The sequence below is a fragment of the Pseudomonas sp. EA_105y_Pfl2_R69 genome, from assembly GCF_963970915.1.
Classification (GTDB): Bacteria; Pseudomonadota; Gammaproteobacteria; order Pseudomonadales; family Pseudomonadaceae; genus Aquipseudomonas.
This window is the reverse complement of record NZ_CAXAOO010000001.1, coordinates 688,923-746,593: the sequence shown is the minus strand read 5'-3', so window position 1 is coordinate 746,593 and position 57,671 is coordinate 688,923. Positions and strand designations below refer to the sequence as shown.

At 63.3% G+C, this 57,671-nt stretch carries 45 protein-coding genes, 3 tRNA genes and 1 pseudogene (2 of these 49 cut by a window edge); 19 read left to right on the top strand and 30 right to left on the bottom strand.

Going from position 1 to position 57,671, the window contains the following annotated elements; genetic code table 11:
• The 6 genes from AACY13_RS03215 to AACY13_RS03190 form a co-directional block, all read right to left on the bottom strand.
• Positions 1-1,251 carry the start of a sulfite reductase flavoprotein subunit alpha gene (locus AACY13_RS03215; RefSeq protein ID WP_339459266.1) on the bottom strand. The gene continues 1,272 nt to the left of window position 1, outside the view, so the window shows 1,251 of its 2,523 coding nt (coding positions 1-1,251); it begins with the start codon at positions 1,249-1,251; its stop codon lies off the left edge, out of view.
• 228 nt (positions 1,252-1,479) lie between these two features.
• Entirely contained in the window at positions 1,480-2,592 is a 1,113-nt protein-coding gene (locus AACY13_RS03210) for an alpha-hydroxy acid oxidase (protein WP_339459264.1), read from the bottom strand.
• 1 nt (position 2,593) lies between these two features.
• Positions 2,594-3,271 carry a Fe2+-dependent dioxygenase gene (locus AACY13_RS03205; protein WP_339459262.1) on the bottom strand — a complete coding sequence of 226 codons (678 nt, stop codon included), beginning with the start codon at positions 3,269-3,271 and terminating at the stop codon, positions 2,594-2,596.
• A gap of 75 nt (positions 3,272-3,346) precedes the next feature.
• A complete protein-coding gene (locus AACY13_RS03200; RefSeq protein ID WP_339459261.1) occupies positions 3,347-5,617 on the bottom strand; it encodes a catecholate siderophore receptor Fiu in 2,271 nt (756 codons plus the stop codon).
• A 273-nt stretch (positions 5,618-5,890) separates the two neighbouring features.
• Complete coding sequence (locus AACY13_RS03195; protein WP_339459259.1) at positions 5,891-8,008, bottom strand: TonB-dependent receptor; 2,118 nt, start codon at positions 8,006-8,008, stop codon at positions 5,891-5,893.
• Positions 8,009-8,228: 220 nt separating this feature from the next.
• A complete protein-coding gene (locus tag AACY13_RS03190; RefSeq protein ID WP_339459258.1) occupies positions 8,229-9,392 on the bottom strand; it encodes a type III PLP-dependent enzyme in 1,164 nt (387 codons plus the stop codon).
• A 478-nt stretch (positions 9,393-9,870) separates the two neighbouring features.
• Here AACY13_RS03190 and AACY13_RS03185 point away from each other — a divergent pair, with 478 nt between their 5' ends.
• Positions 9,871-11,454 carry a peptide chain release factor 3 gene (locus tag AACY13_RS03185; protein ID WP_339459257.1) on the top strand — a complete coding sequence of 528 codons (1,584 nt, stop codon included), beginning with the start codon at positions 9,871-9,873 and terminating at the stop codon, positions 11,452-11,454.
• Between the two features lie 234 nt (positions 11,455-11,688).
• Here the strand turns inward: AACY13_RS03185 and AACY13_RS03180 are convergent, their stop codons facing one another.
• From AACY13_RS03180 to ptsP, 4 genes are all read right to left on the bottom strand, one after another.
• The gene (locus AACY13_RS03180) at positions 11,689-12,069 is read right to left on the bottom strand and encodes an endonuclease domain-containing protein (protein WP_339459256.1); all 381 of its coding nucleotides are present in this window, start codon (positions 12,067-12,069) and stop codon (positions 11,689-11,691) included.
• A 277-nt stretch (positions 12,070-12,346) separates the two neighbouring features.
• On the bottom strand, positions 12,347-14,074 hold the full coding sequence (locus AACY13_RS03175) for a fructose-specific PTS transporter subunit EIIC (RefSeq protein ID WP_339459255.1): 1,728 nt from the start codon (positions 14,072-14,074) through the stop codon (positions 12,347-12,349).
• 24 nt (positions 14,075-14,098) lie between these two features.
• Positions 14,099-15,034 carry a 1-phosphofructokinase gene (gene pfkB, locus AACY13_RS03170; RefSeq protein ID WP_339459254.1) on the bottom strand — a complete coding sequence of 312 codons (936 nt, stop codon included), beginning with the start codon at positions 15,032-15,034 and terminating at the stop codon, positions 14,099-14,101.
• Positions 15,034-17,904, bottom strand: a complete 2,871-nt coding sequence (gene ptsP, locus AACY13_RS03165; RefSeq protein ID WP_339459253.1) for a phosphoenolpyruvate--protein phosphotransferase — start codon at positions 17,902-17,904, stop codon at positions 15,034-15,036. Before ptsP ends, pfkB begins: the two co-directional genes overlap by 1 nt.
• Positions 17,905-18,081: 177 nt before the next feature.
• Between ptsP and cra the strand changes: the two genes are divergently transcribed.
• Positions 18,082-19,077 (top strand): catabolite repressor/activator, encoded by a 996-nt coding sequence (cra, locus tag AACY13_RS03160; protein ID WP_339459252.1) that lies wholly within the window; start codon positions 18,082-18,084, stop codon positions 19,075-19,077.
• 28 nt (positions 19,078-19,105) lie between these two features.
• The gene (locus AACY13_RS03155) at positions 19,106-19,900 is read left to right on the top strand and encodes a TatD family hydrolase (RefSeq protein WP_339459251.1); all 795 of its coding nucleotides are present in this window, start codon (positions 19,106-19,108) and stop codon (positions 19,898-19,900) included.
• Positions 19,901-20,086: 186 nt separating this feature from the next.
• Here the strand turns inward: AACY13_RS03155 and AACY13_RS22595 are convergent, their stop codons facing one another.
• From AACY13_RS22595 to AACY13_RS03135, 5 genes and pseudogenes are all read right to left on the bottom strand, one after another.
• Positions 20,087-20,791, bottom strand: a complete 705-nt coding sequence (locus AACY13_RS22595; protein ID WP_445262531.1) for a methyl-accepting chemotaxis protein — start codon at positions 20,789-20,791, stop codon at positions 20,087-20,089.
• Positions 20,792-20,944: 153 nt separating this feature from the next.
• Positions 20,945-21,148, bottom strand: a pseudogene (locus tag AACY13_RS22590) (HAMP domain-containing protein); the annotation flags it as partial.
• A gap of 1,684 nt (positions 21,149-22,832) precedes the next feature.
• On the bottom strand, positions 22,833-23,669 hold the full coding sequence (gene ampE / locus AACY13_RS03145; protein ID WP_339459249.1) for a regulatory signaling modulator protein AmpE: 837 nt from the start codon (positions 23,667-23,669) through the stop codon (positions 22,833-22,835).
• Between the two features lie 9 nt (positions 23,670-23,678).
• Positions 23,679-24,230, bottom strand: a complete 552-nt coding sequence (gene ampD / locus AACY13_RS03140; RefSeq protein ID WP_339459247.1) for a 1,6-anhydro-N-acetylmuramyl-L-alanine amidase AmpD — start codon at positions 24,228-24,230, stop codon at positions 23,679-23,681.
• A gap of 218 nt (positions 24,231-24,448) precedes the next feature.
• Positions 24,449-26,752 (bottom strand): DUF1631 domain-containing protein, encoded by a 2,304-nt coding sequence (locus AACY13_RS03135; RefSeq protein WP_339459246.1) that lies wholly within the window; start codon positions 26,750-26,752, stop codon positions 24,449-24,451.
• 387 nt (positions 26,753-27,139) lie between these two features.
• On the opposite strand from AACY13_RS03135, the gene nadC reads away from it, so the two are divergent.
• Positions 27,140-27,988, top strand: coding sequence for a carboxylating nicotinate-nucleotide diphosphorylase (gene nadC, locus AACY13_RS03130; RefSeq protein WP_339459245.1), 849 nt, complete (start codon positions 27,140-27,142; stop codon positions 27,986-27,988).
• 203 nt (positions 27,989-28,191) lie between these two features.
• Here the strand turns inward: nadC and AACY13_RS03125 are convergent, their stop codons facing one another.
• Positions 28,192-29,856 (bottom strand): PglL family O-oligosaccharyltransferase, encoded by a 1,665-nt coding sequence (locus tag AACY13_RS03125; protein ID WP_339459244.1) that lies wholly within the window; start codon positions 29,854-29,856, stop codon positions 28,192-28,194.
• A 179-nt stretch (positions 29,857-30,035) separates the two neighbouring features.
• Positions 30,036-30,455, bottom strand: a complete 420-nt coding sequence (locus AACY13_RS03120; RefSeq protein ID WP_339459242.1) for a pilin — start codon at positions 30,453-30,455, stop codon at positions 30,036-30,038.
• Positions 30,456-30,679: 224 nt separating this feature from the next.
• Between AACY13_RS03120 and pilB the strand changes: the two genes are divergently transcribed.
• From pilB to yacG, 5 genes are all read left to right on the top strand, one after another.
• Positions 30,680-32,383: a type IV-A pilus assembly ATPase PilB gene (gene pilB, locus AACY13_RS03115; protein WP_339459241.1), complete on the top strand. Its 1,704-nt coding sequence runs from the start codon at positions 30,680-30,682 to the stop codon at positions 32,381-32,383.
• A 3-nt stretch (positions 32,384-32,386) separates the two neighbouring features.
• A complete protein-coding gene (locus AACY13_RS03110; protein ID WP_339459240.1) occupies positions 32,387-33,604 on the top strand; it encodes a type II secretion system F family protein in 1,218 nt (405 codons plus the stop codon).
• A gap of 3 nt (positions 33,605-33,607) precedes the next feature.
• The gene (locus tag AACY13_RS03105; RefSeq protein WP_339459239.1) at positions 33,608-34,480 is read left to right on the top strand and encodes a prepilin peptidase; all 873 of its coding nucleotides are present in this window, start codon (positions 33,608-33,610) and stop codon (positions 34,478-34,480) included.
• A 343-nt stretch (positions 34,481-34,823) separates the two neighbouring features.
• Positions 34,824-35,432, top strand: coding sequence for a dephospho-CoA kinase (gene coaE, locus AACY13_RS03100; protein WP_339459238.1), 609 nt, complete (start codon positions 34,824-34,826; stop codon positions 35,430-35,432).
• Positions 35,429-35,629 (top strand): DNA gyrase inhibitor YacG, encoded by a 201-nt coding sequence (gene yacG / locus AACY13_RS03095; RefSeq protein WP_339459237.1) that lies wholly within the window; start codon positions 35,429-35,431, stop codon positions 35,627-35,629. Before coaE ends, yacG begins: the two co-directional genes overlap by 4 nt.
• A gap of 103 nt (positions 35,630-35,732) precedes the next feature.
• Here the strand turns inward: yacG and AACY13_RS03090 are convergent, their stop codons facing one another.
• Together AACY13_RS03090 and AACY13_RS03085 are read right to left on the bottom strand one after the other, a co-directional pair.
• On the bottom strand, positions 35,733-35,948 hold the full coding sequence (locus tag AACY13_RS03090; protein ID WP_339459235.1) for a hypothetical protein: 216 nt from the start codon (positions 35,946-35,948) through the stop codon (positions 35,733-35,735).
• Between the two features lie 105 nt (positions 35,949-36,053).
• A complete protein-coding gene (locus AACY13_RS03085; protein ID WP_339459234.1) occupies positions 36,054-36,743 on the bottom strand; it encodes an energy-coupling factor ABC transporter permease in 690 nt (229 codons plus the stop codon).
• Positions 36,744-37,230: 487 nt separating this feature from the next.
• On the opposite strand from AACY13_RS03085, the gene AACY13_RS03080 reads away from it, so the two are divergent.
• The 4 genes from AACY13_RS03080 (at position 37,231) to AACY13_RS03065 (ending at position 39,978) form a co-directional block, all read left to right on the top strand.
• Positions 37,231-37,860, top strand: a complete 630-nt coding sequence (locus AACY13_RS03080) for a DUF1780 domain-containing protein (RefSeq protein WP_339459232.1) — start codon at positions 37,231-37,233, stop codon at positions 37,858-37,860.
• On the top strand, positions 37,857-38,351 hold the full coding sequence (locus tag AACY13_RS03075; RefSeq protein ID WP_339459231.1) for an MOSC domain-containing protein: 495 nt from the start codon (positions 37,857-37,859) through the stop codon (positions 38,349-38,351). Before AACY13_RS03080 ends, AACY13_RS03075 begins: the two co-directional genes overlap by 4 nt.
• Positions 38,352-38,439: 88 nt before the next feature.
• On the top strand, positions 38,440-38,613 hold the full coding sequence (locus AACY13_RS03070) for a DUF3094 family protein (RefSeq protein WP_339459229.1): 174 nt from the start codon (positions 38,440-38,442) through the stop codon (positions 38,611-38,613).
• A 63-nt stretch (positions 38,614-38,676) separates the two neighbouring features.
• Positions 38,677-39,978, top strand: coding sequence for an NAD(P)/FAD-dependent oxidoreductase (locus AACY13_RS03065; RefSeq protein ID WP_339459227.1), 1,302 nt, complete (start codon positions 38,677-38,679; stop codon positions 39,976-39,978).
• Between the two features lie 295 nt (positions 39,979-40,273).
• Here AACY13_RS03065 and AACY13_RS03060 read toward each other — a convergent pair.
• The 3 genes from AACY13_RS03060 to AACY13_RS03050 all read right to left on the bottom strand — a co-directional run bounded on the left by AACY13_RS03060 (position 40,274) and on the right by AACY13_RS03050 (position 40,516).
• Positions 40,274-40,349 (bottom strand) — tRNA-Lys (locus AACY13_RS03060).
• A gap of 5 nt (positions 40,350-40,354) precedes the next feature.
• A tRNA-Pro gene (locus AACY13_RS03055) sits at positions 40,355-40,431 on the bottom strand.
• 9 nt (positions 40,432-40,440) lie between these two features.
• Positions 40,441-40,516: transfer RNA gene (locus AACY13_RS03050), tRNA-Asn, on the bottom strand.
• A 211-nt stretch (positions 40,517-40,727) separates the two neighbouring features.
• Between AACY13_RS03050 and AACY13_RS03045 the strand changes: the two genes are divergently transcribed.
• Both AACY13_RS03045 and AACY13_RS03040 read left to right on the top strand, forming a co-directional pair.
• A complete protein-coding gene (locus AACY13_RS03045; RefSeq protein ID WP_339459225.1) occupies positions 40,728-43,055 on the top strand; it encodes a DUF1631 domain-containing protein in 2,328 nt (775 codons plus the stop codon).
• 9 nt (positions 43,056-43,064) lie between these two features.
• Positions 43,065-43,400, top strand: a complete 336-nt coding sequence (locus AACY13_RS03040) for a PilZ domain-containing protein (RefSeq protein WP_339459224.1) — start codon at positions 43,065-43,067, stop codon at positions 43,398-43,400.
• Positions 43,401-43,838: 438 nt separating this feature from the next.
• On the opposite strand, the gene clpB is transcribed toward AACY13_RS03040, so the two are convergent.
• Genes clpB through rluD form a run of 4 tightly spaced genes read right to left on the bottom strand, consistent with a single transcriptional unit; the run spans position 43,839 to position 48,362 of the window.
• Positions 43,839-46,403, bottom strand: a complete 2,565-nt coding sequence (clpB, locus tag AACY13_RS03035; protein WP_339459223.1) for an ATP-dependent chaperone ClpB — start codon at positions 46,401-46,403, stop codon at positions 43,839-43,841.
• A gap of 49 nt (positions 46,404-46,452) precedes the next feature.
• On the bottom strand, positions 46,453-46,611 hold the full coding sequence (locus AACY13_RS03030; protein WP_339459222.1) for a hypothetical protein: 159 nt from the start codon (positions 46,609-46,611) through the stop codon (positions 46,453-46,455).
• A gap of 39 nt (positions 46,612-46,650) precedes the next feature.
• Positions 46,651-47,391 carry a peptidoglycan editing factor PgeF gene (pgeF, locus tag AACY13_RS03025; RefSeq protein ID WP_339459221.1) on the bottom strand — a complete coding sequence of 247 codons (741 nt, stop codon included), beginning with the start codon at positions 47,389-47,391 and terminating at the stop codon, positions 46,651-46,653.
• A complete protein-coding gene (rluD, locus tag AACY13_RS03020; RefSeq protein ID WP_339459220.1) occupies positions 47,388-48,362 on the bottom strand; it encodes a 23S rRNA pseudouridine(1911/1915/1917) synthase RluD in 975 nt (324 codons plus the stop codon). The genes pgeF and rluD overlap by 4 nt, the downstream gene beginning before the upstream one ends.
• A 147-nt stretch (positions 48,363-48,509) precedes the next feature.
• On the opposite strand from rluD, the gene AACY13_RS03015 reads away from it, so the two are divergent.
• A complete protein-coding gene (locus AACY13_RS03015) occupies positions 48,510-49,493 on the top strand; it encodes an outer membrane protein assembly factor BamD (protein ID WP_339459218.1) in 984 nt (327 codons plus the stop codon).
• A gap of 416 nt (positions 49,494-49,909) precedes the next feature.
• Here AACY13_RS03015 and AACY13_RS03010 read toward each other — a convergent pair whose 3' ends face one another.
• The gene (locus AACY13_RS03010; protein ID WP_339459217.1) at positions 49,910-51,541 is read right to left on the bottom strand and encodes an NAD+ synthase; all 1,632 of its coding nucleotides are present in this window, start codon (positions 51,539-51,541) and stop codon (positions 49,910-49,912) included.
• Between the two features lie 178 nt (positions 51,542-51,719).
• Between AACY13_RS03010 and AACY13_RS03005 the strand changes: the two genes are divergently transcribed.
• The 3 genes from AACY13_RS03005 to AACY13_RS02995 are packed head-to-tail and all read left to right on the top strand — an operon-like array spanning position 51,720 to position 54,881.
• The gene (locus tag AACY13_RS03005; RefSeq protein WP_339459216.1) at positions 51,720-51,959 is read left to right on the top strand and encodes a PP0621 family protein; all 240 of its coding nucleotides are present in this window, start codon (positions 51,720-51,722) and stop codon (positions 51,957-51,959) included.
• Positions 51,949-53,541 (top strand): sensor histidine kinase, encoded by a 1,593-nt coding sequence (locus AACY13_RS03000; protein WP_339459214.1) that lies wholly within the window; start codon positions 51,949-51,951, stop codon positions 53,539-53,541. The genes AACY13_RS03005 and AACY13_RS03000 overlap by 11 nt, the downstream gene beginning before the upstream one ends.
• A 2-nt stretch (positions 53,542-53,543) precedes the next feature.
• Positions 53,544-54,881 carry a sigma-54-dependent transcriptional regulator gene (locus AACY13_RS02995; RefSeq protein WP_339459213.1) on the top strand — a complete coding sequence of 446 codons (1,338 nt, stop codon included), beginning with the start codon at positions 53,544-53,546 and terminating at the stop codon, positions 54,879-54,881.
• Positions 54,882-55,067: 186 nt separating this feature from the next.
• On the opposite strand, the gene thiO is transcribed toward AACY13_RS02995, so the two are convergent.
• The 3 genes from thiO to AACY13_RS02980 form a co-directional block, all read right to left on the bottom strand.
• On the bottom strand, positions 55,068-56,162 hold the full coding sequence (gene thiO, locus AACY13_RS02990) for a glycine oxidase ThiO (RefSeq protein WP_445262517.1): 1,095 nt from the start codon (positions 56,160-56,162) through the stop codon (positions 55,068-55,070).
• A 348-nt stretch (positions 56,163-56,510) separates the two neighbouring features.
• Entirely contained in the window at positions 56,511-56,963 is a 453-nt protein-coding gene (locus AACY13_RS02985) for a type IV pilin protein (protein ID WP_339459211.1), read from the bottom strand.
• Positions 56,963-57,671 carry the final stretch of a pilus assembly protein gene (locus AACY13_RS02980; RefSeq protein WP_339459210.1) on the bottom strand. It continues 3,050 nt past the right edge of the window, so 709 of the gene's 3,759 nt are visible here — the last part of the coding sequence; its start codon lies off the right edge, out of view; its stop codon occupies positions 56,963-56,965. The genes AACY13_RS02985 and AACY13_RS02980 overlap by 1 nt, the downstream gene beginning before the upstream one ends.

Sequence of the window (57,671 nt, the reverse complement as noted above, 5' to 3'; positions counted from 1 at the left end):
GGGCTGCACGCTGACGGCCAGGCCGGCGGCCTGCAATTGCCCGGCGGTTTGCCAGGCCAGCTGCTCGGCGAAGCCACTCTGGCTGGCAAAGCCGATCAGCCAGCCACCCGCCCGAGCGGGGATCGGTTGCAACGCAGCGCGTGCTTTAACCAGCTCGCGCTTCTTGCGCCGGCGATCGAGGTACAGCAGCCAGCCGGTGATGGCGAACAGCGGCATGCTCAGGCTGGCCAGGAACATCAGGATGCGCCCGGGCAGACCGAAGTAGCTGCCCACATGCAGGGCATAGTTGCTGGTCAGCAGTTGATCGCCAAAGGCCTGGTCACGGTAGCGCTTGTGCTGTTTCACCGCGCCGCTTTGCCCATCCAGGCTGAGCTGGTTGAAGGCGCGCTCATGAGGCGCGTCGGCGCGCATATAGAACACCGCTACCGGCTGTCCGGGCGTAGTGGGCAGGCGCAGACTGTAGCCCGCCAGCTGCGGCCCGGCGGCCTGCTGCAAACCGGCCCAGAGCGCCGCATGGTTCACCGCGGGCACGGCTCCGGCAGGCGGCCGGCCGCCGCGCTTGCGCGGCTCACCGGCGGGCTCGCTGCTAAGCAGGCCGGTCAGGCCTTCACGGTACCAGTCGTAGGACCAGTACAGCCCGGTCAGCGCCGCGCACAGGTAGAACGCCAGGCACCAGGTGCCGGCCACCGCATGCAGATCCCAGTTGAACGCACGGCCGCGCTTGGCCCAGTCCAGGGTCAGCCAGGCACGCCAGTTGAGGGCCTGACGCGGCCAACGCAGGTAGAGGCCGGAGAGGCAGAAGAAGATCAACGCCAGGGTGCTGGCGGCGGTGATCTGCTTGCCGTACTCGCCCATGGCGAGAAAACGGTGCAGCTCCAGCATCAGGTCGAAAAAGCCCTGGCCACGCGCCTCGCCGAGCAGCTCGCCGCTATAGGGATCGAAATAGCGCGCCTCGCCGCGGCGCTCCCCCGCCGGCGGGGCGAACATCGCCCGCCCGGCGCGGTCGGCCGCCGCCTCGACGTTCAGACGCACCACCCGCTGCTGGCTGGCCGCCTCGATACGCGGCACCAGCACGTCAGGCGTCAGCACCCCGCCGTCCTGCACGGCGACCTGCAACACCTCGGGATTGAGCGCGCGCAGCAATTCGTCCTGAAACGAATACGCCGCGCCGGTCACGCCCATCAGCGCCAGCACCAGACCCGCGCTGATACCGAGCAACCAGTGCAGTTGAAAGAGGATTTTCTTGAACACGAAGGGGCACCTGACAGAAGCGACGACCACCGCGGTCGTCACCGCGACGCAATTCTATTTGAGAAACGCTTGCATTTAATAATGCAAACCACGCCTTTACCACTAATTTACAAAGGTTCTTTCTCGCTTATCCCGCAAGCAGGTATGCGCCCAACGCTTGACCTGCCATCGTAGGGTGCGCCGTGCGCACCAAGAATCTGCAGCCGGTGCTGGTGCGCACAGCGCACCCTACTCATTGCTGGCCCTGAGCGACTGCAGCGCGTCCGGGCCGATGCAGGACAGCTCGCGGCAGCCGCTCAGGGCCATGCTCACTTCCAGCTCCTCGCGCAGCAACTTGAGCAGGTGCGCCACGCCCAGCGCGCCGGCCGTGGCCAGGGCATGGAGATAGGGCCGGCCGATCAGCACCGCGTTGGCACCCAGCGCCAGGGCCTTGAACACATCGGTGCCGCGCCTGATGCCGCCGTCCACCAGGATCGGCACGGCCGCGCCCAATTCCGCGCGGATGCCGGGCAAGGCCTTGAGCGCCGGCCATTGCGAGTCCAGCACCCGGCCGCCGTGGTTGGAGACGATGACGCCCGCCGCCCCCGCATCCATGGCCAGGCGCGCATCGCCCGGATGCAGGATGCCCTTGAGCAGAATGGGCAGACGGCTATGCCGACAGAGCCAGCGCACATCGTCCCAGGTCGGCGCGATGGCCAGCATGGCGTCGAATACCGCGCTGCCGCCGGGCGGCACCTGGGGCACAACGGGCGGCGCGGCGATATTCACCGCGGCTATGCCGTCCGGCAGGGTAAAGCCTGCGCGCTGTTCGCGATTGCGCAGTCCCGATACGGGCGCATCCACCGTCAGCACCAGGGCGCGATAACCCGCCGCCTCGGCGCGCTGCGCCAATGCCAGGGTCGCGGCACCGTCGCCCTGCCAGTACAGCTGGAACCACAGCGGCCCGGGCGTCGCCTCGGCGACCTCTTCCAGCGCCGTGGAGGCGAAGGAACTGAGCACCGCGCCGCCGCCCATCACCCCGGCAGCCAGGGCGCTGGCCAGCTCGCCCTCAGGGTGAAACAGCCGCTGATAGGCCACCGGGGCGAGCAATATGGGGTGCTGCAACTCATCGCCGAGCAACTGGCAACGGGTATGGCCACCGCGCAGGTCGCGCAGCAGACGCGGCACTATCGCCCAGTCACGCCAGGCATCCAGATTGGCCTGGCAGGTCAGCTCGTCCGCCGCGCCGCCCTGCAGGTAGGCCAGGGCATTGGCATCCAGGCGCTCTAGGGCATAGCGCTGATAATCGCAGGCCGCGACCAGGTCGGCCGGGATCGCGCTCAGGGGTTCGTCCAAGGCCATCTCAGTCCGCCCACTGGCGCAGCAGGTTGTGGTAGGTGCCGGTCAGGCTGACCACCTCCTCGCTGTCGCCCAGATCGTGGCGCAGCTTGAGGATGGTCATGTCCAGATCGAACAGCATCTTGCGCTGCCAGGCGTCGCGCACCCGGCTTTGCGTCCAGAGAAAGGAGGCGATACGCGCGCCGCGGGTTACCGGCTCGACGCGGTGCAGGCTGGTGGCGGGATAGATGATGGCATCGCCCGCCTCCAGCTTGATCTCATGCTCGCCATAGGTGTCCTCGACGATCAGCTCACCGCCGTCGTACTCGTCCGGCTCGCTGAGAAACACCGTGGTAGAGACATCGGTGCGCACCTGATCGCCACTGAAGCGGTCACGCTGCAAGGCGTTGTCCACATGGTTGCCGTAACGCCCGCCGCCCTGATAGCAGTTGAACATGGGCGGCAGCATCTGCCGCGGCAACACCGCGGAGACGAACAGCGGATGGCGCGCCAGCGCATCGGCCACGCACTGCGCCAGCCCGGCGAAGGCCGGCGAATCCGGCGGAAACTGCAGGTTCTGCTTGAGGCTTGCGGCCTGCGCACCGGACGTCTGCACGCCATCGACCCAGGCATGGGCCGCCAGTTCGGCACGCAGCGCGGCGACTTGCGCCTTACTCAGCACCTGGGGGATATGCAGCAGCATCGATTTCCTCTCCACAAATACGAACGCAAGAAGCCCGCGCATGTGCGCAGGCTTCAGGTTCGGCGGCCTCGTCTATCAGAAGCTCAGTTCGGTGGTCAGCATCGCCGAGCGCGGTGTACCCATGCGCGCCCGCGAGCCGCCATTGTTAAGGGTTTCGATATAGTCCTCGTCGAACAGGTTGTAGACGTTCAGACGCAGGTTGACGTTGTCGTTGACACGGTAGGCGGCCATGGCGTCCGCCACCCAGTAGGACGGGATGGACGGCATGTTCTGAGTGCTCAGATCGGTGCCGGAGGTGACCACCCGATCCTGCTCGGACACATAGCGCGCACCGCCGCCCAGAGTCAGATCGCCCAGGGTGTAGGAGGTCCACAGGGTCGCGGTCAGGTCCGGCGACCAGCGCACGCCGGTGTTTTCGGAGGTGACCCCGGTGCTGGCCCGGTGACTGAGTTGATCGATCTGCTTGGTTTTCATATGGGCGATACCCGCCGAAACCTGCCAGAAGTTGCTCAGCTGGCCGACCAGACCCAGCTCGACGCCGTCGACGCGGGTCTTGCCTTCCTGGAAGTAGCGGGCGGCGAAGGCGTCGTAGCTGACCTGCTTGTCGTTCTCGGTACGGTAGGCCGCCAGGGTCAGCGCCAGGCGCTTATCCAGCAGGTCCCACTTGGTGCCCAGCTCGACATGTTCGGTTTCCTGCGGGTCCAGACCGACCTGTTCGTTGGACGAGGAATCGGCGGCACTGGCAGCCAGGTTGAAGTTGCCGCTGCCCGGCGGGGTCAGCGAGTTGGCGTAGGACAGGTAGATGCTGCCGTTTTCCGCAGGTTTGAACAGCACGCCGGCATTCCAACTGGTCAGATCGCCCGACTCGTAGGCGCTGCCCGGCACTCGAGCCTCATCGGTGATGGCGACGCTGTCGGTCTCGGTGCGGTAGTGCTCGAAACGCACGCCGCCATTGAGCGCCCACTGCTGGTTCAGGTGCAGGGTGTCGAACACATAAAGCGCCGCGGTCTTGGTCTCGCCATCGCTGTAGGCACCGGTCTTGTAAGGATCGCCGAGGCCGTCGTGGGCGCTCGGGTCGTACAGGTTGGCGGGGGGGACGGGCACAGCCGTATAGGGCACGCCGTCGATGGTCTGGGCTTTGACGTCGTAGCCGCGATTGAGCTGTTTCTCGCTCATCAGCTCGAGGCCCGCGGCCAGCTCGTTGCGCAAGCCGAATGTATCGAACGCTGCACTCAGGCTGGTCTGGTTGGCGAGGATCTCGTTTTCCTGATCGACCACCTGGCGGCGACGATCGACAGTCCAGGTCGAAGGGGTGGCCGTAGGTGCGTTCAGGCCGTTGACGCCGGTGAGAACTCGATCATTGTTGCTGCGGCCCCAGCGCGACAGGTTGCGCAGGGTCAGGGCGTCATTGAAGTCGTGCTCGACCTTGATGCTGAACATGTCGCCGTCGATGCGCTCATAGTCGCCCTTGGCACCATAGTAATTCTCGCTATCGACCTTGCCGCCGGCATCGAGGCCGGCATCGGCGTTATAGAAGCCGTGCATGCCAATGGTGGGAATGCCACCATCCGGGGTGTTGTCCTGGCGCACATGCTGCGAATAGAGGTACAGGCGGGTGTCGGTATCCAGGCCGAAGGCAATCGACGGTGCCACGCCGTAGCTGCTGTTGTCGACGTAATCGCGGCCATCGACATCGCCATCGCGACGCATCAGGTTCAGACGAAAGGCCGAGTTGTCGCCCAGTTGCTGATTGATATCGGCGGTGAGGTTGCTCTTGTCCGCCGTGCCGTAACCGATGGTGGCGAAGACCTCATCGGTCAGGGTCGGTAGCTTGGAGATCAGGTTGATATAGCCGGACGATGCGCCACGACCGATATCGGAACCGGCGGCACCCTTGACCACTTCGACCTGCTCGAGGTTGAACACGTCGCGGCTGACCGCGCCCAGATCACGCACGCCATCGACGAAGGTCGAGTTCTGGGTGGAGAAGCCGCGCATCATAAAGGTGTCGCCGGCCGAGGTATTGCCGTTCTCGCCCAGCTGCATGGTGATGCCGGGGGTGTTGCGCAGCGCTTCCATCAGGCTGTTGGCACCCTGTTCGCGAAGCATTTCCTTCTTGATCACCTGCACGGTCTTCGGCGTGTCGAGCAGCGGCTGGGTCAGTTTGCTGTTGGCGCTTTTATCGGCCTTGTAGGGCACCTCGGTTTTGGAGGTGACGACCATCTCCGGCAGGTTCAACTCGCCCTGTGCCTCTTCCGTCTGGGCAAATGCCATCCCTGGAATAGCGGCGGCGATCAGCGCTGCCAGATGACTGACTTTTTGATGCTTGCGACTGCGAATGGTCATGCGTATCCCCAACAAACAAAAAAGGTCTCCTCTGCAGCGCAAATGGCGGTCAACAGAAGGAGCGAGGCAGGTGGTGTGAAGTGACGCGCATGCTAATCATTGCCAACTACGAATACAATTTATTCTCACTAAATATTATGGCGATCTGCCATGCAGCCGATATACGGCGGCACAATGCAAAACGCCGCGATTATTCGCGGCGTTTTGCTCCTGCTTGAGCGGGCGTCACGGCCGTCGGTCCACGACGCCCTTCGGGCAAGCCCTAGCGCGTAGCTAGAAGCTGACCTGATAACCCAGGGTCACGGTGCGCCCGCGGCCCATAAACATCTGATCGTCACGCTTGCTGGCGGCCTGGGCGTAGTAGCTCAGGTACTTCTTGTTCAGCAGGTTCTCGATGCCCAGGCTGGCTTCGCCCACCGGCAGGCGGTAACCGAGCGAGGCGTCCACCAGGCTGTAGCCGTCGAAATCCAGGGCCGGATCGTCGAAGCCGCGGCTGGCGTAGTGGTTGGCCTGCAGGCGGGTGTTCAGCTTGTCGGTCCAGTTGGCCTGCCAGCTGACGCCGTAGCGGTCCGGAGAGATATTGGCACCGTCCAGGTCGGTGTCGACCTTGCCATCGCCGTCGGTATCGGACTGGCCATTGACCTGGGCATAGGTGGCCTGCACGCGATGTACGGGGTTGATCTGCCAACCGGCCGTGGCTTCGATACCGTCGATTTCGCTGCGCTCGCGACGCACCTGGAACGCCCCGCCGACATTCTCCAGGCGCGCGCCGAGGTCGGCATTGGATTCGAAGTAGCCGATTTCCGCATCGAAGGGGCCATGGTTGAAGCGCAGGCCGACCTCGCGGTTGTCGGTGACGATCGGCTGCAGGTCGAGAAAGCTGTCGACGCTCATGCCCGGCTGGCCGATGCCGCGCAGCACGCGACCGACATCCGGCATGCCGAAGCCCTCGGAATAGTTGGCGTAGAGCTGCGCCCAGTCGGTGAGCTGGAACACCAGGCCGGTGTTGAACAGGGTTTCCTCGAAGGTCGGGCTGCCGCCCTCGACGCTTACGCCGCCGGCAGGCTTGGTGGTGGAGGCGATGGTGTGGAAGCTGCCAACCTCCAGCTCGGCATACTCGTGGCGCACCCCGGCGTGCAGGGTGAGGCGCTCGTGGGCGCGGATTTCCGCCTGGATAAAGGGTGCGAAGTTGCGGAACTGGGTTTCCGGCACCCACTCGCGATCGGTGGCGATCAGCATCTGGCTGGTGGTGTCCTGCAGCACGTCGAGGCCGCCGGTGAGCATCAGATGGTTGTCGAACAGGCCGTCACGGCTCAGGGTGAACTTGCCGCCGTACTTGTCCGACTCGTTCTGCGACTGGTCGAACAGGGTACCGACCGGGGCAAGCGCGGGGTCCTGGAAAGTGGCCAGGGTGTTGCCGCCGAAACGCCCGCGAAAACGCTGACTGTAGAGCTGTGCGCTCAGGCGATTGCCATGCAGGTCGTCGTGCTTGTAGCTCAGGCTGGTGGCCAGCACTTCGTTCTGCGGCGCTTCGCCCGGCGGGCTGCCCTTGCGTGAGGTGGCCGGGGTACCGCTGGCGCGGTCGCCCGGCACGTTGAGGTACTCGTGCTCGCCCTCGATCTGGAAGCGATTGACCATCAGTTCGAGGTTCTGATCGGCGTCGAACCAGTAGCCGAGCTTGAGCAGCAGGTCGCTGCTGACCGAGTTCATGATGTCGCCCTGGGTGTCGTCGACGCCGATCAGGGTGCCGTCGGCATCGTAGGACATGCCGCGGGTCTGCCAGCTGGCGGCGGCCAGGTAGTCCCAGCTGCCCTGGTTGCCTTCGAACCGGTAATCCAGCTTGTAGCCCAGGCCGGCGGACTCATAGTCGCTCGGTGCTTCAAAGCTGACCCCGGCATGCTGCTTGAACGTGCCGCCCTGGGGGCGACGGGTAACGTAGTTGATGATCCCGCCGGTAGCGCCCAGGCCATGTTCGGCACTGGCCCCGTGAATCACCTCGATACGCTCGACCATGGCCATATCGATGGTGTAGCCGTCCCGGGCGCTGTCGCGCAGCGGCGTGGACTGCGGCACGCCATCGATCAGCACCAGCGCCGAGCGGCCGCGGAAGGTCTCGCCGGCGCTGCTCATCTTCTGCCGGCTCGGCGAATAGGACGGAATCAGGTTGCTGAGGATCTGCCCGTGATCGGAGGTGATCGCCAGTTGCTGTTCGATCTGCTCGCGGCTGATCACCGTGATCTTCTGCGGCGTCTTGCCCGCCTCGCTCTTGGCGCGGGTGGCGCTGATGGTCACCGCCTCCAGTTCGACCGCCTCTTCGGCGTAAACAGGGACACCCGCAAGGGTCGTACAGGCCAGGGAAATGCTTAGACAAAGACGGGAACGGCAGAACACAGGACAGCCTCCAGGGTTGCGGGATGCAAACATTCGAGGCGCGCACGATACATCAAGTGAAAATCACTTGCATTAGCATACGCATCTGAACACCCCCCCCTGCGCCCCCTGCCCTGCCAGTTCGCACGCAGCCGTTGCAGCGCACGAGCGGACCAGGCCAACGGACAGAAAAAAGGCACGGGGATCAGCCCGTGCCTTTTGTCCAGCGTCTGCCCTGGTGTTACAGGAAGAACGACTTCAGCGGCGGGAAGCCGTTGAACTCCACCGCGCTGTAACTGGTGGTGTAGGCACCGGTGGACAGCCAGTAGAGACGGTCGCCGATGGCCAGGTTGAGCGGCAGACCGTACTTGTAGTGCTCGTACATGATGTCGGCGCTGTCGCAGGTGGGACCGGCGATCACCACCTCTTCCATTTCGCCCTTCTTCTCGGTCCAGATCGGGAACTTGATCGACTCGTCCATGGTTTCGATCAGGCCGCTGAACTTGCCCACATCCACATACACCCAGCGCTCCACGGCGGTACGCGACTTGCGTGCCACCAGCACCACTTCGCTGACCAGGATGCCGGCGTTGGAGATCAGCGAGCGGCCCGGTTCGAGGATGATTTCCGGCAGGTCGTCGCCAAAATCGTCCTTGAGGAAGCGGATGATTTCCTCGGCATAGGTTTCCAGGCTGTTGGTGCGGGTGATGTAGTTGGCCGGGAAGCCGCCGCCCATATTGATCAGCTTGAGGTGGATGCCGTCTTCTTCCTTGAGACGCTCGAAGATCACCTTGACCTTGGCGATGGCCGCATCCCACACGGAGATGTCGCGCTGCTGCGAACCGACGTGGAAGGAGATACCGTACGGCACCAGGCCCAGGTCACGAGCGAGGATCAGCAGGTCCATGGCCATGTCGGTCTGGCAGCCGAACTTGCGCGACAGCGGCCAGTCGGCAGTGGTCGAGCCCTCGGTGAGGATGCGCACATAGATTTTCGAGCCCGGGGCGGCCTTGGCGATATTGCGCAGGTCGGCTTCCGAGTCGGTGGAAAACAGACGCACGCCCTTCTCATAGAAGTAGCGGATGTCCTTGGATTTCTTGATGGTGTTGCCGTAGCTGATACGGTCGGCAGTGACGCCGCGGCTCATCACCTTGTCCAGCTCGTAGATCGAGGCGATATCGAAGCTCGACCCCTTGTCCTTGAGCAGGTCGATGATCTCGACCGCCGGGTTGGCCTTGACCGCGTAGTAGATCTTGGCGAAATCGAAACCAGCGCGCAGGTCGTCATAGGCCTGGCTGATGATCTGGGTATCGATCACCACGAACGGGGTTTCGTGCTGATCGGCGAACGCTTTCATGCGCTGGAAAGTGGCGGGTGCGTAATAGTCTTCGACCTTGATCGACATGCTCGGGACTCCAGTTGGCGGAACCAGTTAATACGTTTCGGTTAAGTAACCCTAGCATTTGCCAGCCATTACTCAGCCTTGCGGGATGCTCGGCGGCTCAGCCACGCGAGCAGAACGTCTGATCAGTTTCCCCACTTTGGTTCGCCTACTTCCCAAGGCATGTCGCCGAGTATCGAAATCGATCTCTCGTCGTCAGTACTTGAGCCGGATGGATCGTTGCCAGCATGGACGTTCGGGCGCGAACTTTAGGGCCATGGGGGGCTGAGATCAATCAATAATTAGCGCAGTTTGGTCACCATTCTCGCCTTGTCGATTGCACGTTTTATATTCAAAACAAAACGCTAGGGAATGCTGCACAAAGGGGCGAAAAACAACGAATTCACGGTCTGACTACAGGTCGCCGCGCGACCCGGCGTTTACCGTTATAATCGCCGCCTTTTTTGACAGACCGACTATTCAGTCGACGGGTTCCCGCACAATGACCATCCAGGCCGCCGAAGTCGCCAAGCGCCGCACGTTCGCGATCATCTCCCACCCCGACGCCGGTAAGACCACCATTACCGAGAAGCTGCTGCTGATGGGCAAGGCGATTTCTGTCGCGGGCACGGTGAAGTCGCGTAAATCCGACCGTCACGCCACTTCCGACTGGATGGAGATGGAAAAGCAGCGCGGCATCTCCATCACCACCTCGGTGATGCAGTTCCCCTACCGCGAGCACATGATCAACCTGCTCGACACCCCTGGCCACGAAGACTTCTCGGAAGACACCTACCGCACCCTGACTGCAGTGGACAGTGCGCTGATGGTGCTCGACGGTGGTAAAGGGGTTGAGCCACGCACCATCGCCCTGATGGACGTGTGCCGGCTGCGCGACACGCCGATCGTCAGCTTCGTCAACAAACTCGACCGCGATATCCGCGACCCCATCGAGCTGCTCGACGAAATCGAGGCGGTGTTGAAGATCAAAGCCGCGCCTATCACCTGGCCGATCGGCTGCTACCGCGACTTCAAGGGCGTGTATCACCTCAAGGGCGACTACATCATCGTCTACACCGCCGGTCACGGCCATGAACGCACCGAAACCAAGATCATCCAGCACCTCGACTCCGATGAGGCTCGCGCCCACCTGGGCGACGAGTACGAGCGTTTTATCGAGCAGCTGGAACTGGTCCAGGGTGCCTGCCATGAGTTCGACCAAGACGAATTCATGACCGGCCAGTTGACCCCGGTGTTCTTCGGCACCGCGCTGGGCAACTTCGGCGTCGACCATGTGCTCGACGCCGTGGTCGACTGGGCACCAAAACCGCTGGCCCGCGTCGCCAATGAGCGCACCGTGGAGCCGGTCGAGGAGAAGTTCAGCGGTTTCGTGTTCAAGATCCAGGCGAACATGGACCCCAAGCACCGCGACCGTATCGCCTTTATGCGCATCTGCTCGGGCAAGTACAGCCAGGGCATGAAGATGCGCCATGTGCGCACCGGCAAGGACGTGCGTATCGGCGACGCCCTGACCTTCTTCTCCAGTGAGCGTGAGATGCTGGTCGAGGCCTATGCCGGCGACATCATCGGCCTGCACAACCATGGCACCATCCAGATCGGCGACACCTTCAGCGAAGGTGAAGCCCTGGGCTTCACCGGCATCCCGCACTTCGCCCCGGAGCTGTTCCGCCGCGTGCGCCTGAAAGATCCGCTGAAATCCAAGCAGCTGCGCCAGGGCCTGCAACAGCTCGCCGAGGAAGGCGCGACCCAGGTGTTCTTCCCCGAGCGCAGCAACGACATCATCCTCGGTGCGGTCGGCGTACTGCAGTTCGACGTGGTCGCCAGCCGCCTCAAGGAGGAATACAAGGTCGAGTGCGCCTATGAGCCGATCACCGTCTGGTCGGCGCGCTGGATCGAATGCAGCGACAAGAAGAAGCTCGAGGAATTCTCCAACAAGGCAGTGGAAAACCTCGCCCTCGACGGCGGCGGCCACCTCACCTACCTGGCTCCGACCCGGGTCAACCTGAGCCTGATGGAAGAGCGCTGGCCGGACGTGAAATTCAGGGCGACGCGCGAGCATCATTGATCGCTGGTGAAAGCCAACCCTCACCCCTAGCCGGGCGCCCCATCCCTCTCCCTAAAAAGGAGAGGGGGCCGTTCCCCGGTGACGGAGAGATCACGGTTAGCAGGCACACACCGCTCAGCGCCCTCTACGGTGATGGAGCCTGACTAAGAGCCGACAGATAGACCACAATCATCGGCTTGACACGACCAGCCCCCTCGCCCCTCCGGAGAGAGGGCTGGGGTGAGGGGCACTCGGCTAGGGGCGAGGGGCAGCCATCTCAGCCTGCCGCACTATCTCCGCCAGCAGCTCAGGCATCTGCGCCAACACCTCGCGATTGCTGAAGCGAATCACCCGAATCCCACACCCACCCAGATAGCGGCTGCGCTCGGCATCCTGGCGCAAGGCCTGCTCGCTGAAGTGCTGCCCACCATCCAGCTCGACCGCCAGTCCCAGCTCTGCGCAGTAGAAATCCAGCACATAGGGCGGCAAGGGATACTGCCGGCGGAACTTGAAACCGCCGATCTGGCGATTGCGCAAATGCTGCCAGAGCAACCGCTCGCAGTCGGTCAGCTCATGTCGCAATTGCTTGGCAAACTCGCGCTGCTCGGCTGTCGGCCGTTGAAAGCCCTTGGCCATGCTTCACCTCCGTGTGAACTTCGCCCCTCACCCTAGCCCTCTCCCCGGAGGGGAGAGGGGACTGATTTGTGCACGCGACGAAGATCATAGCCAGTCACCAATATAGGCGAGCAGTCTCCACTTCAGTGATAGAGCCCGGCTAAAAGCCAGCAGGCAGACTGCAATGTATCGGCTTTACGCGGTCGGCTCCCTCGCCCCTCCGGGGGAGAGGGTGGGGGTGAGGGGCTGCGCTCTCGGCCTACCGCAAAATCTCCGCCACCAATCAATTGCTACCCCGCTACGCCTTCTCCCCCGCCACCACCAGTTCCACCGCCTCGGTTTTTTTGATCAATGCATACACCACCCCGGTCAGCAGGCTGCCGGCGACTATCGCCAGCAGGTAGAGCAGCGCATGGTTGATCGCATTGGGGATCAGCAGCACGAACAGGCCGCCGTGGGGGGCCATCAGCTTGCAGCCGAAGTACATCGACAGCGCGCCGGTCAGGGCACCGCCGGCGATGCTGGCCGGAATCACCCGCAACGGGTCCTTGGCGGCGAAGGGGATCGCCCCTTCGGAGATAAAGCACAGCCCCAGCACCCCGGCGGCCTTGCCGGCTTCGCGTTCGCTCTGGGCGAACTTGTGCCGGGCGATCAGGGTGGCGATGGCCATGCCGATCGGCGGCACCATGCCGGCGGCCATCACCGCGGCCATGGGCGCGTAGCTCTGCGACGCCAGCAAACCGACCGAGAAGGCGTAGGCGGCCTTGTTGATCGGCCCGCCGAGGTCGACGCACATCATGCCGCCGAGCAGCAGGCCGAGCAGGATCGCGTTGGTGCTGCCCATGCTGTCGAGAAAATCGGTCAGCGCGACGAGCATGCCCGCCACCGGCTGGCCGACCACATAGATCATCACCAGGCCGGTAAACAGGCTGGCCAGCAGCGGGATGATCAGGATCGGTTTGAGCGCCTCGACGCTGGCCGGCAACTGCACCCAGCGGGCGATGGCCTTGGCCGCGTAGCCGGCGAGAAAGCCGGCGATGATGCCGCCGATAAAGCCCGCGCCCAGGCTGCTGGCCAGCAGGCCGCCGATCATCCCCGGAGCCAGGCCGGGACGGTCGGCGATGGAGTAGGCGATATAACCGGCCAGCAGCGGCACCATCAGTTTGAACGCGGTCTCGCCGCCGATCTGCATCAGCGCCGCCGCCAGGCTGCCCTCCTCCTTGAACGCCTCGATGCCGAAGACGAACGACAGGGCGATCAGCAAGCCGCCGGCCACCACCATCGGCAACATATAGGACACGCCGGTGAGCAGATGCTTGTAGGGCCCGGCCTGGGCCGGCGCGGCGGCCTCGCCCTGGCTGCCGCCAGCCAGGGGCTGCGCCTCGGCCAGGGCGCGCTGCAGGGTCTGGGCCGGTTGCTTGAGGGCCACCCCGGTGCCGCAGCGGAAGACCTTCTTGCCGGCGAAGCGGGCGGTGTCCACCTCGATATCGGCGGCCAGCAGCACCACGTCGGCGGCGGCGATGGCGGCCTCATCCAGCACGTTGCGCGCGCCCACCGAGCCGCGAGTCTCCACCTGCAGCTCGTAGCCCAGTTGCGCGGCGGCCTGCTGCAGGGCCTCGGCGGCCATAAAGGTGTGCGCCACCCCGGTCGGGCAGGCGGTGATCGCCACCAGCCGCGGCCGCGCGCTGGCGGACGCGTCTGCCGAGTCGGACGCCTGCAGCGGCACGGCATTGGCCGCCGCCGCGCGGAGAAAGCCCTCGGGGTCGGCCAGGGCCTCGGCCGGGGTGGATTGCAGCAGGCGCTTGCCGACAAAGCGCTGCAGGGGCAGCTCGCCGGTCTTGACCACCACCACCAGCTCGGCGGCGGCGATATCGGCATCGCTTAGCGGCGAGCCGATGGCCTTGGGGTCGTGCACTTCGACCTGGCTCGACCAGCCCAGGCGCTGGGCCGCGGCTTGCAGCAGGCGCGAACAGAGCACGCTGGTGACCATGCCATTGGGGCAGGCGGTGACGATCAGCAGATTCATGAAGACAACCTCTTTTCTTATTTTTTAGTTCAGGGGTGCAACGGTCACGCCGGCTTCCAGGCGCGCCAGCTGTTCCCTGTCGTGAATTCCGAAACCAACCTGGGTCACTGCCTGGGCGGCGATCGCCGTGGCCAAACGCAGGCTGCGCTCGGCCGGCCAGCCGGCCAGCAGGCCGTGCAGGGTGGCGGCGAGCAGCGAGTCGCCCGCACCCACCGTACTCACCACCTCGACCCGCGGCGGCTGCGCCTGCAGCGCGATGTCCGGGCCGAACCAGCTGACGCCCTCGGCCCCGCGCGACAGCAGCACATGCTCGACGCCCTGCTGACGCAGGCGCAGCGCCGCGGCATGCAGTTCGGCCGAGGTCTCGGCCGGCAAGGCACAGGCCTCGGCCAGCTCCTCGGCATTCGGCTTGATCAGCCAGGGCCCCACCGCCAGGCCGGCGCGCAACGCCGCGCCGCTGCTGTCCAGCACCAGCGGCAAGCCCATGTCCTTGAGCCGACGCAACAGGCCGGCGAACCATTCGGCGCTTACCCCCTGGGGCAGGCTGCCGGCCACCACCACGGCGTCGTGGCCGGCGGCGATCTGCTCCAACTCTTCGAGCAACTCGGCCTGGTGCCGCGCCTCGACCCGCGGGCCCGGACCGTTAAGGTCGGTAATGCGCCCGTCCTGCTCGGCCAACTTGATATTGCTGCGGGTCTCCCCGGGCACGCGGACGAAGGCATCGATAAAGCCGCGGCGGGCGAACAGGGCCTCGAAGGGCGCGGCATTGGCCGCACCGAGAAAGCCGCCGACCGTGACCTTGTGGCCCAGGTCGGCCAGCACCTGGGCCACATTCAGGCCCTTGCCGGCGGCGTGGCTGCTCTGCCCCAGGCTGCGGTTGAGCGCGCCGGGCTGCAGGCTCTGCAGGCGTACGGTCAGGTCCAGCGCCGGGTTCAGGGTCAGGGTCAGGATACGGGCCATCAGTTGCTCTCCTCCATCAGCGCGCGCACCGCCGCCGCGCTCTCCAGGCCCAGGGCCTGCTGCGCCAATGCCTGGCTGTGGCGGTAATCGAGCTCGCGCACCCGCGCTTTGACCAGGGCGATGCTGCGCGCCGAAACGCTCAGCTCGTCGACCCCCAGCCCCACCAACAGGGGCACCGCGAGCATGTCGCCGGCCAGCTCGCCGCACACCCCAACCCACTTGCCATGGGCGTGGGCGGCCTCCACCGTCATGCCGATCAGGCGCAGCACCGCCGGGTGCAGGCCATCGGCCTGGGCCGACAGGGTCGGATGGTCGCGGTCGATGGCCAGGGTGTATTGGGTCAGGTCGTTGGTGCCGATGCTGAAGAAGTCCACCTCGCGCGCCAGCACCGGGGCCAGCAACGCCGCCGAAGGCACCTCGACCATGATCCCCAGCTGCAGGTCGTCCAGGGGGATCTCCTCGCGCAGGCGCAGGGCCATATCCCGCGCCACGCGCCACTCCTCGACACCGCAGACCATGGGAAACATGATCCGCAACGGCCGCCCGGCGGCCGCGCTCAACAGCGCACGCAGCTGGGTTTCGAGCATGTCCGGGCGCTGCAGGCTGAGGCGGATGCCACGCACACCGAGAAAGGGGTTGGTCTCCGCCGGCATCGGCCAGTAGGGCAAGGGTTTGTCACCGCCGACATCCAGGGTGCGCACCACCAGCGGCCGGCCATCCAGAGCGTCGAGCACGCGGCGGTATTCGAGCTCCTGGGTGGCCTGGTCCGGGGCCTGACTGTGGTCCATAAACACCAGCTCGGTGCGCAGCAGGCCGACGCCTTCGCCGCCCGCCTCGACCGCCGCCGCGGCCTGCGCGCTGCTGCCGATATTGGCCGCCACTTCCAGGCGCTGGCCGTCACGGGTGATCGCCGGTTGCAGGCGTTCGGCATGGGCGCGCTGACGGCGCAGCTCGCCCTGCTCGCGCTGCTGTCGAGCCAGTTCCAGGGCCTGTGCGTCGGGGGCCACACGCAGCAGGCCGTGCTCGCCATCCAGCAGCAGCGGCGTACCCTGAGCCAGGCTCAGCACCGCCTCGCCGGCCCCAACCACCGCCGGGATGCCCAGGGCCCGGGCGATGATCGCGCTATGGGCGGTGGCACCGCCGCGGGCGGTGAGGATGCCCGCCACACGCTCGCGGTTGAGGCTGGCGACATCCGAGGGGGCCACCTCGTCCATCACCAGAATATAGGGCTCATCCGGCTCGCGCGGGGCCTCGACGCCGCACAGGCGGGCCAGCACACGCCGGCCGATATCGCGCAGGTCGGCGGCGCGCTCGGCCAGCAGGGCATCGTGCAGGGCTTCCTGCTGCGCCGCCGCGGCCTCGATCTCGGCCTGCCAGGCCGCCTCGGCGCTGGCCCCCTGGAGCAGGCGCGCCTCGACATCCTCGGCCAGCGCCGGGTCGCGCAGCATGGCCTGATGGGTGATAAATATTTCGCGGATATTGGCCTGCGCCCGGCTCTCGACCAGACGCTGGATATCCGCGTCGACCTGCCCCAGCGCCGCATTCAGGCGCTCGCGCTCAGCCGCAACGCCCTGGCCCTGAGCCGGGTAATCGAAACATAGCGGCACCCGCACCAACGCAGGCCCCATGGCGATCCCCGGCGCGGCGGCAACCCCCTGAATACGCGCCCCGGCAAGCGGCGCGGGCAGCTTGACCACGGCGCTTGCCGAAGGCGCGGCAGCAGGTGCTGCGGCCTGCGCCGGCAAGGGCTCGACGCTTTCGCCCAGACCGGCCTGCACTGCGGCCTCGATCGCCGCCAGGGCGTCGCCCGCAATAGCCGGTTCTGCGCTGAACTCCAGAGCCTGGCCGCGGCGCGCGCCAAGGCTCAGCAACTTGCTCAGGCTCTTGGCCGAAACCCCGGGGCCGGGCTCGCCGGCCAGGCGCACGCGCACTTCGCCGGTAAAGGCCTGGGCCACCTCGCAGAGAATCTTCGCCGGGCGCGCATGCAGGCCATGGGTGTTGGCCAGGGTGATATGCAGCACGGGCCAGTCGGCCGGCACCTCGCCGCCCAGGGCCTCGAGCACGCTGCGGCTGGAGGTCGCCTGGCTGAAGGCCGCGGCGCGCCCCTCGATCAACAGATCGCACAGGCGCTCGAGCAACTGGCGATGGGCCTCGCCCAGGCTGGCCAGGCAGAACAGACCGCGCAACGGCTGGCCCTGGTACTCGAGCGCCTGCGCCGGGGTGACGAAGGCCAGGCCGGGGCTGAGCACGGCCTGATCGCTGTGCAACCACCACAGACCGTTGCCCAGCGGCAACGGCTGGCCCTGGGCCAACTGGTTGGCGAACGCCGGCTCGGCGCAGCCGGCCTTTTTCAACAGACGCGCGCCCTGCCAGAGCAACTCGTCGAAATCCTCGACCGCCAGGCCCAGGCCGATCAGCTGGCTATCCAGCGCCAGCTCCTGGGGCGCGCCCTGCAGCAGCGCGACTATCGCCTCCGGCTCGCGCGCCTCGCGCAGGGCCTGACTGAGATCGCCCTCGCCCAGAGCCCGGGTCAGCAGTTGCAGCAGATGCAGGTGCTCGTCGGAACGGGCGGCGATGGCAATCGCCAGGTAGACCAACTGGCCATTGCCCCAATCCACACCCTCGGAAAACTGGATCAGACGCACGCCGGTGCAGTGCACCTGGTCGCGGGTTTGCGGCGTGCCATGGGGAATCGCAATGCCCTGGCCCAGGTAGGTCGAGCCTTGCGCCTCGCGGGCCTGCATGCCGGCCAGGTAGCCTGGCGCGACCAGCCCACCACTACTCAGCGCCTCGGCCAGCAGCGCCAGCGCCGCCTGTTTGTCCGGGGCGTTGCGGCCCATCTGGATTTGCGTGGCATTCAGTTCGAGCATCTTATTGTTCTCCTCTGGCAGGTGAGGCTGGCTGTCGCAGGCACCCGCACCACCCAAAGGATAGTCAATCGGCCCGCCTGCTGAATCGTTTCACCTAATGACTGGCACGTTACCCCATAATCGGCGATCCTTGAAGCCCGACTGTCCCCCCATCCATCACCCTCCCAGGACTGCGCCTTGAAACTCAGCGATATCGCCCGCCTGGCCCAGGTCTCGGTCACCACCGCCAGCTATGTGATCAACGGCCAGGCCGACAAGCGGCGGATCAGCGCCGCCACCGTGGCGCGGGTGCTGGAAGTGGTCGAGCGCCACGGCTATCGCCCCGACCAGCAGGCTGCCGGGCTGCGCCGCGGGCAGAGCCGCTGCCTGGGTTTTATCCTGCCGGACCTGGAAAACCCCAGCTACGCGCGCCTGGCCAAGCTGCTCGAACAGCGCGCCCGCGCCGCCGGCTACCAGCTGCTGATCGCCAGCTCCGACGACGACCCGGACTGCGAACGCCAATTGCTCGAACTGTTTCGCTCGCGCCGCTGCGATGCCCTGATCGTCGCCAGCTGCCTGCCCCAGGACGACCCGATCTACCCGCGCCTGGTGGCCAGCGGCGTGCCAGTGATCGCGGTCGACCGCGCCCTCGATCCCGCGCGCATCTGCTCGGTGGTCAGCGACGACCAGCAGGCCGGCAGCCTGCTCACCGCCACGCTGCTCAGCCCACCGCCCCGGCATATCGCCCTGATCGGTGCGCGTGGCGAACTGCCGATCAGCCAGGCCCGCGAACGCGGTTTTCGCCAGGCCCTGGACGGCTTCGCCGGGCGCATCAGCGTCTGCCATGCCGAGCAGTTCAGCCGCGCCAGCGGTTGCCAGCAGATGCACGTCCTGCTGGAGCACCCGGCCGGCGCACCGGATGCCCTGATCACCACCGCCTACGTGCTGCTCGAAGGGGTGCTGGACGCCCTGCAGGCGCAAACCACAGATGACTTCGCCGAACTGCGCATGGCCACCTTCGGCGACACTCAATTGCTGGACTTTCTGCCGCTGCGGGTCAACGCCATCTCCCAGCAACATGAGCGGATTGCCGAACGGGTGCTGACATTGGCCATCGCCGCCATCGAGCAGAACCACTACCAGCCTGGTATCGAGGCCATCGCGCGCCAGCTCAAGGTGCGCCGCCCGTTGTAGGAAAAGCCGGGCGGCGTATGATTCACCCATGCGCCTGATCGATACCCACACTCACCTGGATTTCCCCGACTTCGACGCCGACCGCAGCGCGCTGCTGGCCCGCAGCCGCGCCCTGGGCGTGGAGCGGCTGGTGGTGCTCGGCGTGTATCAGGCCAACTGGCAACGACTGTGGGATCTGGTCCAGGGCGATGCTGGCCTGTACGCCGCCTTCGGCCTGCACCCCGTTTATCTGGACAGCCACCGCGCCGAACACCTGAGCGAGTTGCGCGACTGGTTGCAGCGCCTGGCCGGCCATCCGCAGCTATGCGCAGTGGGCGAATTCGGCCTGGACTACTTTCTCGAAGACCTCGATCGAGAACGCCAGCAACAGCTATTCGAGGCGCAGCTCAAACTGGCTATTGAATTCGAGCTTCCCGCGCTGCTGCACGTACGTCGCGCCCATGCGGCAACCATCGCCACCCTGAAACGCCTCAAACCAGCACGTGGCGGCATCATCCACGCCTTTGCCGGCAGCGTTGAAGAAGCCCGCGAGTACCTCAAGCTCGGCTTCAAGCTCGGCCTGGGCGGCGCACCCACCTGGCCGCAAGCCTTACGCCTGCGCAAGGTGGTGGCGCAACTGCCACTGGAGGCGATCGTGCTGGAAACCGATTCGCCAGACATGGCCCCCGCCATGCACCCCAACCAGCGCAACAGCCCGGAATACCTGCCTGATATCTGCCAAGCCTTGGCCGAATTACGCGGCATCAGCGCAGACGAACTGGCCAGCGTCAGTAGCCGCAACGCAACCGAGTTGTTTGGCTGGAATACCGACGCTGCCTGGTAGGATGGGTGGGGCCGACTAGGTGACAACCCACCACTCGTAGCGATGGATTGCCATCCCTCCTACGGAGCTACTGGTTTTCGCGGGCATGGCCCGCGCCTACAAATTCTGCAGCACACGCGCCGCCGCCACCCGGCGCAAACGACAAGGCCCGCCAAATGGCGGGCCTTGTCGATACTGGGCCACCCCTCAGACGCGGAACGCACTGATCAACTGCTTCAGGCGCGCCACCAGCCCAGACAGCTCACGGCTGGCCTGTTCAGTATGGCTGGCACCCTCGGCGGTGCGTTCGCCGGCCTGGCTGATTTCGACGATGTTCTGGTCGATATCCTGGGCCACCGCGGTCTGCTCTTCGGCAGCCGTGGCGATCTGCTGGTTCTGGTCGACGATCATGCCCACCGCGCCGAGGATATTTTCCAGGGCCTGCTGCACCTTGCCCGACTCACTGACGGTAGTGTCGGCCATCTGGTGGCTGGCACCCATCGCCTTCACCGCCGCGCCCACGCCGCCCTGCAGCTTGCTGATCATCGACTCGATTTCTTCGGTGGATTGCTGGGTGCGCTTGGCCAGGTTACGCACCTCATCGGCCACCACGGCAAAACCACGGCCCTGCTCGCCGGCACGCGCCGCCTCGATGGCGGCATTGAGCGCCAGCAAATTGGTCTGCTCGGCGATGCCCTTGATCACGTCCAATACCTGACTGATCGAGGCACTGTCGCTGGCCAGCTGATTGATCACCGCCACCGACTGGTCGATCTCGCCGGCCAGGCGCTGAATACTGCCTACCTGGGACTCGACCAGCGCTCGCCCGCTGACGGTTTCCTGGTTGACACTCTGCGCACTGTCCACCGCGGCCGCGGCGCTACGGGCCACTTCCTGGGCGGTGGCCGACATCTGGTTCATCGCCGTGGCGACCTGCTCGATCTGGCTGCGCTGTCCGGCTACGGCGTGATTGCTCTCGCCCGAGACCTGCTGCACGCGGTCGGCCTGGCGCTCGACCTCGACCACGGTCTGGCCGACGCGCTCGATCAGCTGGTGGATCTTGACCACGGTTTCATTGAATACCTGGCCCAACTCGCCCAACTCGTCCTGACTCTGGGACTTGAAGCTCACGGTCATGTCGCCGGCGGCCACCTGGTTCATCACCTGGCCCAGGCTCTTGAGGGTGGCGCGGATCGAAACGTAGAAGCCGCCGTAGAGGTAGAGAATCAGCAGGAACACCACGACCAGGGCCGCCACCAGGAAGATCATCTGGCTGCGGTTATCCAGCAGACGCGCCTGCAACTGCCCGTCGAGGAAGGCCAGCACGGCGTCGTTGAGCTCATAGGTCGTGCCCATGGCGCTGCCGATTTCTTCGTAGAACTGCAGCCAGGGGGTGTCCAGGGAGTCGGCGATAACCACCTGGTCCTCGAACACCACCGCGCTGCTTTTCAGGCTTTGCAGGCTCTCGGCGGCCAGGCTGGCCAGCGCCGTCCGGGCCTCGGGGCTGCTATTGAGGGACTCCTGCAGGTTCAGATCGTACTCGCCGTGCAGTTTTTCCAGCTCGAGCAGCAGCTCGTCGAACTGGGTACTGGCGGAAGAATTGAGAAAGCCCTGACCCAGGGAATAGGCCCCCAGGGCACGCCCCTCGCTCAGGGCGGCACTGACTTTGGGGGTCACCACGGTAACCAGCTCGACCATCTGCCGCACCGCGCTCTGACGGTCCTGGCTCAGGCCCGCCTGGCTGGCGACCAGCTTGATAAACACCTGGGAGCTGCCCAGCAGTTTCTCGGCCAGGGCGATCTTGCCCTGCAGCGAAGTCTCTCGCTGAATGGCCTCCAGCTCGGCGTTCAGTTCGTCGCGTTTGGCGTTGAACTCCTCGATCTGCTCGGCCTCACGGGCGACCGGGGCCAGCGCCTGCAAAAGCTCGGCAATCTGGCTCTGTTGCTTGCCGAGACGGCTGTCCAGATCGCCCGCCTGCCCGGACTGGCCGATCATCGCGTTGATTTCGATCAGGTCGACGTAGTCTTCCAGGCTGCGCCGCAGGACCATGGCCTCGCCGAGCAGATCGATGCTTTCCAGCGCCGCCTGGGTGCTGATGAACTGGCGGTAGGAGTCGCGCACCAGATAGAAGTTGGTGACCAGCATGGGCAGAAAGAACAGGACACTGATCAAACTGAACTTCATGCCGAAGCTGAGGCGATTCATTAGCGCGATGGCCGGATACAGCACGGTCTTCACAGGACGTCTCCAGTTCTAATTATTGTCATGGTGATGGCAAGATCAGCCGCCCGGCGTTCCATATGGCAGCCTGTGCGTCCCTCGCTGCTCGGACTGCGACACTCGGGGCACCGGCTTACGGGCAGGCCAAGGTGATCCGCGTCACAAAACACGCCTGAGCATGCCGCCATATATACCTCTTATCGACTTCAACCTCTGTAACTTAAGGTTAATGATGCGCGAACCACCTACGGGCCGGTATTGACCTGAGTGGTACCAAGGTCGAGATCCTCGCCCGAGGACTATAGCGCCGGGTCACAGGCCCCGCTGACCAGCCGGGTCGACTCCGCGAGCAGCGCCTGGCGCACGGGCCAGAGCCGGATTGCGCCAGGATTTACCGGGGTCGGAGGGCTCGCAGGATCCAGATGCCGCGCAGCCGCGCAGCAAACTGAATGCAGTTGCGATTATCACTTTGTGGATACCTGCAGGAGCGGCCCATGGCCGCGATGGGTGTCGCGGGCATGGCCCGCTCCTACGCCCTGCCAGCGGTGTAGGGTGGATGACGCCTTTCTCATCCACCACCGCAATCTGGTGGATGGATAAAGCGTCATCCACCCTACGAGATAGCAGGCCTTGTAGATACACAGAGGGGCTACAGTCGAGCTGCAACCCGAACCAGCGCAGTGCAGCCCGGGAGCGCGGCGAATGCCGCGCCAGGTAATGGGCGTATCGACGGTCAGATAAGCAGGGTCCACACGGCAAACAGGGCATACCAGAGCACGGCGGCACGCACCAGCAATTGCCACAGCCCGTCCAGGCTGCTGACCCCCACCTCGCCGATCACCGGCTCGGGCGTTTCGCTGGCGGCACGGCCGGTGCTGATCACCAGCTGCGCCGCGCTGATGTCCCAGCTGAGCAGCTCATGCAGCAAGGCGCGGGTCACCGCGGCAAAGTTGCCCACCAGGGCAAAGCTGGCTGCCAGCACCCGCACCGGCAGCCAGTCGAAACCATGACGCACCTGCACCGCGCGCTCGCGCAGGGCCGGTTGCTCGGCATGCTCGGCGCTCAGGGCGAGCAATCGATAGGCCAGCGCGGCCAGCGGACCGAGCAGTGCATACCAGAAGATCACGGCAAAGAAACTCTGATAGGCCTGCCACACCAGATGGCCCTGCACACTCTTCAGCAGCGCCCCTTCCTCTTCGACCTCCAGCCCCAGGTCGCGGCGCGCCACCAGATAAGCCGCCTCGGCATCGCCGCGCCGCCAGCTATCGCGGAACGGCCCCAGAGCGGCCTGCAGATCACCGCGGCCCAGGCTGTAAATCACCACCAGCAGGTGCACCGGCAACGCCAGCCAGCCGTAGGCAAGGGGGGTGAGCACGATCAGGATCAGGGCCAGCACCGCCAACGGCAGCAGGACCACCAGCGCCAGGGCCAGCCAGGGGCGCGCCACCCACTCGGCCTTGTGCTCAACCCGGGCCAGCAAGCGCAGCCAGGGACCGTCCTGTTGAATATTGCTGCGCCAGGCCGAGAACTTCTCGACCCAGAGCACCAGCAGTAGCACCAGAAAACTCATGACCTCTCCTTATTTAGTCAGCAGTGCAGTGCGCAGACGCGGCCAGTCGAACGCCGGCCCCGGATCGGTCTTGCGCCCTGGCGCGATATCACTGTGGCCACAGATACGCTCCAGACTGAGCGCCGGATAGCCCTGTTGCAATACGCCGATCAGCTCCACCAGGGCCGCATACTGCGCCTCGGTGTAGGGCAGCTCATCGGTGCCCTCGAGTTCGATGCCCAGGGAAAAGTCGTTACAGTTTTCCCGCTCGGCATAGCACGACTGGCCGGCATGCCAGGCGCGCTCATTGCAGGAGACAAACTGGGTGATCGTGCCGTCACGCTCGATCAAGAAATGTGCGGACACCTGCAGATCGGCGATGGTGGCGAAATAGGGATGCTCGTCCAGCGGCAGACGATTCTGGAAGAAGGCCTGCACCATGCCGGTACCGAACTGGCCCGGCGGCAGGCTGATGTTATGCAGCACCAGCAGCGATACCTCGGCCTGCGGGCGTGCATTGAAATTGGCGGACGGGCAATGGCGAATGCCGTGGCACCAGCCACTGGCGGAATCCAGTTGCATAAAGGCTCCTTGAACGAGCCGTCACTTTAGCAGCCTGCCAGGCCAAACGCTGCCCACAAGACGCTGCGCAGGCCATTGCGCGCCAGGGCGAGCGCGCCGGCCAAGAGCGGTATAAGGCCATAACCCCGTAAGGTGCGCTGTGCGCACCAGCTCTTCCACGTCGCAAGCGGTGCGCACGGCGCACCCTACAACCCCGACTGTCCCTGCGAGCTAGGGTCTCAGGTGTTCTTCAACCTGCGCAGATTGCCGATCACCGACTCCAGGGCTCGGTCGAACAGCAAGGCATCGTCGAGCAAACGGATCGCGCCGCGGCGGAACTCGATCGCCAAGCCCATGCGGGTCTTTTCCAGCACCTTCATGCCGGTACGGTTGACGAACACATACTTGCCGGTCGGTTTGATCACCGCCGCCAGCTTGCAGCGCAGCTTGTGCTCTTCGTCTTCCTGAAACTCGACCCAGCTGCCGACCCGCAGATTATCCACCTGCAGCAGCGCCTCGTCGTCGTCCGGCAGGCTGACGTCCGGCTCAACCAGGCGGTTCTCGCCCGGCACCAGCAGGACGATTTCCTCGACCACCGCAACCATGGCCGGCTCGTCGTCGGCCGCTTCGGGCGGCAGTTCCAGCAGCGGCATATCCTGCTCGGTCGCTGACTGCTGATTGGCATCATCGGCCGCCGGCGCTTCGGCTTCCACTTCGACCGGCAGCGCCCGCTTGAAACGCTGGAAGGCCTGCACATGCAGGGCCTCCAGCTGATTGAAGAAATCCCCGGTGGAGAACGGGTCGAAGGCCGCGCTGGCCATGCCCTCGCGCAGCGCCTTGAGCAGGCCTGGCACCACTTCCAGCAGGCGCATGCGCGCTTCCGGATCGTCATGCGGCTCGACGCTCCAGACCAGATCATCCATGGTCGCCAGGGCCGCCTGCCATTCGGCGGACGCCACACCATGCTTGAGACAGGTAAGCATCAGCACCTTGCTCCAGGCCTCCTGCAGCAAACGCACCACCACCTCGGGCAGGGTCTTGCCGAGCAACCGCTCATTCAACGCCTGCTCCACCTCGCGACGGGCCAGCGCCGCCTTGGCACTGCCCTCCTCGGCGTCGCGGGTACGCTGCTCCAGCAGCTCGCTGCGGCGGCGCTCATCGCCGGTAAAGGCCAGAAAGTCGGAGAGCAACTCGGAGAAGATCGCCGGGTCGTCGACGAAATCATTCAGCAGGCGCTGCACCACCTGTTCGATCTTCTGGTACAGGCTGTCGCGCTGGGTATCGTCCTGATCGCCCCAGCCCAGGGCGGCGGAAGCGATCTCGTTGAGCAGTCGCCGCGCCGGGTGGCTGCCACGGCTGAAGAAGGTCTTGTCGATAACCGCGACTTTCAGCATGGGGATCTGCAGGCGCGCGATCAGGGCCTTGAGCGAGTCCGGCAGGGTGCGGTCATCGAGAATAAACTCGAAGAGCATCGACACCAGGTTGATGACATCCTCATCCACCTCGCCAACCACACGGGTCTTGCCGGTCTTGACGCTGGCGCGCACCAGCAGGCTTTCAAGCTGCTCGCGCAGGTCGAAGTCGTCACTCGCCTGGGTCGGTACGCCTTGCTGCATATGCGACAGCAAGCGCATCAGGTCATTGCTGGAAATCGGCCGGGCATCGGCGGGCCGGTTGCGCTGTGGTACCACAGTGCCCCGGGCTTGCGATAGCAGCTCCTGCAGTGCGCCGAATACCTCTCTGACCCCTTCATCCACATAACCGTCGCCCGCGACGCCTGCGGACTCATCCGCCGTGCTGCCGGTCGCTGCAGCGGGCCGCGAAGGGTTGCGCCGCTGCGCCGCCGGAGCCGACTTCAGCTCGGGCAATACGCCGGCCTCGACCAGGGATTGATTGGCCTCGGCATACAGCTGATCGAGATCCGCCAGCACGTACTTCTCGAACAGCTTGAGAATGATCAGCTTGACCTTGATCTCCACCCCGAGACTGCTGCAGGCGTCGAGGAAGAACTCGCATAGCAACGTGGGGCCGAGGGGGTTGGTCTTGTTGTCCAGCTTCTTGCTGACCATCGCATTCAGCCGCGTGGTCAAATGGTTCAAGGCCACGCCATCATGGTTTATGACCTTGGCCACCATGGCTTCCAGCGCCACGGCCTCTTCCAGCTCGTCGTTCTGCACCAGGGACAGGGAGTCGAACGAAACGGCCTCCAGCGGGGCTGGCCGGCCAATCTCGTACTGATTGAGAGCGGCAAAGGCATCCAGGACCTTGTGCAGGAACCCGCGCTCGATATTTTTGCGTTTCAGGCGCAGATCGCGCATGGTCTCGAAAAACGCATTCTGCTCGGTATTGCTGGTGGCGCGATCAGCCATCTCGAACAGCGTATCGTCGGCATTGTCGAAGAGCGACTGCAGTGCCTTGCGCAGCTGCTGCACCGCTTTGTCACGCACATTGGTTAGCGCCACGGGCAGTCTTCCTACCGGCGAGGTGGACGATTGCTCAGCGGCCACTTTGTTAAGGTGCACCACTTTCGCGTCAGTTTTCATTGCGAGTCTCCTGCAGGCTGCCCCCCTTGGGCGAACAGGCCTGCACAGCGATCAACTGAGCGTTATCCCTAACGTCAAAGCCATGGCGTCAATATTTCAATAAGTAAAGGCATTATAGGGATGCGCCAGCGCATACCAAGCCAACATTTCCTCCAGACATGACCCAAGTCACAGATGCAACGCTGCAGCCTCCCAACGGCCACCTACACGCGACCAACGTACCCGGTTGACGCCATCCAGCCGGTCGCCCAAGGCAACCCTCATCCAGATAGCATAGCCCCATAAAGGCCGGCGACCATTACCGCTGGTAGGGACAAAATCGGCAATCGCACTGCACGGGCGCGCCCCAATCCCTATAATCGGCGCACTCAGCCAATGGAGCCCGCCATGCCCAACCTCACTCTCGACGACCTCAGCAGCGAAATCGAGGCCAATGTGCGCCGCGCCCTGGCAGAAGACATCGGCAGCGGCGACATAACCGCACAACTGATTCCCGCCGAGCGCCTGGCCCAGGCCAGCATCATCACCCGCGAAGCTGCCGTGATCGCCGGCACCGCCTGGGTCGACGCGGTATTCCGCCAGCTCGACCCGCGCGTCGCCGTGCACTGGCAGGTACGCGACGGCGAGCGGGTCAGCGCCAACCAAGTCCTGTTTCACCTGGAAGGCCCGGCCCGCGCCCTGCTCAGCGGCGAACGCAGCGCCCTAAACTTCCTCCAGACCCTGTCCGCCGTGGCCACCCGCTGCCAGCACTATGCCGACCTGGTGCAAGGCACCGCGGTGAAGCTGCTCGACACCCGCAAAACCCTGCCCGGCCTGCGCCTGGCGCAGAAGTATGCGGTCACCTGCGGCGGCTGCCATAACCACCGCATAGGCCTCTTTGATGCCTTCCTTATAAAGGAAAACCACATCGCCGCCTGCGGTGGCATCGCTGCCGCAGTACAAGCCGCCCACAAAATCGCCCCCGGCAAGCCGGTGGAAGTCGAAGTGGAAAGCCTGGAAGAACTGCAGCATGCACTGGAAGCCGGGGCCGATATCATCATGCTCGACGAGCTGAACCTGGACGAGATGCGCCAGGCCGTGGCCATCAACCAGGGCCGAGCCAAACTCGAAGCCTCCGGCGGCATCACCCAAAGCACCCTGCGCACTATCGCCGAAACGGGGGTGGATTACATTTCGATTGGCGCACTGACCAAGGACTTAAAAGCAGTAGACCTATCGATGCGATTAAGTATATGACCCGCAGATGAAAAGCGGCCAAATAAAGGCTCGCGACCTAATACTGCATTATTGGGTTTTGCCCCGCCATGAGCCTGATGACTCATCGCGTCAAGACCACCCAAGACTCGAACAATAACTCCACACCAACACTAACTACGCAACCACTTGCCCCCTGCAAGAAGCGAGACACCAATTACAAAACCCAAAAACCCGCACAAAAATCATTCATTAAACACTGCAGCTAATTGCGGAAATTGCTCTCGCATCGCGTTCAACTCGGCCAAAGCCTGGCCATAGTTATTACCCCCGTAAATACTACGAAAAATTAATAACTGCTCCCGCGCAGCATCTGGCTGGCCATTAATCCCCAGCGCAATCGCATAGCGGAGAAAGCCAGAAAAATTTGGAAACCGGTATACTACCCGTCGCATCCGATCCAACTGTTCCTGATTCATATTAACGATCGGCGGAGTGCGCACAAAATAAATGAACTCACGCAACTGACTCAGCAAAATAACATCCGGGGCTGACTGCTCCGCTTTTAACTTGCCGACGCGAGCCAACTCAAATCGCATCAAACGAAAATCCTCATCAATAATACGGTACTCACGCCATGCCCAACCATAAACACCTATAAACAACGCCAGAACAATACTCAAAAGCCAGCGGGGCATGCCTACTTCAAGCGCCTTAGCCGGCCGCTCGGCTGCAACGACTCCTAACAACAGGCCCAACGGAAAAAGAAAAAAAGCATACTCCAACGGATATTCAAGCAAACTATGCACCAGCACAAAACCTGCCGCAACTAGAGCAAACTTGCTTTCCGAGTCCTGCGCAAACCGGCACAACTTAAACAGCCACCCCCCTACACCCAAAATAATCAGCACACCCAGCAGCGGACCATTCCATACCAGCATATCAAGTAAAATGTTATGACTGTGCGCGGAGATCAAGGCCGCAGGATAACTCAGAGAATTTTCAACTTGAGCAACATTGACTTGCCCCCATCCATAGCCCCACAACGGGCCATGCCAAACAGAGCTGAAGAGCTGCATCCAAATATTCAAGCGCTCAGTTAATGACCCCGCCCTCATAGCGCCACTACTGGACAGCGCAAGCCAATTGGCAACATGAGGCAGCACAACTACATAACAGCTATATATAGCTAGACATCCGAGAATTTGACGCACAGTTAAACGCGACTTGTGGAAAGCACTCTTCCAACCCCAAAAAACAACTACTGACAACGCACCAGCCCAAGGGGTCCGAGACTGAGTCAACGCGACCCCAAAGAGTAAAAAACCAACTAAAATTGCAGCTACCACACGATTCAGCAACTGTTTCTCATAAAAATATAAAACACCTGCCAGCCCCATACATAAAAGAGTTGCCAAATTATTGGGCTGAGCCAAGTTGGCAAATGGCCGCCCACCAAAACGCAGGTCAGCCACCCAGATACTCCCCGGAAGCATCAACCACTGACGCATAGCGATCCACTGAGATAAAACAGCACCAACAATGAAAGCTGCAGCAAGTAATTGCACAAGGTGATGACGCTCCCCTGCCGGGGCAGTCAGGTTGTAGCCAACCTGTAACATCAGGGCAAATCCGATCAGATAAAAAAAAGTGACCCAAGCATCCCCTGCAAAATAAATCACGCCTGCCCACAACTGTAATAGCGGAATAGCTGACATCAAGAAAAAACCGATAATCGCCAGCGAAAGCTTCATCCGCCCTGACAAGAGCATGACTGTGACCAGCAGCAAACCCGCAAAAAAAACAGCAAATTCCTGGTAAGCCACGACCCACGGCAAATAATGGTTGGGCAACAGCCAAGCCAAATTAAATATGCCAAAAGCCAGAATCAGTAGCCATTTCTGGCTCAAGGTTGAGTTCATGCATAGGCCCTGCGAATAAATTGAAGCAAAAAAATGCCCCGCACAAGGCAGGGCATTTATTCGTTAAGGTTATTTTCTGTTGAATTCTAATTGAGCAAACGACAGCCAACATGCACTCAAAAAAATTAAGCCCCCAACAGATTAACCACCTCAACACTACAAACTAATTACTTACAGCTGCCTGGCATCCAGTTCAGCGGGGTACCAGTACAAGTCCAGCCAGTAACCGGCCCGGTTGTGGCATCAGCTGGGGTAGGAGTGAGCAAAACTTCAGTATCGTTTGCCGCCAAAATACTGCCAGTAGCCGTGATCACACCCGCCGCATCAACCGCAACCGACGCAACATACTGCGACGTCTGGGAGGTAGAACATGCCGTGAAGTCTGCGGCAGCCAAGCTTTTTGCACTCTGGTTAATTTCTTGGACACAGGTGCGCGCCGAGCTTGCAGCCAGCACTACCTCAGACGCCTTGGCGCGGTTAGTGTAGTCCTGGTAAGCCGGCAGCGCGATGGCAGCCAGAATACCGATGATCGCAACCACGATCATCAATTCGATCAGGGTAAAGCCTTTCTGCATTTGAGCTTTCATTAAAGTCTCTCCTAAATATGGGCAGGTCCAACGACCTGCCAAATTCAATGCAGCCAGCGTGCCAACTCACACAACATCATGATTAATGCCGTTTACCCCACGCAGGGTATCTGCCGACGCCACTCACTCGGCACTAACTGCCATTTTTTGTCACCGGTTCTCCGCACGTTTGGCAGCCAGAACCAACTAGGCTATAAGGCAGACATCAAAATTGAGAATCTTGTATGAATGACTGTGTATCGCTCTCCGGCTTAGCCAAGCAGATGGTACTGGCTGAATTGCTGGATGAAAAAACCGCTCAACAGGCACAGCAACAGGCCCAACGCAACAAGCTCTCGCTGGTTACCTACCTGGTGCAGAACAAGCTGGTGAAGAGCCGCGCCCTCGCCGAGCTGGCTTCCGAGCAATTCGGAGTGGCCTTTGTTGACCTCAGCAGTATTGACAAAGAAATGCAGCCCAAGGACCTGGTCAGCGAAAAACTTATTCAACAGCATCGTGTGCTGCCTTTATGGCGCCGCGGCAACAAGCTGTTTATTGCGGTATCGGACCCGGGCAATCATCAGGCCATCACGGACATCCAGTTCTCCACCGGCATGACGACCGAGTCGATTCTGGTAGAGGACGACAAGCTTGGCGATGCCATCGACAAGTTTTTCGACAACGCCAGCAATGGCATGGAAGACCTGGCAGATATCGATCTGGACGGCCTGGATGTCGAAGCGGTCAACGATGAATCCCAGGACAAGGGCGAAGGCAATGCGGCCGATGACGCTCCAGTGGTCCGCTTCGTCAACAAGATGCTGCTGGATGCGATTAAGGGCGGCTCATCCGACCTGCACTTCGAACCCTATGAGAAAACCTACAGGGTGCGCTTTCGCACCGACGGCATCCTGCTAGAAATCGCCCGCCCGCCAGTACAGCTGGCCCCGCGCATATCGGCGCGCCTAAAGGTGATGGCTGGCCTGGATATTTCCGAGCGGCGCAAGCCGCAGGACGGGCGGATCAAGATGCGTATTTCCAAAACCAAGTCCATCGACTTCCGGGTCAGTACCTGCCCGACCCTGTGGGGCGAGAAGATCGTGATGCGGATTCTCGATGCAACCAGCGCGCAGATGGGCATCGATGCCCTGGGCTATGAACCCGCACAGAAAGACCTCTATATGGCGGCGCTCAAGCAGCCCCAGGGCATGATTCTAGTCACCGGCCCGACCGGTTCGGGCAAAACCGTATCCCTGTATACCGGCCTGAATATCCTCAACACTGTGGATGTGAATATCTCCACGGCCGAGGATCCAGTGGAAATCAACCTGGAAGGTATCAATCAGGTCAACGTCAACCCCAAGCAGGGCATGGATTTCACCGCCGCCCTGAAGGCCTTTTTGCGTCAGGACCCGGACATCATCATGGTCGGCGAGATCCGCGACCTGGACACCGCCTCCATCGCGGTCAAGGCCGCGCAAACCGGGCATATGGTGATGTCGACCCTGCACACCAACAGCGCCGCGGAAACCCTGACCCGTCTGCGCAATATGGGCGTGCCATCGTTCAACATCGCCACCTCGGTTAACCTAATTATCGCCCAGCGCCTGGCGCGCAAGCTGTGTAACAGCTGCAAGAAAGAGGTACAGATCCCAAGAGAAGCCCTGCTCGAGGAGGGTTTCCCAGAAGACAAGCTGGGCACCTTCAAGATTTATGGCCCGGTAGGCTGCGAAAACTGCAACGGTGGCTACAAAGGCCGTGTCGGTATTTATGAAGTGGTTAAAAACACGCCTGCCCTGCAACGGATTATCATGGAAGAAGGCAATTCTATTGATATCTCGATCCAGATGCGCAAAGACGGCTTTAATGACCTACGCACCTCAGCTCTACTGAAGGCCATGCAGGGCATAACCAGCCTCGAAGAAGTGAACCGCGTGACTAAGGACTAACCGATGGCCGTGAAAGCAATAAAAACCAGCACCTTCGCGTGGGAAGGCACCGACAAAAAGGGAGCCAAGGTAAAAGGCGAAGCCAGCGGCCAAAACCCGGCACTGGTCAAAGCGCAGTTGCGCAGACAGGGCATCAACCCGCTCAAGGTCCGTAAAAAGTCCGAGTCTCTGTTTGGTCGCGGCAAGAAAATCACGCCTCTGGACATTGCCTTGTTCGCGCGGCAGATGGCCACCATGATGAAAGCCGGCGTGCCCTTGCTGCAGTCGTTCGACATTATCGCCGAAGGCGTCGATAACCCGAATATGCGCAAGCTGGTGGATGACATCAAACAGCATGTGGCCGCAGGCAACAGCTTTGCCGCCGCCCTGCGCACCCGCCCCGAACACTTCGATGACCTGTTCTGCAACCTGGTAGACGCCGGCGAACAGGCCGGTGCCCTGGAAAACCTGCTGGACCGGGTGGCCACCTACAAGGAAAAGACCGAAGCGCTCAAGGCCAAAATCAAGAAGGCCATGAACTACCCCATCGCGGTAGTCGTAGTGGCCATTATCGTTTCGGCCATTCTGCTGATTAAGGTAGTACCGCAATTCGAGTCGGTATTTGCTAACTTTGGCGCAGAATTGCCGGCGTTCACCCAGTTCGTGATCGGCTTATCGCAAAGCTTACAAAAGTGGTGGTTCGTTATTCTGCTTATCATGTTCGCCAGTGCCTTTGCCCTGAAAGAAACCAACAAGCGCTCCGAGAAATTCAGGAACTGGATCGACCGCATGGCGCTGAAAGCGCCCATTGTCGGCGATATCATCTACAAGTCTTCGGTGGCCCGCTACGCTCGCACCCTGGCCACCACCTTCGCCGCCGGCGTGCCTCTGGTGGAGGCATTGGACTCGGTGGCAGGCGCAACCGGCAATATCGTATTCAAGGATGCCGTGAATAAGATCAAGCAGGACGTCACCTCCGGTATGCAGTTGAACTTTTCCATGCGCAGCACGGGTGTATTTCCGTCCATGGCCATCCAGATGACCGCCATTGGCGAGGAATCCGGCGCACTGGATATGATGCTCGACAAGGTGGCCAGTTATTACGAGGCAGAGGTTGATAATGCCGTCGACGGCCTGACCGCTCTGATGGAGCCGCTGATCATGTCGGTACTCGGCGTGCTGGTTGGTGGCCTGGTTATTGCCATGTACCTGCCTATCTTCCAGCTCGGTTCCGTTGTCTAACCTATGCCAGTGATCGACTTTCTGGCCAGCCATGCGCTGGCCTTTGTTTTATTTGCGCTGCTGCTCGGCCTGCTGATCGGCAGTTTCCTTAACGTCGTGGTCTATCGCCTGCCGCTGATGATGCAGCGCGACTGGCGCGAGCAGGCCCGCGAAGTGCTTGAGTTGCCGGCGGAGGATCGCGGGGCGACCTTCAACCTGTTGCTACCCAACTCGAAATGCCCGCAGTGCGGTCACGAGATCAAGGCCTGGGAAAACATCCCGGTGATCAGCTATCTGTTTCTGCGCGGCAAATGCTCCAGCTGCAAGACGCCGATCAGCAAGCGCTACCCCCTGGTCGAACTGAGCTGCGGCCTGCTCTCGGCCTATATCGCCTGGCACTTCGGCTTCACCTGGCAGGCCGGCGGCATGCTGCTGCTGACCTGGGGGCTGCTGGCGATGAGCCTGATCGACGCCGATCACCAGTTGCTGCCGGATGCCCTGGTACTGCCGCTGCTGTGGCTGGGCCTGATCCTCAACCATTTCGGTCTGTTTACCAGCCTGGAAGACGCACTCTGGGGCGCGGTGGCCGGCTACCTGAGCCTGTGGTCGGTGTACTGGCTGTTCAAGCTGATTACCGGCAAGGAAGGTATGGGTTATGGCGACTTCAAACTGCTGGCCATGCTCGGGACCTGGGGCGGCTGGCAGGTGCTGCCGCTGACCATTCTGCTGTCCTCGCTGGTCGGCGCGGTGCTCGGGCTGATCATGCTGCGCCTGCGCAACGCAGAAACCAGCACCCCGATCCCCTTCGGCCCCTACCTGGCCATCGCCGGCTGGATCGCCCTGCTCTGGGGCGAGCAGATTACCAGTGGTTATCTGCAGATTGCCGGGTTCCGCTAAGAGGGTGTTTACAAATTACTGCGCTCGGCCATGCTGCGTTGAACTCAGCCTCAAAATGCTCATGTACTACTCGTACACTCCGCTTTCTCGGCTGATTTCGCCTTGCCTGGCCATCGCTCGCTACTTTTGTAAACCCCCTCTACCAAGCCACTGAAAAACTGCCTGCTAGCCCCCGTAGGGTGCGCCGCGCGCACCACCCCTACCACCGCTCCCGAATGCAGATCATAGAGGCCGTGCGACGCTGCACGGCCACGCCGCAACAGGCAAACGGCCATGCGGTTCGCCAGCCCCCGACCGGGTGCTCTACAATCCGCGTTCTTCTACGGCATATGATGTACGGACTATGAAACCCTGGATTCTTGGCCTAACCGGCGGCATTGGCAGCGGCAAGAGCGCGGTTGCGCAACACTTTATCGACCTGGGCGTGCACCTGGTCGACGCCGACCACGCCGCACGCTGGGTGGTCGAGCCGGGCCGGCCGGCGCTGGACAAGATAGTCGAGCACTTTGGCGGCGGCGTCCTGCAAGCCGACGGTCAGCTGGATCGCAGCGCCCTGCGCGCGCGCATCTTTGCCGACAGCGATGAACGACGCTGGCTGGAGGCGTTGCTGCATCCGCTGATTGGCCAGGAGATCATGGACTATCTGGCCCGCGCCGAATCGCCCTATTCGATCCTGGTTTCGCCCCTGCTGATCGAGTCCGGGCAACACCGGCTGACCCAGCGCGTGCTGCTGGTGGATGCCCCCGAACAGTTGCAGATCCAGCGCACCATTGCCCGTGACCAGAGCTCGGAGGAACAGGTGCAGGCCATCCTCAAGGCCCAGGCCAGCCGCAGCGAACGCCTGCAGCATGCCCACGATGTGCTGGTTAACGATCGCGACCTGCATTGGCTGCAAGCCGAGGTCGAGCGCCTGCACAACTTTTACCTGACCCTACGCGGAGGCCAAGCATGAGCACCCCCACCACCGTTGCCTGCCCGACCTGCGGCGCACCCGTCGAATGGGGCCCGCAAAGCCCTAGCCGACCCTTTTGCTCGGAGCGCTGCAAGCTGATCGACCTCGGGGCCTGGGCCTCGGAGGATCACGCCATACCCGGCAACTCGCTGGAAGACGATCTGTTTTCCGGTGAACTGCCACCGCGCGAGCATTGATCGCCATCAGACGAGTAGAGTGCCCCATTCGGCGAGAGACGGGTGTGGCCTCGGTGCGCGCGGCGCACCCTACAAGAGCGGCCTAACCTCACGCTGATCGCGTCTAGGGCCGCATAAAGCCATAGTCGCGCTCATCGTCCAGGTTATCGGCCAGAAATTGCAGCTCGGCGGCCAGGTCGGCATGGTCACGCTGCAATCGGCTGCGCTCGACCACCGCACTGAGCAGCGCGCGCAGGCTCAGCGCGCTATCGAAGCCCTGCTCGTGGGCGCGCTGCAGGCTCTGCTCAAGCTCCTCTCTGGCCCATTTGTGCATGCCCATCTCACACCTCCTCAGTTGTCCTGGGCGAGCGTGCCAAACCGGCCGCGCCGCACCTTGACCTGGATCAACCGGCCCGCCTCGATAAGCGCGCCGAAGGACGCGTTATCACTCGGGGTGGTTATCGTCCTTCCAGGGTGCCGCCAGATAACGCGAGCGATTGAAGGTTTCCAGCCAGTCCGGGTAGAACACCACCAGCGCCGTCACCAGCATGCCGTTGATAAAGGCCTCGGGGAACATCACCAGCCACAGGTAGCCGATAAAGTCCCCCAGCCAGGGCGGCATGGGAAACAGACCATCCATCCACAACACGGCGAACCCCGCGCCGACGCACAGCAATACGGCCAGGGCCGCGGCAAAAAAGCCGCTGAAAAAGATATAGACGAACAGGTTGCGCGGCTGCGCTCGCTCGACCCATAACGCACAGGTTTCGGTCACCGCCACGGGAATCGCCACCAGCAGCAGGCCATTGACGCCCAGGGCGGCCAGATCCTGTCGCCCCAGCGCTACCATCCCCAGCTGTGCGGCAACGCCGGCCAGGACCGCCAGCGGCCAGTCCAGCAGCAGGGTCACCGCCGTCATGCCGATAAAGTGATAAGACAGGCCGGAATCGAAATCGCGTCGCACCAGCCACAACACAAAGAGCACCAGGGCCGTACCACCCAGGAGATGCTGCCGGCGCAGATCGCTGAACAGTTCCAGCCAGGGCGCACGCCACAGCGCCCAGCCCAGCAGCGGCAGGTAGAGCAACCAGCCGGCCAGCTGGGTGGCGGGTTGCAGCAGTTCGGCAGCGATCATGGCGTCCCCCGATAAGCCGACGGAAGAGCACGTCAGCAACCCGGATTTTGCCTGCGAAAGCAGAAGATGAGCAAGGCAGCTCGACGCAGAGAGCCGGCGCGGACCATCGCAGTCCAAGGGCATGTAGGCGGGGCGTATCCGCCATATAGGACATGACCACAGCTTCGGCTGTCGACTCTTTGCCGGGTTGCACCAGGGCTTATCCGTAGACGGGCTACGGGCTCGGGGGACGCGCAGGAGATCCCTGCCGCGCTGTCGCGCAGCAAACTGGGGTGCCATTGCGATTATCAGTTTGCGGGTAGCTACAGGCTGCGATGCGTTTCGCGGGCATGGCCCGCTCCTACGGCCTGCGAGGCTTGCGTAGAAACACAGGATCTACCGAGCGCGCCGCAGGGTGAATGAGGCCTTTCGCATCCAGCCTCGCGACAGAACATCCTGTCGCACCGGGGTATACCAACAACCCGGCCGCGCAGGCTAAGCTGACAACATGGACGATTCGGATTATCTGCGCCTGCTTACCCATCAGGCCGAACAGGCCAATGCCTTTCTCTCCAATGCCCGCAAATGGGAGCGTGAGCGTTGGGTATGCCAGCGCCTGCTGCAAGCACTCAACGTCAGCCATCGCCTCGACGAGTTCAGCGCCGCCCAGCAGGATCCGCCGGACGTGCTGTTTCGCGATGCCTGTTTCGAGGTGTTCTTTGTCCTGGATGAGGGCCGCCGCCTGAACGACGAGTGGCGTGCCGAGCTGGAGCGCCGGCGCAGCGCCTTCTCCCTCAGCCAGCTGGTGCGCCGCGAAGCCCGGCCCCGGCGCATCGGCGCGGCCGAACTGCAGCAGCGCCTGAGCCCCACCCTGCGCAAGAAGGCCCACAACTACGGCGAGCGCGGCATGGACCTGGGCGAGCTGGACCTGCTCGCCTTTGTCAGCCTGAAGCGCGCCACCCCCGACTTCAACAGCCATTTCCCGCCGCCCACCGAGTTCCTGCGCCAGGGCTGGCGCTCATTGTCGCTGGTCGGGCCGACTTTCGCCCGGGTGCTCTTTGCCCATCCGGATGCGCCGGATTTCCTGCGCAGCAACCTCGGCCGCAGCGTGCTTTTCGACGTAGGGATCAGCCTGTGAGTCCCTTGCAGGAACTGCTCGCCGCCGTGCCGCAACAAGGCCGGGTACGCTGGATCGGCGTACGCCCGGCAGCGCGGGCCGAGATGCTCGAACTGCAGGCGGTGGAAGCCCGGCGCGAAGCCGGCCTGACCGGCGACCACAGCCGCCCGGGCCTGCACAATGCGCGGCAGGTCACCCTGATCCAGTGGGAACATCTGGCCGTGATCGGCGCACTGCTCCAGCGCCCGCCTGAGCAGCCGATCACCCCGCAGGAGCTACGGCGCAATATCGCCATCAGCGGCATCAATCTGTTCAGCCTCAAGGGCCGGCGCTTTCGCCTCGGCCAGGCGATTCTGCAGACCACCGGCTGGTGCCAACCCTGTGCGCGCCTGGAGGAACGCCTGGGCAACGGCACCTTTCAGGCCGTGCGCGGGCATGGCGGCATCACCGCACGGGTACTTCAGGGCGGCATTATTCGCCTGAATGACTTACTGTGCGTTGAGCCGCTGTAAGGCACACCGCTAGAATGCCCACCATCGCTCAACCACGCCCCCGCAAGCAGCGTCGCTTGCCGAGCGCCCCGAGCCCGCGAGGATCCCTATGTCCAGCCGCCTGAATGCTGATGACCAGAAACGCGTCGAGCAGTATCTGAGTGCCCCGCAGCACCAGATCGAGCGTCAACCCTTCAGGGTCTGGCGATTGCTGACGGTCATCGTCGCCATCGTGATCGGGCTGGGCCTGTTAAGCCGCCTTCTGAGTCGACTGGTGCTATGAGCTGCATTGCGCTCGCCCATGTCGACTCGCCACGTTTTCCTAAAAGCCTTGTGAGTGTCGCAAATGACTCATCGAATAGTGATTGTCGGCGGTGGTGCTGGCGGTTTGGAGCTGGCCACCCGCCTGGGTAGAACCCTGGGCAAGCGCGGCCAGGCCCAGATAACCCTGATCGACGCCAACCTTACCCATATCTGGAAGCCCCTGTTGCACGAAGTCGCCGCCGGCTCGCTGAATTCCTCGGTGGACGAGCTGAACTACGTGGCCCAGGCCAAGTGGAACCACTTCGAGTTCCAGCTCGGACGCATGGCCGGCCTCGATCGCGCCCAACGGCGGGTGCGCCTGGCCGCCACCCTGGATGACGACGGCACCCTGCTGATGCCCGAGCGTGAGCTGGGCTACGACAGCCTGGTGATCGCCGTCGGCAGCACCACCAACGACTTCGGCACGCCCGGCGCAGCCGAGCACTGCCTGTTTCTCGACACCCGCGACCAGGCCGAACGCTTCCACCACCAGCTCCTCAGCCATTACCTGCGCGCCCACGCCAACCAGGCAAGCAGCAGCGGGGTAATCAACGTGGCCATCGTTGGCGCGGGTGCCACCGGCGTCGAACTGGCCGCCGAGCTGCACCACGCGGCCCACGAACTGGCAGCCTACGGACTGAACGGCATCCGCCCGGAAAATATGCGCATCACCCTGATCGAGGCCGGCCCGCGGGTATTGCCCGCCCTGCCGGAACGCATCGGCAAGCCGGTACACAAGACCCTGGAAAAACTCGGGGTCACCGTACTGACCGGGGCCGCCGTCAGCCAGGTCACCCAGGACGCCCTGCACACCGCCGATGGCCAGGAGATTCCCGCCAGCCTCAAGGTCTGGGCGGCCGGCATCCGCGCCCCCAGCTTCCTCAAGGATCTGGACGGCCTGGAGAGCAACCGCATCAACCAGCTCCAGGTCAAACCCAGCCTGCAGACCACCCGCGACGACAATATCTTCGCCTTCGGTGACTGCGCGGCCTGCCCGCAGCCCGGCAGCGAAGGCAAGAACGTGCCGCCACGCGCCCAGGCGGCGCACCAGCAAGCCTCGCTACTGGCCAAATCGCTGAAGCTGCGCATCGAGGGCAAGGCCCTGCCGGAGTATCGCTACCGTGACTACGGCTCGCTGATCTCGCTGTCGACCTTCTCCGCGGTTGGCAACCTGATGGGCAACCTGACCGGCAGCGTGATGCTCGAAGGCTGGCTGGCGCGGATGTTCTACGTGTCGCTGTACCGCATGCACCAGATCGCCCTCTACGGCACCGTGCGCACCCTACTGATGATGCTGGGCGACCGCATCGGCCGCAGCACCGAGCCGCGCCTCAAGCTGCACTGAGGTCGCGCACCATGGGTTAGCGGCGCTAAGCGCAGGGCGAGCAGACACAGCAAACGTGGCGCGCCGCGTAACCCACCAGACTATTGCCCGGGTTGCGCCCTCGCTGGGTTATGGCGCAACAGAGCTTACTGAGTCCTCGTTATCCGCAGCGTGCGCCTAACCCACCCTACGTGAGAGCGCTTCACCGCTGACTGGTCTGTACAGGACTCCTGCGACCGAGAAACCTGGAAGCCAAATCGCAGGCAATAAAAAACCCGCACTAGGCGGGTTTTTTATCATTCAAGCGAACTTGAAATGGTGGGTCGTGTGGGATTCGAACCTACGACCAATTGGTTAAAAGCCAACTGCTCTACCAACTGAGCTAACGACCCAAAAATGGTCGGGGTAGGGGGATTCGAACTCCCGACATCCTGCTCCCAAAGCAGGCGCGCTACCGGACTGCGCTATACCCCGATGAAAGATTGGCTCCGCGACCAGGACTCGAACCTGGGACCCAATGATTAACAGTCATTTGCTCTACCGACTGAGCTATCGCGGAACTACTTGCTTCCTTTCTCAGAAACCGGAGCCGGTTGTTAAATCGTTTCCCGTGTCTGAGGCGCGCCATTTTACGTTTCCGCGCGCGCCTGTCAACCCCTTAAATTGCTTTTACTACAATGATTTGCAGACGGCTGACAGGCTGCTATATGTAGCGAGGCCTGCACCCAACGCAGGACGCTCCGGTCCCCCGGCATACAACAGGAAAGCGCATGAGCAACCAGGGCCAACCACCGCATCCGCCGAGCACCCTGCACAGCCTGGCCAGCCTGGCCAGCCGTGGCATCCAGCCGCGCTTTGGCGAGTTGGCGCAGAGCTGTCGCAAGCTGGTGATGAACAACCTCGCCGAACACCTGGGCGGCGTATTCACCCAGGTCGACGACACCCTGTTCGCCCTTGCGGACAAGGCCGAAAGCAATCAGCTGCAAAGTCTGTTCTTCGACAACATGCGCGAGATCCGTAAACAGCGCCCGCAGATCGAGCGCAGCTACCACCAGCAGATCGCCCGCAACTTCTCCGACTTCTTTGCCGGCCAGCGCCAGCCGCCCGCCAGCGCCGAGGCCCTGGACGCCGAACAGCTGGTACTGGTGCAGAACGAGGACTACGAGGAAAGCCTGCAGATCACCAATATGGTCAGCCAGGTGAAAGCCCGCTGCGCACAGCCGCTGTTCGCCCTGGAACAGCGCCTGGCGCAGCTCAACAATGGACAAAAGCTCGACGAGGACAGCAACCCCTTCGGCCCGCAGATGATCGCCCAGGCCTTTCGCCTCGCCCTGACCCCCTGCCCCTTCCCCCTGCGCATCAAGATCGTCCTCTATACGCTGTTCGACACCCAGGTCATGGACAGCCTGGAAGCGCTCTACGCCGCCCTTAACCAGCGCCTGATCGAGGCAGGGGTGCTGCCCGAGCTCAAATACAGCGCACAACGCACTGCCAATCCGCCACGCAGCGCCGCTCCCACGCCACCTAGCCATGTCGAGAGCGGCGCAATACCCCGACCACCCAGCGCGCCACCAGGCCCGCCAGCGCCCATGGCGAGCGAGGTGCCGCCCAGCGACCCGACGGAACTGCTGGGCAGCCTCGCCGCCCTGCTGGGCGAGCACCGTCGACGCGATCGCCACGCCGCCCTGCCGGACGGCACGCGCAGCATGGCCAGCCTGACCCCGCACAATGCCACGCGCACCTACAGCGCCCGCGAACTGCTCGACGCCCTGAACCGCATGCAGCGACAGTCGGCCCTCGAACTCGCGCAACACCTGGGCCAGCCACAGCCGGTGGACGACCTCAAGGCAACCCTGCAACAGCAGCTGCAGGCGCACAGCCCATTACCCGCCGAACACCGGGTTGCCGATCAGGAAGCCGACGTGATCGATCTGGTCGGCATGCTGTTCGACTTTATTCTCGACGACGACAACCTGCCCGACAGCTGCAAGACCACCCTCTCCCACCTGCACACGCCCTACCTGAAAGTGGCCCTGCAGGACAAAGCGCTGTTTACCCAGCATCACCACCCCGCGCGCCGCCTGCTCAACGCCATGGCCCAGGCCGGCGTGCTCTATGGCGGCGAAAGCGAGGAAGGCGGCCTGCAGGCGAAAATGCAGTGGGTGGTGGAGCGGGTGGTCCATGACTTCGCCATCGACCTGCAACTGTTCGACAGCCTGCTCGACGAGTTCAACGCCTATGTCGCCACCCTCAGGCACAAGGTAGAGCTACGCGAGCGGCGCGCCGTGCAGGCCGCCAAGGGTCGCGACAAACTTCTCGGCGCACGCCAGCGCGCACTGGCGGTGATTGCTGCTTGCCTGAACAACCGCGCACTGCCGAGCATCATCCACAACTTCCTCGAACTGACCTGGGCCGACGCCCTGGTGTTCGTATGGCTGCGCCATGGCGAAGACAGCCACGAGTGGCGACGCGCCTGCGAGGTGGCCGAGCAACTGGCCTGGAGCGGCACCCCGCTCGACGAAGCCGACCGTGAACGCCTGCAGGCCCTGCGCATCGCCCTGCTGGACGACCTGCGCAAGGGCCTGGAGTTACTCGGCGGTTACCATGAGGACGGCATCCGCCGCCTGCTGCAGGACCTGGTGGCCTGCCAGCATGCGGTGCAGGGCGAACAGCCCCAGGTGGCCGAACGTCTCAAGCCGGTACAGGTGGAAAGCCAGCTCGGCACCCTGCTCGGCGAGGATGCGCCGCTGGCCACCCCGACACCGCGCGACGCCAACCTATCGCCGCGCGCCCAGGCGCTGGCCAGGGAACTGCAACAGCTCGAGTTCGGCACCTGGTTCGAATTTGGCAGCGGCGAGCAACTGCACACCCTCAAGCTCTCCTGGTTCAGCCCGACCACAGACAACTACATGTTCGTCGACCACAGCGGCCAGCGTGCGGCCATCAAGCCCCTGCAGCAACTGGCCCGGGAAATGGAGCAGGGACTGGCGCGAATCATCCCCGCAGAACGCGACGCGCCCCTGGTGGATCGCGCGCTGAATGCCATTTACCGCGTACTGCAGCGCTTTACCGGACGCCCCCACGAGCCCCACGAATAAGGAACCCGTATGGATGACGAACGCCGCCAGCACAACCGCCAGCACACCGAACTGCAGCTGGAAATTTTCGAACAGCACACCGGCAAGCGCCTGGGGCGGGTGGTCGATCTCTCGGTCGATGGCTTTATGCTGTTCAGCGATACGCCGCAGGCCGCCGACGAACTGGTGGAATGCCGACTGCTGAGCGAACAGGTGGTCGAGGGCGTGGGCGAGATCAGCTTCGTCGCCGACTGCCTGTGGAGCCGCCCCGGGGCCGACGGCCAGCACTGCTGGGCGGGCTTTCATATCATCGAGCTGGCGCAGGATCAGGCCGCCGCCCTGGAGCGGTTGCTCGGGCAGCTCTGAATATCCAGATATTGCGCAGCGCCGCGGTGCGCGCGGCGCACCCTACGGAGCCTGACCAGCGTTGTCCACGTACCGGCACAGACTTCCGTGGGAGCGGATTTATCCGCAAAAGCGCGCCGCATCGATCAAGCGTCGCGGCTAAAGCCCCTCCCACAAAAGCCAGCACCACAAAACGCGGGCAAAGCCTAAAAAGGCTATGGCCAAATAGCGTGGAAAGCCTGGGCCGTAGGGTGCGCTGTGCGCACCAATGTTCGTTGCCTGCGTTGGTGCGCACGGCCTGGACAGCCCCGCATTACACAGCCCACTACCGCCTCTGCTGAAAGGACTCAGGCCTGAGTCCCTCCATTCAACACCTCATTGGGCCATCGCCAAAGAAAAACACCCCGCCCGGCCTTGAGCCTGACAGGGTGTGCTTATTGCCGACACTCCAGCACCGGCTTAGTCGAAGACGATCTCCTCGCCCTCGACCCGGCCGGTAACGCTGCTGCCTGGGGCGAACTGGCCGGCCAGAATCAGTTGCGCCAGCGGGTTTTCGATCCAGCGCTGCACCGCCCGCTTGAGTGGCCGCGCACCATAGACCGGGTCGTAGCCGACGGCGATCAGCTTGTCCAAGGCCTCATCGGTCAGTTCCAGGCTCAACTCGCGCTCGGCCAGACGCTGGCGCAAGCGTCCCAGCTGGATCTGCGCGATACCGGCGATCTGCTCACGAGCCAGCGAGTCGAACACCACCACCTCGTCGATGCGGTTGACGAACTCGGGACGGAAGTGGCTGCTCACCGCATCCATCACTGCCGCGCGCTGCGCCTCGCGGTCGCCGGCCAACTCCTGGATCTGCGCCGAACCGAGGTTGGAGGTCATCACGATCACGCTGTTCTTGAAGTCCACGGTGCGCCCGTGGCTGTCGGTCAGGCGTCCATCTTCCAGCACCTGCAGCAGCACGTTGAACACATCCGGATGAGCCTTCTCCACCTCGTCCATCAACACCACCGAGTAGGGCTTGCGGCGCACCGCTTCGGTCAGGTAGCCACCCTCCTCGTAGCCGACATACCCCGGCGGCGCGCCGATCAGGCGAGCCACCGAGTGCTTCTCCATAAACTCGGACATGTCGATGCGTACCAGCGCCTCTTCGGTGTCGAAGAGGAACTCGGCCAGCGCCTTGCACAGCTCGGTCTTGCCCACCCCGGTCGGGCCGAGGAAGAGGAAGGAACCACTCGGCCGATTGGGATCGGACAGCCCGGCGCGGGAACGCCGCACCGCATTGGCCACCGCCACCACCGCCTCGTTCTGGCCGATCACCCGCTGATGCAGCAGGCTTTCCATTTTCAGCAACTTGTCACGTTCGCCTTCGAGCATCTTGCTCACCGGGATGCCGGTCCACTTCGACACCACTTCGGCGATCTCTTCCTCGGTGACCTTGCTGCGCAGCAGCTGGTTCTCGGTCTTGCCGTGCTGATCGACCATCTGCAGGCTGCGCTCCAGATCCGGAATAATGCCGTACTGCAGCTCGGCCATACGCGCGAGGTCACCCTTGCGCCGCGCCGCTTCCAGCTCCTGACGGGACTGTTCGATCTTCTGCTGGATCTGCGCCGAGCCCTGCACTTCGGCCTTTTCCGACTTCCAGATATCTTCCAGGTCAGCGTACTCGCGCTCCAGACGGGCAATGTCTTCGTTGAGCTTGGCCAGACGCTTGATCGCCGCCTCGTCGTCCTCCTTCTTCAGCGCCTGGGCCTCGACCTTTAGCTGAATCAGGCGGCGCTCCAGGCGATCGAGCACTTCCGGCTTGGAGTCGATTTCCATGCGAATGCGGCTGGCTGCCTCGTCGATCAGGTCGATGGCCTTGTCCGGCAGCTGGCGGTCGGTGATATAGCGGTGCGACAGCTTGGCCGCGGCGATAATCGCGCCGTCGGTGATGGCCACCTTGTGGTGCACCTCGTAGCGCTCCTTGAGGCCACGCAGAATGGCGATGGTGTCTTCCTCGCTCGGCTCGTCGACCAGCACCTTCTGGAAGCGCCGCTCCAGGGCCGCGTCCTTCTCGATGTACTGGCGGTATTCGTTGAGCGTGGTGGCACCGACGCAGTGCAGCTCGCCACGGGCCAGGGACGGCTTGAGCATATTGCCGGCGTCCATCGAGCCTTCGCCCTTGCCGGCACCGACCATGGTGTGCAGCTCGTCGATAAACAGGATAATTCGCCCTTCCTGCTTGCTCAGCTCGTTGAGCACCGCTTTCAGGCGCTCCTCGAACTCGCCACGGAACTTGGCCCCGGCGATCAGCGAACCCATATCCAAAGACAGCAGGCGCTTGTCCTTGAGGCCATCCGGCACCTCGCCGTTGACGATGCGCTGGGCCAAGCCCTCGGCGATGGCGGTCTTGCCCACACCGGGCTCGCCGATCAGCACCGGGTTGTTCTTGGTGCGCCGCTGCAGCACCTGAATGGTACGGCGGATCTCGTCGTCGCGGCCGATGACCGGGTCGAGTTTGCCCTCTTCGGCGCGCTTGGTCAGGTCGACGGTGTATTTGTCCAGGGCCTGACGGTTTTCCTCGACATTGGGGTCGTTCACCGCGTCGCCGCCACGCAGGTTGCTGACGGCGTTCTCCAGAGCCTTCTTGCTCACGCCCTGGCCTAGCAGCAATTTGCCCAGTTTGGTGTTGTCGTCCATGGCGGCGAGCAGCACCAGCTCGCTGGAGATAAATTGATCACCCTTCTGTTGCGACAGACGGTCGGCCTGATTGAGCAGGCGCGCCAGGTCCTGGGACAGGTTGATGTCGCCGGTCGGGCTCTGGATCTTGCCCAGGTGATCGAGTTCCTTGGTCAACGCCTTGCGCAGGCTGCCCACGTCGAAGCCCACCTGCATCAGCAGCGGTTTGATCGAACCGCCCTGCTGGTCGAGCAGCGCCTGCATCAGGTGCAGCGGCTCGATGGCGGCGTGGTCCAGGCCCACGGCCAGGGACTGGGCGTCGGAAAGGGCAAGTTGCAGCTTGCTGGTTAAACGGTCGATACGCATGGAGTGTCATCCCTCGAAGTGAAGGCAGGCCGGCACGCTGAATCGTGCCTCATGCAGAAAGCCTGCTAGATGAAGAGTAGATGAGGTCGATTGTGCGAGTTTCAAGCAGGCCGACATTGATATGGGTCATGCGCAGGGCGGCCCGGGCGGCGATCCGCTCGGCGCGCAGCGACAGCCCGCCGGCACTTATGCCATGCCAACGCACCACGGCGCATTGCCTGCGGCGAATGACGCCCTACGGACAGGCTCAGTCGCCCAGCCAGATCAGGCTGGCGAAACGCCCGGCTTGCGCCGCGCGGCGGTAGGAGTAGAAACGCGGGTCGTTATAGGTGCAGAACTCGCCGCCGTATACCGCCGTTACGCCTCGTGCAGCCAGACGAATGCGCGCCAGCTGGTAGATATCGGCCATAAACTTGCCGGCGTTATGGCTGGGGCGGAACGCCTCGGCGGCCTCGGCATGTTGTGCGACAAAGGCCTCGCGCACCTCTGCGCCCACCTCGAAGGCCTGCGCGCCAATGGCCGGGCCGAGCCAGACCAGCACCTGATCCGCCGGCAACGCCAAGGCATCCAGAGTCGTTTCCAGCACCCCGGCCGCCAGCCCGCGCCAGCCTGCGTGTGCCGCAGCGACGCGAGTGCCGGCCCGATCGCAAAACAGCGCGGGCAGGCAATCGGCGGTCATGATGGCGCACGCCACGCCCGGCGTGGCCGTCCAGCTGGCATCGGCGTCGGCATCCGGCTCGGCTAGCGCCTCCACCACCCGAGTGCCGTGAACCTGACGCAACCAGGCCGGCCGGCAACCGAGCAGACTGACCAGACGCTGACGATTCTTCGCCACCGCCACAGGGTCGTCGCCGACATGCTCGCCCAGATTGAGGCTATCGTAGGGGGCCACGCTGATGCCCCCGACACGGGTGGTCACGCAGCTTTTAACCCGCGCGGGGGCCGGCCATTGCGGGGTCAGCCAATCGTGTGCCAGGTGCACGCTCACCCGATAAACGCCTCGCGATCCTGGCGCAGCAGCGTCAGCAACCAGACGAAATCGTCCGGTAACGGCGACTGCCACTTCATCCGTTCGCCGCTAATCGGGTGGTCCAGTTCGAGAAAGCGCGCATGCAGGGCCTGGCGCGGAAATTCCTTGAGGCTCTGCACCATGCTCGGGTTGGCCGCCGGCGGAATGCGGAAACGCCCGCCGTAGACCGGATCGCCCACCAGCGGGTAGCCGATATGGCTCATATGCACGCGAATCTGGTGGGTACGACCGGTTTCCAGCTTGACCCGCGCATGGGTGTGCGAGCGAAAGCGCTCCAGCACCCGGTAATGACTGACCGCCGGCTTGCCGCCGTCGCTCACCGCCATGCGCTGGCGTTGCGAGGAGCTACGGCCGATCGGCGCGTTGATCTTGCCGCCAGAGGTGATCACGCCGATGACGATGCATTCGTAGATACGGCTGACCGTGCGCTTCTGCAGCTGATCGACCAGGCGGGTCTGCGCCTCGATGGTCTTGGCCACCACCATCAGCCCGGTGGTGTCCTTGTCCAGGCGATGGACAATGCCGGCGCGCGGTACGTTGATGATGTCCGGCACGTGGTGCAGCAAGGCGTTAAGCAAGGTGCCATCGGCATGCCCGGCAGCCGGGTGGACGACCAGACCGGCAGGTTTGTCGATGACCAGAATCTGCTCGTCTTCATAGACGATGTTCAGCTCGATATCCTGGGCGATCCATTCGCCCTGGGCTTCCTGCTCGGCCTTGAGGGCCAGCAGCGCGCCACCGTGAACGATGTCGCGCGGGCGCAGCACGGCACCATCGACGGTCAGCAGACCCTCTTTGATCCAGGCAGACAAACGCGAACGCGAGTGCTCGGCGAACAGTTGTGCGGCGACTTGATCGAGGCGTTGACCGCCCATTTCATAGGGCACCTCGGCGTTCAGTTCTATGGTCTGGGTATTGATAGAGGGCATGCTCGGCAACAGAAGGGTTGTAGCTTTTGGTTTCGGCTACAGGCTTGTGGTTAAATACGGCGTCTTTGCCCCAGGGCTACCGGGGGCGCTCATCATAACAGGACGGCTTTGCTCAAGACAGCCGCCGTCACAGGGACGCAAGCCGCCATGCAAGTGAAACACCTGCTGCTGATCGCAATCCTCGCCCTCACCGCCGCCTGCTCATCCAAAGAGGTGGTCGACGAAAACCTGAGCGAGGCCGAACTGTACCAGCAGGCACAGGGCGATCTGGACAACAAGAGCTACAACAGCGCCGTCGCCAAGCTCAAGGCCCTGGAGTCCCGCTACCCCTTCGGCCGCTATGCCGAACAGGCCCAGCTTGAGCTGATCTACGCCTACTACAAGAATGTCGAGCCGGAAGCCGCCAGATCCGCGGCGGACCGCTTTATCCGCCTGCACCCGCAGCATGCCAACGTCGACTACGCCTACTACCTCAAGGGCCTCGCCTCCTTTGACCAGGACCGCGGCCTGGTGGCCCGTTTCGTGCCGCTGGACATGACCAAGCGCGACCCCGGTGCCGCCCGCGACTCCTATAACGAGTTCGCCCAGCTCACCAGCCGCTACCCGACCAGCCGTTATGCCGCGGACGCCAAGCAGCGCATGATCTACCTGCGCAACCTGCTGGCCGCCTACGAAATCCATGTGGCGCACTACTACCTGACCCGCAGCGCCTATGTCGCCGCCGCCAACCGCGGCCGCTACGTGGTGGAAAACTTCCAGGAAACCCCGGCGGTTGGCGATGGCCTGGCGGTGATGACCGAGGCCTACCAGCGCCTGACCCTGAATGACCTGGCCGCCACCAGCCTGGAAACCCTCAAACTCAATTACCCGGACCACCCGAGCCTGGTCGATGGCCAGTTCGTCCCACGCGAAGAAGAAGCCGACACCCGTTCCTGGCTGGCCAAGGCGACCCTGGGCCTGATCGAGAGCGATACGCCGCTGCCGCCGGGCGAGACCCGCGCCAGCCAGGACGTGATCCGCCAGTACGAAGATGCCGAGCAGCAGATTCCGGCAGAACTGAAAGGCGATAGCGTCGAGGAAAGCAAAAGCCGCTCCTGGTTCAGCTATATGACCTTCGGTCTGTTCGACTAAGCCGCGCGACGCACCAAAAAGGGAGGCCACTGGCCTCCCTTTTTATTTGGCTGTGTCCGATTACGTGCTGCATGGAACGCCAGGGGGCGAGTGGCACTCTTTACGGAAGCCGCAATGTGTAGGGTGTGCCGTGCGCACCAAGAATCTGCAGTCGCCCCGGTGCGCACGGCCTAGGCGGCCCCGCGCCACCCTACGAAGTCAGGCCCCCATCAAACTTAAGCGCCGACGCCCGAACGCAACACAGTACTGGGACATAACCTTTCTTTAAGACTCTGGTCCCGCGATGTGCTGCGCGATGCACGGCTTACGCCGATCAGTCCCCTCGCCCCTTAGGGGAGAGGGCTAGGGTGAGGGGAGAAAACCACACTCGGCATGACAGGCACGCCCCGCAGACACGGGCCTGGCTGCGCCGCCCCTCAGTCGCCGATACGCCAGCCCGAGGTGATGGGGTAACGGCGGTCGCGGCCGAAACCACGCTGAGTCACCCGCACACCCACCGCCGCCTGCCGCCGCTTGTACTCGTTGAGATCGACCAGGCGCAGCACGCGCTTGACCGTGTCCTCGTCGAACCCTTCGGCGATGATCGCATTGGCCGACAGGTCGTACTCGATATACAGCTTGAGGATTTCATCGAGCACCGGGTACGGCGGCAGCGAATCCTCATCCTTCTGATCCGGGGCCAATTCGGCCGATGGTGGACGGTCGATCACCCGCTGCGGGATCACCGCGCCCAGGCGGTTACGGTATTCGCAGAGGCGGAACACCAGGGTCTTGGGCACATCCTTGAGCACATCGAAGCCGCCGGCCATATCGCCATAGAGGGTGGCATAGCCCACGGCCATCTCGCTCTTGTTGCCGGTGGTCAGCACCAGATAGCCCTTCTTGTTGGAAATCGCCATCAGCAGCGTGCCGCGGCAGCGCGCCTGCAGGTTTTCCTCGGTGGTATCGCGGCCCAGGCCGGCGAACACCGGGGCCAGCGTGCCCATAAAGGCCTCGACCATGGGCGCGATGGGCAATACCCGGTAGGTCACGCCCAGCGCATTGGCTTCGGCCTCGGCATCCTCCAGGCTGATCTGGGCGGTGTAGTGATAGGGCATCATCACCGCCTCGACCCGCTCCGCCCCCAGGGCATCGCTGGCCACCGCCAGGGTCAGAGCCGAGTCGATCCCCCCCGACAACCCCAGCAGCACGCCCTTGAAGCCGTTCTTCTGCACATAGTCGCGCACGCCCATCACCAGGGCCTGATAGACACTGGCCTCCAGTTCCGGCAGCGCCGCGCAACTGGCCGCACGGGGATGGACCCGCTCGTCGTCGAGCAGCAGGTCGACCGGGTACAGGCCTTCGGTAAAGGCCACCGCTCGCTGAGTCACCTGCCCCGCCGCATCGACCACGCAGCTGCCGCCATCGAATACCAGCTCGTCCTGACCGCCGACCTGATTGACATAGATGATCGGCATGGCCCCTTCGCGCGCGCGCTCGGCAAGCACCTCTTCCCGTTCGTGCTGCTTCTCCAGGTGGAAGGGCGAAGCGTTCATGCTCAGCATCAGCTGGGCTCCGGCGGCACGTGCCTGGGCCATGGGTTCGGCAAACCAGATGTCTTCGCAAATGCTCAGGGCCACGGCCACGCCCTTGATATCCAGCACGCAGGGCTGATCGCCGGACTCGAAATAGCGCTTCTCGTCGAACACCCGGTAATTCGGCAGTTTCTGCTTGTAATAGCTCGCTAACAGCTGGCCATCGGCAATCACCGCGCAGGCGTTATAACGCAGCTCATCCTCCAGCCAGGGATAGCCGACCACCATATAGATGCCGCTCACCTCGTCCTGCAGGCGCTGCAGGGCCTGCTCGATACGCAACTGCATGCTGGAACGCAGCAGCAGATCCTCTGGCGGATAACCGCACAGGGCCAGCTCGGGAAATACGATCACATCGGCCTGCCACTGATCGCGGGCACCGCAGGCCGCCTCGATAATCCGCTCGACATTGCCGTGTACATCGCCTACACGCAAATTCAACTGGGCCATCACGACCCGCAGGGTTTGGCTCATGGCCGCCTCCGTCCAAGAAATTCGAGCCGCGGCAACTGCCCCGGGGCAGCGTCGCGATAAGGTGATCATTGTCCCGCATCGCCCCCCACGGAAACAACGCACGGCACGATGTTTCGCTGCTGTGCTGACACCGCCGGGTTAGCTAAACTGCCCTTCTATTATCGAGAAGAGAGCGCCCATGGGCCTGTTCCGCTTGCTGTTCTGGATCGCCATCATCCTAGCCGCCGTCTGGCTCTGGCGACGCTTTACCCGCCCGGCTCCGCGTCGGCCACAAGACCGCGCGGACAGCGCCCAGCCGATGGTGCGCTGCGAGCACTGCGGCGTGCATATACCGCGCATCCACGCGCTGCCCAAAGACCAGCACTGGTATTGCAGCCAGGCGCACCTGGAACAAGGCCCCAAGACCGGTGAGCGCTGACGCCCTGCCCCTGAGGGGGGAACAGGGTCGGCGGATTCTGCAGCTCTACCAGCTGTATCGCCTGGTGATCAGCTCCGCCCTGGCGCTGCTGGTCTTCAGCGACATGCACGACGAGCTGCTGCAGCTGGCCAACCCCGAACTGTTCCGTAACGGTAGCTGGCTGTATCTGGCCCTCAATTGCCTGACGCTGGCCCTGGTGCGCCGCCCCACGCACCTGGCCCAGGTGTTCGCCCTGGCGCTGGTCGACGTGACGCTGCTGTCCGCCCTGTTCTATGCCGGCGGTGGCACACCCAGCGGGATCGGCAACCTGCTGATTGTGGCGGTGGCGATTGCCAATATCCTCCTGCGCGGACGGATTGGCCTGCTGATCGCCGCCCTCGCCGCCATCGGCATGATTTTCCTGACCTTCTACCTCAGCCTGAACCGGCCGGCAGCCTCGGCTCAATACGTGCAGGTCGGTGCCCTGGGAGCCCTGTGCTTCGCCGCCGCCCTCTTCGTCCAGGGCCTGACCCGACGCCTGCAGGCCAGCGAAAGCCTGGCCGAACAGCGCGCCGCCGACGTGGCCAACCTGGAAGCCCTCAACGCCTTGATCCTGCAGCGCATGCGCACCGGCATCCTGGTACTGGACGAACAACACCGGGTCCTGCTGGCCAATCAGGGAGCCAACCACCTGCTCGGGCATGCCGAACTGACCGGCAAGATCCTCGACCCGCACTGCCCGGACCTGATCAAGCGCATGCAGGCCTGGTCGCACAACCCCAGCCTGCGCCCCGGCAGCCTGCAGGCCGCCCCCCACGGCCGCGTGCTGCAACCCAGCTTTATTGCCCTGCAACGCGGCGAGCAGCGCCACACCCTGGTTTTTCTCGACGATATTTCACAAATCGCTCAACAGGCCCAGCAACTCAAGCTCGCCTCGCTCGGACGCCTGACCGCCGGCATCGCCCACGAAATCCGCAACCCGCTGGGGGCCATCAGCCATGCCGCGCAGCTGCTACAGGAGTCGGAAGAGCTGCACGGCCCGGACAAGCGCCTGGCACAGATCATTCAGGATCACTCGCGACGGATGGACCTGGTGATCGAGAATGTGTTGCAACTGTCGCGCCGACGCCAGGCCGAACCGCAGCTGCTCGACCTGAAATACTGGCTGCACCGCTTCGCCAGCGAATTTCGCAGCAGCGCCAAGGCCGGCCAGACCCTGCACCTGGAGACCTCGGGCGGCAGCATCCAGACGCGCATGGACCCCCACCAGCTCAATCAGGTGCTGAGCAATCTTGTGGAGAACGGGCTGCGCTACAGCGCGAAACAGAACCCACAGGGCCAGGTCTGGCTGAAGCTGTTCCGCGATCAGGACAGCGACCTGCCGATCCTGGAAATCCTCGACGACGGCCCCGGAGTCGCCGAAGAGCAGCTGCCCCATCTGTTCGAGCCCTTCTACACCACGGAAAACAAGGGCACCGGCCTGGGTCTGTATATTTCCCGTGAACTGTGCGAAAGCAATCAGGCCCGTCTTGACTATAAACTCCGCGAAGCCGGCGGTAGCTGCCTGCGTATCACCTTCGCCCACCCGCGTAAACTGAGCTGACCATGACCCGCCAGAGAGCCCTGATTGTCGACGACGAACCGGATATCCGCGAACTCCTGGAAATCACCCTGGGACGGATGAAACTGGACACCCGCAGCGCGCGCAACGCCAAGGAAGCCCGCGAGTGGCTGGCCAAGGAAAGCTTCGACCTGTGCCTGACCGACATGCGCCTACCCGACGGCACCGGCCTGGAGCTGGTGCAGCATATCCAGCAGCGCCACCCGCAGGTACCCGTGGCGATGATTACCGCCTACGGCAGCCTGGACACCGCCATCAATGCGCTCAAGGCCGGGGCCTTCGACTTCCTGACCAAACCGGTGGACCTTGGTCGCCTGCGCGAACTGGTCGCGACCGCATTACGCCTGGGCAGCCGCGCAGGCGAGGAGCTGCCGGTGGACAGCCGCCTGCTCGGCGACTCACCGCCGATGAAGGCCTTGCGCAAGCAAATCCTCAAACTGGCGCGCAGCCAGGCCCCGGTGTATATCAGCGGCGAGTCCGGTAGCGGCAAGGAGCTGGTGGCGCGCCTGATTCACGAGCAGGGCCCGCGCTGCGAGCAGCCCTTCGTCCCGGTCAACTGCGGGGCCATCCCCACCGAGCTGATGGAAAGCGAATTCTTCGGCCACAAGAAAGGCAGTTTCACCGGTGCCATTGAAGACAAGCAGGGACTGTTCCAGGCCGCCAATGGCGGCACCCTGTTTCTCGACGAAGTTGCCGACCTGCCCTTGCCGATGCAGGTCAAACTGCTGCGCGCGATCCAGGAAAAGGCCGTGCGCGCCGTGGGCGGGCAGCAGGAAAGCGTGGTCGATGTGCGCATCCTCTGCGCCACCCACAAGGACCTGGCCGGCGAGGTCAGTGCCGAGCGCTTTCGCCAGGACCTCTACTATCGCCTCAACGTGATCGAACTGCATGTGCCGGCCCTGCGCGAGCGCCGCGAGGACATCGCCATGCTGGCCGAGAGCATGCTCAAACGACTGGCCGAGGGCAGCGGCCTGAGCGCCGCCAGGCTCGATGACGACGCCCTGGAGAAACTCAAGAGCTACCGCTTCCCGGGCAATGTGCGGGAACTGGAAAACATGCTCGAGCGCGCCTACACCCTCTGCGAGGACGACCGCATCAGCGCCAGTGACCTGCGCCTGACCGACGCCTGCGGCCCCAGCGAAAACGGTGAAACCAGCCTGGCCCAGATCGACAACCTGGAAGACCACCTGGAAGACATCGAACGCAAACTGATCATGCAGGCCCTCGAAGAGACCCGCTGGAATCGCACCGCCGCCGCCCAGCGCCTGGGCCTGAGCTTCCGCTCGATGCGCTATCGGCTAAAGAAACTCGGCATAGATTGAAGGCCACGGCGACGGCCCTGCGCGGGACAGCTAGCCCCATCAATTAACCGCAAGGTTGTTGCCTATCCGCCACGGCACGACGGTGCGCGCGGCGCACCCTACAACAGAGCATCCGCCGCCCGCCCGCGTAGGGTGCGCCGTGCGCACCGCGTCATCCCGCCAGACTCAACCGTGATGAACTCGCTGCTACAGTCGCGCCGCCGGCGTATAGGGAGCCGGATCGAGAATCGGTTCATGCCCCAGCAGCAGGTCCGCCAGCAAGCGGCAGGACGCGGGGGCCAGCACCAGGCCATTGCGATAATGCCCGCAGTTCAACCACAACCCCTCATGCCCCGGTACCGGCCCGATAAAGGGAATACCCGCGGGCGAGCCCGGGCGCAATCCGGCCCAATGCCCCACCACCTCGGCTTCGGCCAGAGCCGGCAGGAGTTCGACGGCCGAGGCCTTGAGACTGGCCAGGGCCTCTTCGGTCGGGGTCTTGTCGAACTCGGCATGTTCCAGGGTGCTGCCGATCAGGATATGGCCATCGCGCCGCGGGATCGCATAGCGCCCCTTGGCCAGGACCATCGCCGGGAGAAAGTCCTCGGCGCATTTGTAGAGGATCATCTGGCCCTTTACCGGCACCACCGGCAGGGTCAAGCCCAGGCTTTTGATCAGCTCGCCGCTCCAGGCTCCGGCAGCCAGCACCACCTGATCGGCGCGCATCTCGCCCTGCGCGGTCTGCACCCCACAGATACGCCCCTGCTCGCGAATAAAACCGGTCACCGCGCACTGCTCGTGCACGCGCACATTCGGCAGTTGGAGCAAGGCCGCACGCAGCGCCTTGATCAGCCGCGGATTGCGCACGTTGGCCACATCGGCCATCTGAATGGCATGGCTGAAACCCGCCGCCAGCGCCGGCACCGCCTGCTGCACCGCCGCCATGGCCACCTGGCGCAGTGGCCGCTGCTCGCGAGCAGCCCAGGCCAGAGCCTCGGCCTCATCTGCGAGATCCAGCCAGTACAGGCCGGTGACATGCACCTCGGGATCGACCCCGGTTTGCGCCAGCAGACGCTCGCCCAGGCGCGGATAAAAATCCTGCGACCAATGGGCCAGCGCCGTGACGGCCTGACCGTAACGCCACGGGTAAAGCGGTGAGACGATACCGCCACCGGCCCAGGAAGACTCCCGCCCCAGCTGGCCTTGCTCCAGCAGACAGACCTGCGCCCCGGCTTCGGCCAGCACATAGGCCGAGAGCAAACCAATAGCGCCACCGCCGACGATCAATACTGTTTCTTTCACGCGCACTCCTGCAGCAACCTTGAACAAGCCATAGACCCGAAACGCCAGGAGTCGCTAGCGGATTCCCTACCTCGCCAGCGCACAACCCTTTACTGGCACATATAAGCAGGCGGGCCGTATACCCCTGGAGCCTGCCAGGCCATGGCTGCCGTCACGGGAAAGTACGGTTTGAGGTGGTTCTTCACTCTGGCCAGGCCGACAGTCTAAACAACAAGCCCAGGCCGATGCATGCGCCACACACGACTCGGGGGCATTAATGCCCCCGAATGGTTAAAACCTCAATCAATGCCGCGAATCGCCCGGGTTCAGCATCATGACATAGGCAGAGGGTTTCTCCTGCGCGGCAAATCAGCGCCTCCAGCACGTCGCGAGGCTGGCACCCGTCGCTTGCCCTTTGGCACCGGTATTGCTCAGGGTCAATGTGCCGCAGCTGTCACTGGCCATGGCCCCCTTGGGTACCGCGCGCAGCGTATAGCTGCTGGCTGTTGGCGCAGAGGCAAAGCTCAGGTCGTAATATTTACCGGTCCCGTCCTTGGGAGCCTCAGAGAAAGGCAGAGTGGGCGCTGCATTGGCGTCGGTCAGATACTTGCCGTTCGCGGTGTAGTGCCGCTCCATAAACTGCGCCAACTCCAGTAGCGCGGTTTGCGCATCGGCACGCCGAGCCTTGCGCACGTGCTCCTGATACGAGGGATAGGCGATCGCGGCTAGGATGCCAATAACAGCAACCACAATCATCATCTCGATCAGGGTAAAACCACCGCTGCGCGATACCCCTGGGCCAGGCAAACGTCCACGCCTCATCAATAGCTCCTCACTTCATGCCAGGACTGGCGACCAAACCGTTGTGAGTCGGGCTGTGGAATACAGGTCGGCGTGGCACCACTGGATCCGGCGAAACACAGCCATTTGTAGAGCGATGTCACGCCTTTACTGACCCCAGCATCCACATCGGAGATGCCGGACCAGGGAATGTCATCGTCACCGATAATGGTGGTGTCATCGTCATCCAGATCACCATCGCCGTTGGCATCGAAGTACACGTAATTGAGGCGACCGCCGCTGGACAGATTAACGGACATGATCCAACTGGTTCCGCCAAATGCGCAGGGATCCGCAGAGGGCGTCATGGTGGTGAAAATCACCCGATCGCTGCGCAAAGTGGCCTTGGCCACGACCCGCTCGCCCAGTGCCCCAGTAGCCCCCTCGCCTGTTTGCCAGGCGAGATCCAGGTACCAGCCCTTGTCGCTGCTCTGCCCAGCGTTTTGGGTAATGGCGCGCGCCTTCTCACCGTTGCTGAGAGTCGCCTCCTTGAGGATCTGCTGTTCGTTCAGGCCGCTGCGTCCATCAATCAGCAGGCCTCTGTCGATAATTCCGTAGAAGGTGTCTATCGCCGGATCATCAGGAATCTCGTTATCACCCGTACGGTAAAAGCTGCCGGTACCGAAGAACACCATATGCTGGCCCTGATCATTGAAGGCAGACGCCAGTGGCGCGGTGATAGCCTGTCGC

Bases quoted from the DNA above. Each gene is read 5' to 3' on its own strand.
- AACY13_RS03080 (WP_339459232.1), top strand. From the start codon at position 37,231: ATGGACGATTCGGATTATCTGCGCCTGCTTACCCATCAGGCCGAACAG.
- AACY13_RS03070 (WP_339459229.1), top strand. From the start codon at position 38,440: ATGTCCAGCCGCCTGAATGCTGATGACCAGAAACGCGTCGAGCAGTAT.
- AACY13_RS03040 (WP_339459224.1), top strand. From the start codon at position 43,065: ATGGATGACGAACGCCGCCAGCACAACCGCCAGCACACCGAACTGCAG.
- AACY13_RS03090 (WP_339459235.1), bottom strand. From the start codon at position 35,948: ATGGGCATGCACAAATGGGCCAGAGAGGAGCTTGAGCAGAGCCTGCAG.
- AACY13_RS03210 (WP_339459264.1), bottom strand. From the start codon at position 2,592: ATGGCCTTGGACGAACCCCTGAGCGCGATCCCGGCCGACCTGGTCGCG.
- AACY13_RS03045 (WP_339459225.1), top strand. From the start codon at position 40,728: ATGAGCAACCAGGGCCAACCACCGCATCCGCCGAGCACCCTGCACAGC.
- AACY13_RS02995 (WP_339459213.1), top strand. From the start codon at position 53,544: ATGACCCGCCAGAGAGCCCTGATTGTCGACGACGAACCGGATATCCGC.
- ampD (WP_339459247.1), bottom strand. From the start codon at position 24,230: ATGCAACTGGATTCCGCCAGTGGCTGGTGCCACGGCATTCGCCATTGC.
- AACY13_RS22595 (WP_445262531.1), bottom strand. From the start codon at position 20,791: ATGTCGGCCACCGCCCAGGAAGTGGCCCGTAGCGCCGCGGCCGCGGTG.
- AACY13_RS03175 (WP_339459255.1), bottom strand. From the start codon at position 14,074: ATGAATCTGCTGATCGTCACCGCCTGCCCCAATGGCATGGTCACCAGC.
- AACY13_RS03135 (WP_339459246.1), bottom strand. From the start codon at position 26,752: ATGAAAACTGACGCGAAAGTGGTGCACCTTAACAAAGTGGCCGCTGAG.
- AACY13_RS03190 (WP_339459258.1), bottom strand. From the start codon at position 9,392: ATGTCGATCAAGGTCGAAGACTATTACGCACCCGCCACTTTCCAGCGC.
- AACY13_RS02985 (WP_339459211.1), bottom strand. From the start codon at position 56,963: ATGAGGCGTGGACGTTTGCCTGGCCCAGGGGTATCGCGCAGCGGTGGT.
- rluD (WP_339459220.1), bottom strand. From the start codon at position 48,362: ATGCCCTCTATCAATACCCAGACCATAGAACTGAACGCCGAGGTGCCC.
- coaE (WP_339459238.1), top strand. From the start codon at position 34,824: ATGAAACCCTGGATTCTTGGCCTAACCGGCGGCATTGGCAGCGGCAAG.
- AACY13_RS03105 (WP_339459239.1), top strand. From the start codon at position 33,608: ATGCCAGTGATCGACTTTCTGGCCAGCCATGCGCTGGCCTTTGTTTTA.
- AACY13_RS03085 (WP_339459234.1), bottom strand. From the start codon at position 36,743: ATGATCGCTGCCGAACTGCTGCAACCCGCCACCCAGCTGGCCGGCTGG.
- AACY13_RS03010 (WP_339459217.1), bottom strand. From the start codon at position 51,541: ATGAGCCAAACCCTGCGGGTCGTGATGGCCCAGTTGAATTTGCGTGTA.
- clpB (WP_339459223.1), bottom strand. From the start codon at position 46,403: ATGCGTATCGACCGTTTAACCAGCAAGCTGCAACTTGCCCTTTCCGAC.
- AACY13_RS03200 (WP_339459261.1), bottom strand. From the start codon at position 5,617: ATGACCATTCGCAGTCGCAAGCATCAAAAAGTCAGTCATCTGGCAGCG.
- AACY13_RS03065 (WP_339459227.1), top strand. From the start codon at position 38,677: ATGACTCATCGAATAGTGATTGTCGGCGGTGGTGCTGGCGGTTTGGAG.
- ptsP (WP_339459253.1), bottom strand. From the start codon at position 17,904: ATGCTCGAACTGAATGCCACGCAAATCCAGATGGGCCGCAACGCCCCG.
- yacG (WP_339459237.1), top strand. From the start codon at position 35,429: ATGAGCACCCCCACCACCGTTGCCTGCCCGACCTGCGGCGCACCCGTC.
- pilB (WP_339459241.1), top strand. From the start codon at position 30,680: ATGAATGACTGTGTATCGCTCTCCGGCTTAGCCAAGCAGATGGTACTG.
- AACY13_RS03180 (WP_339459256.1), bottom strand. From the start codon at position 12,069: ATGGCCAAGGGCTTTCAACGGCCGACAGCCGAGCAGCGCGAGTTTGCC.
- AACY13_RS03015 (WP_339459218.1), top strand. From the start codon at position 48,510: ATGCAAGTGAAACACCTGCTGCTGATCGCAATCCTCGCCCTCACCGCC.
- pfkB (WP_339459254.1), bottom strand. From the start codon at position 15,034: ATGGCCCGTATCCTGACCCTGACCCTGAACCCGGCGCTGGACCTGACC.
- AACY13_RS03110 (WP_339459240.1), top strand. From the start codon at position 32,387: ATGGCCGTGAAAGCAATAAAAACCAGCACCTTCGCGTGGGAAGGCACC.
- ampE (WP_339459249.1), bottom strand. From the start codon at position 23,669: ATGAGTTTTCTGGTGCTACTGCTGGTGCTCTGGGTCGAGAAGTTCTCG.
- AACY13_RS03120 (WP_339459242.1), bottom strand. From the start codon at position 30,455: ATGAAAGCTCAAATGCAGAAAGGCTTTACCCTGATCGAATTGATGATC.
- AACY13_RS03205 (WP_339459262.1), bottom strand. From the start codon at position 3,271: ATGCTGCTGCATATCCCCCAGGTGCTGAGTAAGGCGCAAGTCGCCGCG.
- AACY13_RS03185 (WP_339459257.1), top strand. From the start codon at position 9,871: ATGACCATCCAGGCCGCCGAAGTCGCCAAGCGCCGCACGTTCGCGATC.
- AACY13_RS03005 (WP_339459216.1), top strand. From the start codon at position 51,720: ATGGGCCTGTTCCGCTTGCTGTTCTGGATCGCCATCATCCTAGCCGCC.
- nadC (WP_339459245.1), top strand. From the start codon at position 27,140: ATGCCCAACCTCACTCTCGACGACCTCAGCAGCGAAATCGAGGCCAAT.
- AACY13_RS03155 (WP_339459251.1), top strand. From the start codon at position 19,106: ATGCGCCTGATCGATACCCACACTCACCTGGATTTCCCCGACTTCGAC.